This is a genomic window from Chitinispirillales bacterium ANBcel5 (genome assembly GCA_029688955.1).
Classification (GTDB): domain Bacteria; phylum Fibrobacterota; class Chitinivibrionia; order Chitinivibrionales; family Chitinispirillaceae; genus Cellulosispirillum; species Cellulosispirillum alkaliphilum.
On record JARUKZ010000013.1, the window covers coordinates 57,672 to 108,680 of the forward strand.

General features: G+C 41.9%; 43 protein-coding genes and 2 tRNA genes. 12 read left to right on the forward strand and 33 right to left on the reverse strand.

Translation table 11 applies throughout. The annotated features are described in order from the left end of the window. Positions 1 to 22: 22 nt before the first annotated feature. The 6 genes from QA601_09020 to QA601_09045 form a co-directional block, all read right to left on the reverse strand. Entirely contained in the window at positions 23 to 1,801 is a 1,779-nt protein-coding gene (locus QA601_09020) for a sigma 54-interacting transcriptional regulator (GenBank protein ID MDG5815219.1), read from the reverse strand. A 64-nt stretch (positions 1,802 to 1,865) separates the two neighbouring features. Next, positions 1,866 to 3,521 carry a phosphoenolpyruvate--protein phosphotransferase gene (ptsP, locus tag QA601_09025; GenBank protein ID MDG5815220.1) on the reverse strand — a complete coding sequence of 552 codons (1,656 nt, stop codon included), beginning with the start codon at positions 3,519 to 3,521 and terminating at the stop codon, positions 1,866 to 1,868. A 2-nt stretch (positions 3,522 to 3,523) separates the two neighbouring features. Next, positions 3,524 to 4,324, reverse strand: a complete 801-nt coding sequence (locus QA601_09030; GenBank protein MDG5815221.1) for a TIGR02757 family protein — start codon at positions 4,322 to 4,324, stop codon at positions 3,524 to 3,526. A gap of 463 nt (positions 4,325 to 4,787) precedes the next feature. Beyond that, positions 4,788 to 5,987 carry an aminopeptidase gene (locus tag QA601_09035; GenBank protein MDG5815222.1) on the reverse strand — a complete coding sequence of 400 codons (1,200 nt, stop codon included), beginning with the start codon at positions 5,985 to 5,987 and terminating at the stop codon, positions 4,788 to 4,790. Between the two features lie 116 nt (positions 5,988 to 6,103). Next, positions 6,104 to 6,592 carry a DUF1622 domain-containing protein gene (locus tag QA601_09040; GenBank protein ID MDG5815223.1) on the reverse strand — a complete coding sequence of 163 codons (489 nt, stop codon included), beginning with the start codon at positions 6,590 to 6,592 and terminating at the stop codon, positions 6,104 to 6,106. A 25-nt stretch (positions 6,593 to 6,617) separates the two neighbouring features. Beyond that, entirely contained in the window at positions 6,618 to 8,489 is a 1,872-nt protein-coding gene (locus tag QA601_09045) for an alpha-amylase family glycosyl hydrolase (protein MDG5815224.1), read from the reverse strand. Positions 8,490 to 8,628: 139 nt separating this feature from the next. Here QA601_09045 and QA601_09050 point away from each other — a divergent pair, with 139 nt between their 5' ends. After that, positions 8,629 to 8,796 (forward strand): hypothetical protein, encoded by a 168-nt coding sequence (locus QA601_09050; protein MDG5815225.1) that lies wholly within the window; start codon positions 8,629 to 8,631, stop codon positions 8,794 to 8,796. A gap of 52 nt (positions 8,797 to 8,848) precedes the next feature. Here QA601_09050 and QA601_09055 read toward each other — a convergent pair whose 3' ends face one another. Next, a complete protein-coding gene (locus QA601_09055) occupies positions 8,849 to 9,925 on the reverse strand; it encodes a pyridoxal-phosphate dependent enzyme (protein ID MDG5815226.1) in 1,077 nt (358 codons plus the stop codon). Positions 9,926 to 10,093: 168 nt separating this feature from the next. Between QA601_09055 and QA601_09060 the strand changes: the two genes are divergently transcribed. Beyond that, positions 10,094 to 10,912 (forward strand): leucine-rich repeat domain-containing protein, encoded by an 819-nt coding sequence (locus tag QA601_09060; GenBank protein ID MDG5815227.1) that lies wholly within the window; start codon positions 10,094 to 10,096, stop codon positions 10,910 to 10,912. Positions 10,913 to 11,002: 90 nt separating this feature from the next. Here the strand turns inward: QA601_09060 and QA601_09065 are convergent, their stop codons facing one another. Continuing rightward, positions 11,003 to 11,506: a hypothetical protein gene (locus QA601_09065; GenBank protein ID MDG5815228.1), complete on the reverse strand. Its 504-nt coding sequence runs from the start codon at positions 11,504 to 11,506 to the stop codon at positions 11,003 to 11,005. Between the two features lie 1,227 nt (positions 11,507 to 12,733). Beyond that, a tRNA-Asn gene (locus QA601_09070) sits at positions 12,734 to 12,809 on the reverse strand. Positions 12,810 to 12,978: 169 nt separating this feature from the next. Between QA601_09070 and QA601_09075 the strand changes: the two genes are divergently transcribed. Continuing rightward, positions 12,979 to 13,899, forward strand: coding sequence for a M23 family metallopeptidase (locus QA601_09075; GenBank protein MDG5815229.1), 921 nt, complete (start codon positions 12,979 to 12,981; stop codon positions 13,897 to 13,899). A 289-nt stretch (positions 13,900 to 14,188) separates the two neighbouring features. After that, a complete protein-coding gene (locus QA601_09080; protein ID MDG5815230.1) occupies positions 14,189 to 14,335 on the forward strand; it encodes a hypothetical protein in 147 nt (48 codons plus the stop codon). 116 nt (positions 14,336 to 14,451) lie between these two features. On the opposite strand, the gene QA601_09085 is transcribed toward QA601_09080, so the two are convergent. Next, positions 14,452 to 14,528 (reverse strand) — tRNA-Met (locus QA601_09085). A gap of 100 nt (positions 14,529 to 14,628) precedes the next feature. Further along, entirely contained in the window at positions 14,629 to 15,549 is a 921-nt protein-coding gene (locus tag QA601_09090) for an NFACT RNA binding domain-containing protein (protein MDG5815231.1), read from the reverse strand. Between the two features lie 79 nt (positions 15,550 to 15,628). On the opposite strand from QA601_09090, the gene QA601_09095 reads away from it, so the two are divergent. Beyond that, positions 15,629 to 16,039: a hypothetical protein gene (locus tag QA601_09095; GenBank protein MDG5815232.1), complete on the forward strand. Its 411-nt coding sequence runs from the start codon at positions 15,629 to 15,631 to the stop codon at positions 16,037 to 16,039. Positions 16,040 to 16,163: 124 nt separating this feature from the next. Further along, the gene (locus QA601_09100) at positions 16,164 to 17,111 is read left to right on the forward strand and encodes a PD-(D/E)XK nuclease family protein (GenBank protein ID MDG5815233.1); all 948 of its coding nucleotides are present in this window, start codon (positions 16,164 to 16,166) and stop codon (positions 17,109 to 17,111) included. A 40-nt stretch (positions 17,112 to 17,151) separates the two neighbouring features. Here QA601_09100 and QA601_09105 read toward each other — a convergent pair whose 3' ends face one another. From QA601_09105 to QA601_09145, 9 genes are all read right to left on the reverse strand, one after another. Next, positions 17,152 to 18,750 (reverse strand): hypothetical protein, encoded by a 1,599-nt coding sequence (locus QA601_09105; protein MDG5815234.1) that lies wholly within the window; start codon positions 18,748 to 18,750, stop codon positions 17,152 to 17,154. Positions 18,751 to 18,790: 40 nt separating this feature from the next. After that, positions 18,791 to 19,147: an STAS domain-containing protein gene (locus QA601_09110; protein MDG5815235.1), complete on the reverse strand. Its 357-nt coding sequence runs from the start codon at positions 19,145 to 19,147 to the stop codon at positions 18,791 to 18,793. Positions 19,148 to 19,149: 2 nt separating this feature from the next. Further along, on the reverse strand, positions 19,150 to 19,953 hold the full coding sequence (locus tag QA601_09115; protein MDG5815236.1) for an ATP-binding protein: 804 nt from the start codon (positions 19,951 to 19,953) through the stop codon (positions 19,150 to 19,152). Between the two features lie 21 nt (positions 19,954 to 19,974). After that, positions 19,975 to 20,424 (reverse strand): ATP-binding protein, encoded by a 450-nt coding sequence (locus tag QA601_09120; GenBank protein MDG5815237.1) that lies wholly within the window; start codon positions 20,422 to 20,424, stop codon positions 19,975 to 19,977. 59 nt (positions 20,425 to 20,483) lie between these two features. Next, entirely contained in the window at positions 20,484 to 20,819 is a 336-nt protein-coding gene (locus tag QA601_09125) for a hypothetical protein (protein MDG5815238.1), read from the reverse strand. Positions 20,820 to 20,961: 142 nt separating this feature from the next. After that, positions 20,962 to 21,750, reverse strand: a complete 789-nt coding sequence (locus tag QA601_09130) for a hypothetical protein (GenBank protein ID MDG5815239.1) — start codon at positions 21,748 to 21,750, stop codon at positions 20,962 to 20,964. Further along, the gene (locus tag QA601_09135) at positions 21,731 to 22,021 is read right to left on the reverse strand and encodes an EscU/YscU/HrcU family type III secretion system export apparatus switch protein (protein ID MDG5815240.1); all 291 of its coding nucleotides are present in this window, start codon (positions 22,019 to 22,021) and stop codon (positions 21,731 to 21,733) included. The genes QA601_09130 and QA601_09135 overlap by 20 nt, the downstream gene beginning before the upstream one ends. Continuing rightward, positions 22,018 to 24,843 carry a hypothetical protein gene (locus QA601_09140; protein ID MDG5815241.1) on the reverse strand — a complete coding sequence of 942 codons (2,826 nt, stop codon included), beginning with the start codon at positions 24,841 to 24,843 and terminating at the stop codon, positions 22,018 to 22,020. Before QA601_09140 ends, QA601_09135 begins: the two co-directional genes overlap by 4 nt. A 115-nt stretch (positions 24,844 to 24,958) precedes the next feature. After that, positions 24,959 to 25,744 (reverse strand): hypothetical protein, encoded by a 786-nt coding sequence (locus QA601_09145; protein MDG5815242.1) that lies wholly within the window; start codon positions 25,742 to 25,744, stop codon positions 24,959 to 24,961. Positions 25,745 to 25,931: 187 nt separating this feature from the next. Between QA601_09145 and QA601_09150 the strand changes: the two genes are divergently transcribed. Both QA601_09150 and QA601_09155 read left to right on the forward strand, forming a co-directional pair. Beyond that, positions 25,932 to 26,663 (forward strand): FHA domain-containing protein, encoded by a 732-nt coding sequence (locus QA601_09150; protein ID MDG5815243.1) that lies wholly within the window; start codon positions 25,932 to 25,934, stop codon positions 26,661 to 26,663. Positions 26,664 to 26,668: 5 nt separating this feature from the next. Further along, on the forward strand, positions 26,669 to 27,400 hold the full coding sequence (locus QA601_09155) for a metallophosphoesterase family protein (GenBank protein MDG5815244.1): 732 nt from the start codon (positions 26,669 to 26,671) through the stop codon (positions 27,398 to 27,400). Positions 27,401 to 27,517: 117 nt separating this feature from the next. Here the strand turns inward: QA601_09155 and carB (QA601_09160) are convergent, their stop codons facing one another. The 5 genes from carB (QA601_09160) to carA form a co-directional block, all read right to left on the reverse strand. Continuing rightward, positions 27,518 to 30,763 (reverse strand): carbamoyl-phosphate synthase large subunit, encoded by a 3,246-nt coding sequence (carB, locus tag QA601_09160; protein ID MDG5815245.1) that lies wholly within the window; start codon positions 30,761 to 30,763, stop codon positions 27,518 to 27,520. Next, complete coding sequence (locus tag QA601_09165) at positions 30,750 to 32,228, reverse strand: amidophosphoribosyltransferase (protein ID MDG5815246.1); 1,479 nt, start codon at positions 32,226 to 32,228, stop codon at positions 30,750 to 30,752. The genes carB (QA601_09160) and QA601_09165 overlap by 14 nt, the downstream gene beginning before the upstream one ends. A gap of 20 nt (positions 32,229 to 32,248) precedes the next feature. After that, positions 32,249 to 33,766 carry a DUF1846 domain-containing protein gene (locus QA601_09170; protein ID MDG5815247.1) on the reverse strand — a complete coding sequence of 506 codons (1,518 nt, stop codon included), beginning with the start codon at positions 33,764 to 33,766 and terminating at the stop codon, positions 32,249 to 32,251. 45 nt (positions 33,767 to 33,811) lie between these two features. Then, complete coding sequence (gene carB / locus QA601_09175; protein MDG5815248.1) at positions 33,812 to 37,084, reverse strand: carbamoyl-phosphate synthase large subunit; 3,273 nt, start codon at positions 37,082 to 37,084, stop codon at positions 33,812 to 33,814. Between the two features lie 68 nt (positions 37,085 to 37,152). Next, positions 37,153 to 38,283: a glutamine-hydrolyzing carbamoyl-phosphate synthase small subunit gene (gene carA / locus QA601_09180; protein ID MDG5815249.1), complete on the reverse strand. Its 1,131-nt coding sequence runs from the start codon at positions 38,281 to 38,283 to the stop codon at positions 37,153 to 37,155. Between the two features lie 546 nt (positions 38,284 to 38,829). Between carA and QA601_09185 the strand changes: the two genes are divergently transcribed. Together QA601_09185 and QA601_09190 are read left to right on the forward strand one after the other, a co-directional pair. Beyond that, entirely contained in the window at positions 38,830 to 39,882 is a 1,053-nt protein-coding gene (locus QA601_09185) for a serine hydrolase (GenBank protein MDG5815250.1), read from the forward strand. A 109-nt stretch (positions 39,883 to 39,991) separates the two neighbouring features. Then, positions 39,992 to 41,377 (forward strand): UDP-glucose 6-dehydrogenase, encoded by a 1,386-nt coding sequence (locus QA601_09190; GenBank protein MDG5815251.1) that lies wholly within the window; start codon positions 39,992 to 39,994, stop codon positions 41,375 to 41,377. Positions 41,378 to 41,416: 39 nt separating this feature from the next. On the opposite strand, the gene QA601_09195 is transcribed toward QA601_09190, so the two are convergent. From QA601_09195 to QA601_09225, 7 genes are read right to left on the reverse strand one after another with little or no spacing between them, the layout of a single operon-like run. Then, positions 41,417 to 41,863, reverse strand: a complete 447-nt coding sequence (locus QA601_09195) for an HIT family protein (GenBank protein ID MDG5815252.1) — start codon at positions 41,861 to 41,863, stop codon at positions 41,417 to 41,419. A 49-nt stretch (positions 41,864 to 41,912) separates the two neighbouring features. Then, on the reverse strand, positions 41,913 to 42,884 hold the full coding sequence (bioB, locus tag QA601_09200) for a biotin synthase BioB (GenBank protein ID MDG5815253.1): 972 nt from the start codon (positions 42,882 to 42,884) through the stop codon (positions 41,913 to 41,915). A 2-nt stretch (positions 42,885 to 42,886) separates the two neighbouring features. Next, positions 42,887 to 43,567 carry an alpha/beta hydrolase gene (locus QA601_09205; GenBank protein ID MDG5815254.1) on the reverse strand — a complete coding sequence of 227 codons (681 nt, stop codon included), beginning with the start codon at positions 43,565 to 43,567 and terminating at the stop codon, positions 42,887 to 42,889. Then, positions 43,560 to 44,702 (reverse strand): 8-amino-7-oxononanoate synthase, encoded by a 1,143-nt coding sequence (locus tag QA601_09210; protein ID MDG5815255.1) that lies wholly within the window; start codon positions 44,700 to 44,702, stop codon positions 43,560 to 43,562. The genes QA601_09205 and QA601_09210 overlap by 8 nt, the downstream gene beginning before the upstream one ends. Beyond that, positions 44,683 to 46,029: an adenosylmethionine--8-amino-7-oxononanoate transaminase gene (gene bioA, locus QA601_09215; protein ID MDG5815256.1), complete on the reverse strand. Its 1,347-nt coding sequence runs from the start codon at positions 46,027 to 46,029 to the stop codon at positions 44,683 to 44,685. The genes QA601_09210 and bioA overlap by 20 nt, the downstream gene beginning before the upstream one ends. Then, a complete protein-coding gene (gene bioD, locus QA601_09220; protein ID MDG5815257.1) occupies positions 46,007 to 46,699 on the reverse strand; it encodes a dethiobiotin synthase in 693 nt (230 codons plus the stop codon). The genes bioA and bioD overlap by 23 nt, the downstream gene beginning before the upstream one ends. Then, positions 46,696 to 47,490 (reverse strand): methyltransferase domain-containing protein, encoded by a 795-nt coding sequence (locus QA601_09225; protein ID MDG5815258.1) that lies wholly within the window; start codon positions 47,488 to 47,490, stop codon positions 46,696 to 46,698. Before QA601_09225 ends, bioD begins: the two co-directional genes overlap by 4 nt. Positions 47,491 to 47,726: 236 nt before the next feature. On the opposite strand from QA601_09225, the gene QA601_09230 reads away from it, so the two are divergent. Together QA601_09230 and QA601_09235 are read left to right on the forward strand one after the other, a co-directional pair. Next, positions 47,727 to 48,740, forward strand: a complete 1,014-nt coding sequence (locus tag QA601_09230) for a hypothetical protein (GenBank protein ID MDG5815259.1) — start codon at positions 47,727 to 47,729, stop codon at positions 48,738 to 48,740. 3 nt (positions 48,741 to 48,743) lie between these two features. Continuing rightward, entirely contained in the window at positions 48,744 to 50,357 is a 1,614-nt protein-coding gene (locus tag QA601_09235; protein MDG5815260.1) for a hypothetical protein, read from the forward strand. Positions 50,358 to 50,603: 246 nt separating this feature from the next. Here QA601_09235 and QA601_09240 read toward each other — a convergent pair whose 3' ends face one another. Further along, a complete protein-coding gene (locus tag QA601_09240) occupies positions 50,604 to 50,831 on the reverse strand; it encodes a hypothetical protein (protein ID MDG5815261.1) in 228 nt (75 codons plus the stop codon). Between the last annotated feature and the right edge of the window lie 178 nt (positions 50,832 to 51,009).

The window sequence follows — 51,009 nt, forward strand, 5'->3', positions numbered from 1 at the left end:
TAAATACAACAGAAAAAAAGAATCAGGAGGCTTCACTGAAAGTATTTTTACTCTGATTTAAGTAATTATAAAGAGTAGCCCGACCTACACCAAGCATCCTTGCGGCTTTTGCTTTGTTGCCACCGCTCTTTATTAATGCGTCTTTTACAGTATCATTACTAAGTTTAGGTTTTCGACCAACTTTAAGAGGTGTACTGGAGGAGATTGTTTCATTTTTGGGGGCAGAGATAAGTTCCGGAGGAAGGTGGTTAGGTAAAATTACTGAATCATGACATTTTATTAGACAGAATTGAATAGCATTTTGGAGTTGACGTACGTTTCCTGGCCAATTATAGTCCATCATTACTGAAATTGCTTCTTTAGAAAAAGAAACAGAATCCCTTGAAAGCTTTTTGCCTATATCCTTTAAAAAGTGATTTGCAAGTAAGGGTATGTCATTTCTTCTTTCTCTAAGTGGAGGCATCTGTACAGGGATTACGGCGAGCCTGTAGTACAAATCTTCCCTAAATTGGTCCAACCCTACTAACTCCATCAGGTCTTTATTACTTGCACTAACGATTCTAACGTTTACTTTCTTGGGTGATTCGCTACCAACAGGCTCAAAAGTACCTTCCTGAATAACCCGTAACAGTTTTACCTGCATTTGCTTAGGTAATTCTGCGACTTCGTCCAAAAAAAGCGTACCGCCATCAGCAAGCTCAAAGCGCCCCTTTTTGTCTCTTATAGCTCCGGTAAATGCTCCCTTAACATGGCCAAACAGCTCGCTTTCAAGTGTACCTTCGGGTATCGCGCCACAGTTAAGCGCAATGAAAGGGTGATCTCTCCGGGAACTTTCGTTGTGAATTGCTTTTGCAACCAACTCCTTTCCCGTACCGCTTTCACCAGATATTATAACCGAAAAATCACTGTGTGCTAAATCTTTAATGAGCTCATAAATTGCAACCATTTTATAGTCTTGTCCTATGATACCAGAAAATTTTTCCGATTCCCCAAGTTTCATCTCAAGTTCTTTAACTCTGGTTTCATCACTAAAGGTAGCGATAGCACCTGTTACATTGCCATCATCATCTAAAAGAGGGGTTCGTGTCACCTTTAGTTCCATACGCCGACTTTCATGATTGAAAAAGACTGTAGAGTAAGCGGCTTTGGGAAGCTTATCGAAGGTGCCTTCTTCACAGAAAGAACAGTATTCACCACAAAAGTTTGGGGTAAAAAGGTCATGGCAGTCTTTGCCCAGAACCTGGTTTTGGGGTATACCTGTGATCGTTTCGGCGCTTTTGTTAAAGAAAAAAATTCTTCGGTCAAGATCGTGAGCAATTATGCCTTCCTGTAGACTATCAATAATGTTTTTAAGATAGATACGTTGGCTTAGAAGGGTAGAGCAGTAACCATCTTTGAAAAAATTATCTACTTTGTTTTCGATGTAAGTAATATAGGATTTAAAATCAAAGCTTTGCCATGATGAATCCCCAATGTTTTCGACGGGGTCTTTAATGTCCCAGTTTATGATTGGTGGAACTCCGGTAAAAACCGGGCAACGTTTTTTAACGTCTACTCCCAAAGTAATAACAAGGTCTACAGGTAGATCATTTATACTGTCAATTGATATACTCGTATTTTCGGTTGTTTTGATACCGTGGCTTTCAAGCAAATCTGAAATCCAGGGAGGAGTTGGTGGCGCTTCAAGCCCTATACTTATTGCTCTGATATTCTCCGGAGAAGAGTTATTTATTACAGATTCAATTACTTTGCCTTTAAATACGTTGTCGCTGTCAATTATAAGTATATGAGTAGGCTCCATATATTCTCCGGAAAAATTGCGGTGTATAACAAAAGTTTAAAGCACATTCAAAATAAATAATGGTTCAATCTAAGGTAATAATTCCTGAGTGCTTTGCTAATTCGTTTCGAACCTTTGGGATAAGTCGTGGGGTCACACTCAAAATAGTGATTCCTGCAGAGATCAGTTTTGAGGGAATGTTTTCTCTGCCAGCCATCTCACCGCAAATAGATAATGGTTTATTTTGTTTTTTGGCTTCAAGAGCAATGTTTCTCAATAAATCCCATATTACAGGATGTTCGGGGTCATATTCATTGTTAACAAGTTCATTTCCTCTGTCTATAGCAAAGAGGTATTGTATCAGATCATTTGAGCCAATGCTGGCAAAATCAATTAGCTTAAGTATTTCTGATGCCTGAAGAAATGAACTGGGGGTTTCAAACATCGCTCCAAATTCAATGTTTTCAACCGAGCTGTTGCATGAAGAAAGGATCTCTTTTGTTATATCAAGAAGTTGTTTCATTTGAAAGCTATCAACAACCATAGGAAACATAATTTTAATTTTGGTATGTTGGCCTACTCTTGCCAGGGCTTTAAGCTGAGTACTAAGAATATCAGGATTCCCAAGAAGGAAACGTGAACCACGCCATCCAAGAAATGGGTTGTCTTCCTGTTTCAACTTCATGAAAGGTAGTTGTTTATCCCCACCAGCATCAAGAAGTCTGAATGTAACAGGCTTTCCTGCCATTAGGTTTACTATTTCATGATAAAAATGATATTGTTCATCTTCACTTATAATACGATTATGCTTTATAAAGAGCATTTCTGTTCGCAAAAGCCCTATGCCATCTGCTTTAACTTTCTTAGCATGCTGTACATCTCCAAGTGTACTTGCATTTGCAAAAACCTGCATTCCTTTGGGGGTATTAAGGATACAAAGTGCACCTGTTTCAACCTGTTCTACCCTTATTAAGGAGTTTTCAATGTCTTCATCAGGATTTAGATAAATTTCACTATCGTCTCCGTTTATCAAAATTTTGTCATTACACTGTACGTAGTCCAGTAACCCTGAAATACCTGATACCGCTGGAATACCCAATGAACGTGCAATAATAGCAGCATGGGAAGTGATACCACCTCTTTCGGTAACAATACCCAGCACTTTTTCCATATTCATGTTTACCAGCATCCCTGCTGTCAATTCTTCGGCGACAATAATTTTATTTTTACCATTGGTGCATTCTTTGTGCCCAATACAGATGAAGCCGCTTTTTTTGTCCCCAAGCCTGTTCAGAACTCTTCGTTTAATTTCACCAATATCTGTAGATCTTTCACGAAAATACTGCTCATCAAACCCTGCAAACTTCTCTTCATAGCTACCAAAAACCTCATGAACAGCCCACTGAACATTTTTACGCTCTTTAGTGACATTCTCTCTTATAGCATTCAAAATTTGAGGGTCATTGAGGATATGCTTTTGGGTTAAAAAGATTTCTGCTTCAGCTTTACCAATGTTTTTAGCAACGTTACGGGCTATGCGGTTAAGTTCATGGCTACAGATCTCAACCACTTCCTCGAAACGCCGCAATTCCTCTTCGACAGCTTTATCGGTAGAAAGGGAATACTTAGCTACGGACCTGTATCGTTCAGGCGAGTATATGCAGGCTAATCCAACTGAACGTCCACTGTTTATGGAAATTCCTTTAAATCGTTTGTTTACTATTGGATCCTTTAAAATCATACCTAAACCTTTCTGAATGCTAGAATGCCTGCTCTGCAGAGAGAGAAATCAAATCTAACCGGATCACTAGAATCAATGTTTCTGAAAAAATCCGTGATCTCTTCGGCCATTCTCCAATCGGCTACGTTTCGTTTAGTTATTCCATAGTGACGGGCTATTTTTGCCACATGGGTGTCAACTGGATATAAAAGCAGGGACGGAGAAATGTTTTTCCATATACCCAAATCGATCCCGTCTTGTTTTCGAATCATCCAGCGTAAATACAATAAAAGCCGTTTACATGCGCTCCCTTTTTCCGGTGAGGAGACAAGGTATTCAAAACCCCTTTTTATTTCTCCGTACTTTCTTGCTTCCCTGTGTATTTCATTGGTAAAAACAGTAAGGGCACTCCTTAAATTTTGGCCCCTTTTAATCTCCCGGGCAAAAAGACTTCCCAGGGAACCATACTGTTTTATAAGATCTCCCACAGACTGGAAAAAAAGGGCTAAGTCGTAACCACTGTTAAATCTATGCTTAAAACTAAGGAGGTGCTCTTTTTTTTCATAGAAGGTGGTGTTTATACAGAAACTCAAAGGCCTGTTATCGATCATTTGGTTTAGTCTTTGTATGCTTTTTATGATCATTTCAACCCGACCATAGGCAAGAAGAGAGCAGTAAAGGCCTGCGACCTCAAGATCTTTAGGGCTTTTGTGCTCATGAACACATACCAGAGGGTCTAAACCAAGATACTTTGGGTGATGAAACCTTCTATAGATTTGCTCAAAATGCTTTATGGCGTCTGACTTCTTTTTGAAATTACCCACAATTTCACACCCAACCACTATGAAAAACGATGTTTGTTACATTTTAACACTTCGTTTGAAAGATAAAATAGTTGTTGTGTATAGAAAGATTTGACTGTTTTTTGCTTGAAGCTGTAACCTATTATCGCGGCTAACTCTAATAGCTGCTTTTTTTAATTCAGCCTGATGATATCCGTTGTTTCTAATTTAGAGGAAAAAGGTCGATAAAACCTACGGTTCTTTGCTGTAATTGTTTTAAAATGTACCTTGGCTGTATATAGTGTATTCTACTCAGTAGGTACCACTATGTGATGGAGTGTTTTTTGGGGCTTGGTCAAAGGACTTGATGATATGTCCCCTCAGCAACTTGCTGTTATGAACGCACTTAGGAAAAAGGGCGCTGTTGGACCACTTTGGGAGTTTCTTTTGGAGTAAAAGGGCGTGCATTATCTGCACGCCCTGAAAAAAAACTATATCTTTTTGCTTATAACGTAAACTTACCTTTTCTGTATATCACCTTTTCGCTTCCATCATGCATAACAGCCGTAACTGTTCTATCCACCGTAGAAATAATATCTGTGTGCTCAGGAGAATGGTTAAATCCGATCGCTTCAAACTCCTCTTCAGATAACTTAGCAGCATCACCATCATAGGCATCATGATATGATTTGCCCACTGCAAGGTGGGTATTTCCGTAGCGGCCACCAAAGTTTTCATCATAAAGAGTATCTGCCATAAATTTGGAGATCCTGGAGAAGCGAGAATCAGTAAGAGAAAATTCCCCGATTTTATCGGCATTTTTCTGCTTTATCATCTCTTTTAAGAGCTTTTCATTTTTTGCTGCAGTGGCTTTTATAACTTTTCCGTTTTTGAATTCAAGCCTGATGTCTTTGATTATATTGCCGTAGCGATAGAGTGGAAGATCGAAATATATTTTCCCCTCAGTGCCTCTCCAGTCCGGGGAGGTAAATATCTCAAAGCTTGGGATGTTGTGCCCACTTCCACCAAGCCATTTCCGTTTTTCTCCGACCTTAAGCCATAAATCTGTATCTACGGATTGGACATGTAGTCTGTCTATGGGAAGTGAGTTTAATTTCTTTATTGTAGATTCAATGCCGGAATGAATAGAACGCCACTTTTTAAGTGGATCTCGTTCATTTAAAAAGCAGGCTTTTGTGATTTGATTCCAATACTGCTGAGTAGATAATCCCGCTTCTTTGGCATTCCCCTCGGTGCCATATAAACACAAGGTCCAGCAAAATTTACCTTCATCCTCTTTTTTGTCCAGCCATTCTCTGAATTTCCGGTTAGCTTTGCTTGAGAGAATGACCTTCTTGGGATCGGAGTTTTTAAGGTACATTGGGTCCTTATCAGCCAAAATTCTAACCCAGTGATCAACGGTATCAACCAGCCCCCGATAATACTTTTCCGGAAAAAACTGAAGCTGTTTTTTTGAGGATTTTTCTATCGAAATAAGTTTAAAATCATCGTCTATTATATTTATAAGCGCATGTCCACCCCGCTCAAGAACAGATGAGTAAACCTCTTTTGCCAAAGGAATGCCAGGGACCTGGGTTACAATATAGACTACATCATCTCTTTTTATACCTTTTCCGTTATTAAGTGCAAATTTAATGAGTACATCAGCATAACGTTTCAGTATTCTTGGTGCGGGAGTAAACATTTTTACCTCTCGAAAAATTAGTTTATCATAATAGTTTTTAATTTTACCAATCACACTTTTATGAAAATATATGATGAAGGCATAGCTTATCCAGAGAAAAAGGGCTCAGAAACACGTTACCCTGTATCATCCTTAGGTGATAAACGCTGCTCTTCCATTCTGATTTCATGTTCAAGAAAAAAGTTTAACAGGCTTCTAAGCAGTACAATTGATGCAAGACGGATGATCTCGCCGCCTCCTGGGCTAAGAATAGTTCGAAGTACGTCACTTGCAATAGTAAATTCAAGGCCAAGTATAAGGACACGTCCCAACTTAAGTCTGTTTCCCTGAACTGAAAAATTGCTGCCTTTAAACTTAACGATTTTAGTCGAAAAAGAAATTATTGATTCCAGTACAGCATAAAGTATCACCAGTGCTGCTAAAAATTCGGCCAAATTAGCTACAAATTCAATCAAGGTTCTTATCCACAAAGCAATGGAATTGTCCTCAACTGTTGTGGCTGCTGGAATATTAAGGCCTACAGATAAAAGCACAACAAGGCCAATAATAAGTACCGTGGGCACTATAGTTTGATAAATCAGTTCGCTTTTTGATATGTTATTCAAATCTTTTTTCCTGAATAAATATCAGTTATTCACTTTTAAGGTAATAAGCAGCTTGTCCGCAAATTGACCATGTACCCTTATTGTATAACGGTTGTGCTCCATTACCTCCAAAAACGGGATCTTCGCTATAGCAAACCTGGGTCCATTTTTTCCCCGACGGGGGGGCTGTAAGCGGTTCCGGGCTGGTTTGGATATGTGCATCTTTTCCCATGTTTATTATAAGCAACCTGTCACCAGTGTTATCTGCTCCAAAATACCGTATTACAAAGGCTTCAGCGCTAAGGAGTGCTCCATCAATACGCTCCCTGTTGTGGTCTTTAAATATTGGATCTTCCTTCCGTATTTGGATCATATCACAATGGAAACGATACCACTCTCCATGAAGAGATCGTTCCCGTAGATTTAATTTGCAATCCTCAAAACATTCAAGTGTCGCAGGGTCGGGAACAAGAGGCCCCTCTACTGCTGCGATGCTTGGAAATATGGAAAGATAATCTTGTCTGCCATGCGCAACAGCCCTTTCTTCTTCACCCTCATAATCTGCAAAGAAATAAAACGGTGTTGAAGCTGCAAATTCCTGCCCCTGAAACAATAGGGGAGTTTGAGGTCCCAGAAGCATTAGGGTGCTTATCGCTCTCAATCTCCCGGGACTACTCATACGCTCTATTCTGTATCCACGACAGGAATTTGCAATCTGATCGTGGTTCTGAAGAAAACTTATGAAATGGTTTTCAAACGACAGGGATGGAGTGCCCTTTACGCCGCGTTTGAAATAACTGTGCTGGCCCTGGTAGAGATATCCATATTTTGAAGTGGAAATCAGCTCCTGAGGAGTACCGGAGTAATCGCTGTAATATCCTTCTTTGCGACCAGTCAGTGCAACCATGGCAGTATGATGAAAATCATCATTGAGCATCAGATCGATACCCTTACCCTTTACGTAGGCTATGTCCTGCGGTTCGTTTTCAGCTATGATCAGAAGGTTGCGATTTTGGGAAGCGTCTTTGATTCTGCTGGTTATCTCGGAAATTATATGATATGAAGAAGAATCATAGATTTCCTGAGTCGCGTCCAGACGGATGCCATCAAGATGAAACTCATCAACCCAGTAAGCAGCATTTGAAACAAAGAATTCCCGAACAGGACCTGATCGTGTTCCATCATAACTGATGGCTTCACTCCAGGAACTTTTATATTTAGAGGTAAAGTAATCGGGAGAAAACTTTTTAAAATATTCAAATCCCGGCCCCAGGTGATTATAAACAACATCAAGGATAACGGCGATCTCATAACGATGAGCCTCATTTACAAACTCTCTGAAGTCATCAGGTGTGCCGTATAAACGGGTAGGTGCAAACGGGCATACCGCATCATATCCCCATCCAAAGCTTCCGTTGAAATCACCTACAGGCATTATTAGCACAGCGGTAATACCCATGTGTGCAAGTTCTGAAAGCTCCGGGGTGGCTGCTTTCCAGGTGCCTTCTTTGGTGAATGTCCCGATATGCATTTGGTAGAGTATATTTGTAGTATCCTGTGGCCCCTTCCAGGTATCATCGCTCCATTTAAATTTTCGGGGATCTACGATTTGAGATAACCATTTAGGTCCCCGTGGCTGGTATCGGGATGCAGGGTCGGGGATTATCCGCTCATCTTCATCAAGAATAACCCTGTAAAGCATGCCCTCGCTTGCAAAGTTGGCGTCAGCACTGAAATACCCATTTCCTTCATCATGTAGGGCTATTATGGCCTCTTCATTGTCGTTTGGATCTCTGGTGATGCCCACCGCAGCACGAGAGGTGTCCGGAGCCCAGATTCTAAAATTAACACCGGCTCCATCAAGTACTTCGGCACCTATCGGCAAACGTCTTTTATCTCTGTTGGTTATTTCACCCATCTTTATCTCTCCTTAAGAAATGAAGCGCATATAGTTGCCAAAAGCAATAAATACGCCAAATTGGTAATAATTACTGCTGAGGTCAGCATAAGCAACTCCTTTAAATCGTATTAATTAGAAAGGTTTTAAAGGGGGGGATATGCATAAAAGAACACCGGAAGAGGATGCAGATGTGGTAATTTATCTAAACTCTCAAAATGAGATTAAGGATGCGGGAATTTCAAAGGAGAGCATGGAGAAGCAGATTGCATACTATAAAAGAAAATGCAAAACAAGCAACAAGAAGCTCCCAAAGAGAAAAAAATAACAGTGTGGTGGTTTTTAATAAGCCCCGGGATCAACCGGGTGCTTACTTCTTATTATGACGTTTTTTTAAAATAACGCTGAAACTGAGGGGGGAGTTTGGTGTAATCTTCATTTAAAAAATCGGCAGGGAGATTTTTTGAGTTTTTTGTGTGCCAGAAGAGGATCGTTTCTTCGCTACAGCACTCATCTGCATACGCTTTGAGTGCAGCAAAAGCTTTACCCGAATAAACCCCATCGAGTCTGATCTTTTCCTTTTGATATAAAAGCAAATCACACAATCTCGCTTCTTCTGTTTCTATTCCATAGCCATCTCCAAACTGATGTTCATCGATGTACAGGTCATTTTCTGAGATACTAATCATCGGAAAGGCCGGAGCGTGGTGGTGAAGGAATTTGTTTGTCGAAACAATAAGCTTATACAGCCCCTCTCTATTGGCTACAAAGGAGGGGACAACGCGTACCGGAATAACCCTTATTTGCGGTTTTGTTACTCTTAAACCAAGTATCAGTCCTGCTGCAGTACCCATCGTACCGAGAGGGAGAAAGATTTTTGACGGACAAGGCATGCTGCCACTATCAATTTGGTCAGAAAGCTCACATGCGGCGCTAACAAATCCAATAGTTCCGGTTACAGATGAACCGCCCGGTGGAATTAAAAAGGGGGCTACCCCCTCCTTTTTCTTGTAATGACGCCTGAGTTGTGCAATGCGAACTGGTAAGGAATTCCAGTTTTGTTCAAAGTGAATTTCAGCTCCACTCCAAAGATCTCCCAGGAGATTGTGCCGAACAGATAGCGATGGTGGTTGTTCAAACAAAAGCAGCGAACACTGTAAACCCGCCTCTCTGGCATAAATAGCTGTAGCAAGAGCATGGTTAGACCCGGCAGCTCCTGAGGTTATCACTCTTTTAACCCCCTTGTTTCTAGCTTCAGCAAGCAAAAACTCAAGCTTTCTTACCTTATTGCCTCCATAGAACGTTCCACTGAGATCATCGCGCTTTATGTATACATTGCAACCGCTGCTTGGTGGATATAAATTTGACAGCGGTTTAATGTCCGTTGGATAGCCCCCTAAAGGTATATGGGGAATACTTTCTTCTAATTGTGGAAATTTCTTGAAAAGTGAATTCATATCCTGCTCCGTAGCGGTATTGCCAAACAACGGGGCAAAAGGGTTAATTTACAGCGCCCCTGTTTTTGTAGTATTATTTAATTATTTTATAAATACAATAAGCATACAAATATTGAAAATAATTAAGCCTACTATTTAGAGGCGGTTTTTAAAAAGGGGTTGGGTACTTTGATTACAATACTAGTTCTGAGCCTAACATTAGTTTGTGCTATGAATTTATCTGCCACGGAGAACAGCAGGTTGGGAGACTCTTTGGCACTGGTGGCTATGAGGGACGCGAATCCGGAAAGTGAGTTAGGATGGGCCTGGGATAATCCAATGCCCCTGTGTACCTGGATGGGGGTTGGGGTAAAAAATGACAGAGTTGATACACTCTCTCTAAGCGCAAAAGGAATTGAAGTTATTCCGGCAGCGATTGAAAAGCTTCAAAACCTCTCGGTATTCATAGTAAACAGAAACGATATAGATACTTTGCCTCGGGAAATTACAAGGCTTCATAATCTTAAAATTTTAGACCTGTGGTCAAACAATCTCACCACCTTACCTGAACAACTAGGTAATCTGCTAAGTCTTGAAACTCTGCACCTTCATGGAAACAACCTCACACGTATTCCCCAATCAATCGGTGATTTGAGCAATCTTGAAGATTTAAGCATTAGCTGGAATTCACTTGAGTCACTACCTGAAGAGGTTTTTGACCTTAATAATCTAAGAGAGTTTAGTGCAAGCGGAATTGGTCTAAAGGAACTCTCGCCTAAGATTGGTGGGTTGGTGAGTTTGGAAAAGCTGGCGTTATCTCACAATAAGCTGACTTCTATCCCCCCCGAAATCGGTAAGCTTGTTAATCTGGAGTTGCTGCATTTGGGGGAAAATGAAATTAGTGATGTTCCGGAGGAAATAGAAAATCTTACTAAGTTAAGAAGATTATGGATTTCTGATGATGATCGCACCGGTGTTCCTGCTGCAATCAGGGGAGTTGGAAGATAGCCCATAGACGCAGATTTCATACAGCTATCTTCCCGCTCAGGGTATGTTCAGGCAACTATTAAGTGAATTCAATTAAAGCACTGCTACAGATTAAAACTCTTCCTGTTCAAGCTCTTTTGCTGTGGAGCAGTATTTTTTTTGAAAACAAGACTCACAATCACCACTACAGCCACTAAGTGTGGTAATAAATGTATTATCCGGTGAAACATCTATTGATTCATTCGGAATACAGTCCTCAATAAGGTGTTTGTAAAGGACTTTGTGAGGCAACTCTTCACAAAACCCCAATTGAACATTGTGCTTATTAAGAATGCCTTCAATGTCATTGAGTTTTCGTTTCAACTCGTTCTTAGACATAGAATCAGCTGGTGGAAATTTGTAATTAGCGGGAAAAAGTGAACGCATGGGAACTTCCTGGTCTTTTGAATTATTACAGCATGACAGGACGTTCTTTAAGAACTCATTTTCCAGGGTAGGATCCATATCCTGTTCTTTCCAGAATGATCCGCCTTTGGAAAGAATGTCTGATTGCAGGCTTTGATTTTCGAGCATCAGGTCTATTTCCTCCTGATTACTTCTTTTCTTATCACTCATAGTAAAATACTCCTCCTTTGGTGAGAGGTCTTAATTTTAACCTGGTGAATGGGAATTTCGTTACAGCGGGAAGGAATGCTATCTAAACGATAGCTGTATGTAATTAAATATATTTAGTTCGCAGGATTATGCAAGATTATTTTTTATGGAGTAAGGGGGGCGGGGAACTGAATGGTTGGCCCGGGTTAAACTGAAGGAAAGATTATGCTTGGTTTCAAAGGTTAACTTTGCAATACTCAGTCACTTAGAAGTGAAAAGCAGAACTCTTTTTTTTATTTCTTGGTCGCTTAGGAATGAAAATCACAACTCTTTTTTTCACTCCTCGGTCACTTAGGAATGAAAATCACAACTCTTTTTTTCGCTCCTCGGTCACTTAGGAATGAAAATCAGAACCCTTTTTTTCACTCCTCAGTGACTTAGGAATGAAAATCACAACCCTTTTTTTCACTCCTCAGTCACTTAGAAATAAAAATCACAACTCTTTTTTTTATTTCTACTTCACAATGTTAAGTAAATTGGACTCTGTTTTTGATTGCTTAGTCACTTAGAAGTCAAAATTAGAACCCTTTTTTTTATTTCTAAGTCACTTAGGAGCCTCATTAGAACCCTTTTTTTTATTTCTAAGTCACTTAGGAGCCTCATTAGAACCCTTTTTTTCATTTCTAAGTCGCTTAGGAGCCAAAATTAGAACCCTTTTTTTCATTTCTAAGTCGCTTAGAAGCCTCATTAGAACCCTTTTTTTCATTTCTAAGTCACTTAGGAGCCTCATTAGAACCCTTTTTTTCATTTCTTAGTCACTTAGGAGCCAAAATTAGAACTCTTTTTTTGATTTCTAAGTCGCTTAGGAGCCAAAATCAGAACTCTTTTTTTGATTTCTAAGTCGCTTAGGAGCCAAAATCAGAACTCTTTTTTTGATTTCTAAGTCACATAGGAGTAAAAATTTGAATTCTTTTTAAGCGCCTGAATCGCTTTGCAAACCCTTTTTTAACCGTTGTTTTCAGTTGAAGAGGTTATGATTTGTATATGTGTAAGCCAATGCTTAATTGAAGAATAAAGAGGTGTTAGATTTCACATTTTTCCTCGTTCAGTCTAATTTTATTTGAACTCTTCGCGTATACTGTAAACAGAGCAGGCAAGGGGTCGGTACATTTGTAGGATGATGGAAAATCGATGTGCACTTTTAAGCATAAAAAAAGGGAGATCTCGGTTCTCGAAATCTCCCCAAAATGGCTGGTCAGGAGGGACTTGAACCCCCGACAAGGTGGTTAACAGCCACCTGCTCTGCCGACTGAGCTACTGACCAATAATATCTAAAGAACTAACTCTCATAGCAAGGAATCACTAATATACATAATCTGCCCTGGATCTGTCAAAAAAAAATACATACTTACTTTAAAAAAACCTATTTTGTAAGTAATAAAAATATCGTTAATCTCGTTTCCCGGTTATAGGTTTAAAAACGCAAAATGGGTATGTTTTCTGTTATTCTTTTATCTGCACCATTTCTTTTTTTTGGTAATTACACCTCAGTAGTAGATGAGATCCTTGAAAAACACGAAATCTCGATCTCTTTTCCCACAGATATTGAAGAGAAGATTCTTACTGAGTTTAGAAAGTGCTTTGTAATTGATACATTCGCCTGGAACACAGTTAGAATAAATGCGGGGAGATTTGATTACCGCTCAATGAGTGATACGGTAAAATTACCGCTAATAGATTCCGCCCGGGGTAAACAATTTGCACATCCTTTTGCCGGGGTGGTTACCTCTCCTTTTGGACCAAGAAGAAGGTCCTGGCATTTTGGGACTGATATAAACCTCAATACTGGCGACAGTGTTCATAATGTGCTTGATGGAAAAGTAAGAGTTATTCAAAATGACCGTTCCGGGTATGGTAAAGTAATTGTAGTACGACACCACAGCGGACTTGAAACGGTGTATGCTCACCTGTCACGGATTTTGGTACGACCCAATGAGCGGGTTAGTGCCGGGGATGTAATCGGCTTAGGTGGTAGCACCGGGAGGGTAACCGGGCCCCACTTACATTTTGAAACAAGGTACTATGGAGAACCTTTTGATCCGGCTAAGATGATAGATTTCGATAATTTTGAATTGAAAAATGACTCTTTGGTTCTGACAAGAGAAGATTTTGAGTATCTTACTGAGCTTAGAAGCACTGTATGGCATACAGTGCGCCGTGGTGAGACTCTTAGCGCAATCGCAAGACGCTACAGAACGTCTGTATCTGCCCTGTGCAGACTCAATGGTATCAGTTCCAGTTCTATAATACGAGTTGGACAGAGACTTAAAGTGCGAAGTGATGGCAAGCCCGTCCCGGAAGACTTCATTATCAGAAATGTCAGTGTGAGCGCTGATAAAAAGCCGGAAATCTGAAACTACCGGGGATCCTGTGGGGTGGGTCAAAAATGTTACACCTGATGGCCTTGGTCAGAGAACGCAAAAAAATGAGCTCAAAAAACGTAAAAAACCGCCCATATCTCTAATCTGCGTTGATCCTGAGGATGTATCCCCTCGCATCTTTTATTCAAGAGACCGCCTCACTACTCTAAAACGTGTTTCACTGCAACGGCTTCTCTTGCCCTACAAGAGCGGTCCATGCTTGGGCAGCCCCGACACAGGCGTATAAACAGGTCTTTTTGGGGCCGGACCATGCGTATAGGTAATGAAACTTAAATCGAAAGGAAGAGTAAGGAATTACGGGCAAACAATAAGAGCAGCTAACCAGAAGCGCTGGGATATGGTAAATGCAGTAATGAAATTAACCACAACAGAAGTTCATAGTGTAGAGCGATTAGAGGTGACCTGCTGATTAGGCAACCGTGAGTACAAAGTGAGGTCAGGGATTATCAAGAATAAAAAAATGAGGCGCTGTGGAGATATTTAAAATAAAAAAGGCCGTAAATCAACGATTTACGGCCTCTGTATTGGTAGCGGGGGCTGGATTTGAACCAACGACCTTTGGGTTATGAGCCCAACGAGCTACCGGACTGCTCCACCCCGCGGTATATCTGCTTTTGTTGTTACAACTCTCTTTCAAAGATGTCTCTAATATACATAAAGTATTCGTCGGTTGCAAGCAAGTTATTGTGATTATTAAATAAATTACTCGATATCATCAAACTCTGAAGAGGGAAATAGTTCTGCTGGTTTTTTAGGTTCTACCCGTACCGACTTACATCGTTCTGCTATTACCTCCCCGGGTGGGGCATGACGTCGCTTGCGGACAAAGCGTGCCTCTGTGACATGTACTTCAGCAAAAGAGGTGTGTTTGGCTTTGGAATACCAAACGGCTAAAGACGCGGCTTTCTCTATTATGGCTTTGGGAGGTGGTGGAGTATTTTTCGGGCGTCGAATGATGACATGGCTCCCGGCATGTCCTGCAACATGCAGCCAAATATCTGATGGTTTTGCAAAGCGGGTTGAAAGATCATCGTTATCTTTGCTGTTTTTTCCTAAAAAAATTTCCCAGCCTTCACATATAAACCTTCTAAATGGCAGGTGTTTGCCATTGGGTGCCTTTTGAGTGCTGTCTGCGTTCTTCTGCGAAATATAAGGTTTGGCATTTGATTCGATCTGCTCGAATTCTGAATCGGTGAAAGCATTAAGGATAAAATCATCGCAGAGAATACCTTTTATATTTTCCAGTACTTTTTCAATGCCCTGAATAGTACCTTCTGTTTGCTGTACTTTTTTTTCGGAAATAAGATATCCGCGCCGTCCCTTACGAGCTTTTTTGTAGAGCAGTTCAGCATTTTTTCTTGCATCAAACTTAGGATTAAGCTGCACAGTCTCCACTTTTTGGGTGTGGATATTAGTAATAGCAACACTTTTTGAACCGCGCGGAGCACTTTGAGGTGATGCTAAAAGCGAGTCGGCCACTTGACTGTACCAGGTATGCTCCTGTGCTTCCTTGAGCTCAGAATGTTGTTTTTTGAGCTTCTTTTTTTCGTGCTTAAGGGTACTTTTTAGATTATGGTAGAGTGCTCTAAGGTTTTCCTGAGCGGTTTTCTGTTCTGTACGCATAAGGCCTCTTGACTGTTTTTGCTTTCGGTGTTACTATTACAGTAGCTTATTTATTAGGAAATTACTTCAGGGAGGATACATGGTAACAACTCTTAATGTAACATGCCCACAATGTGAGCAGGTTTCTTTTATTTACCTCAGTACAAATGCGGGTGTGATAATCCTCAACTGTCCGTCCTGTTCCTCCCCGGTTATGTATTTTGATCATAAAATATATCTTCTTTCTCAAAAACAGATAGAAGCAATACGGGCAAGTGCTCATGATAAAGATATCATGAAGCTGCTTCAAAAGATAATTTCCGTTGATCAAACTTTAAAGTCCAGGACAAAAGATATTCAATCGCAGCTTAAAAAAAGATCCAGCAATGAGTCGCTAAATAAATCCCGAAGACCTGAGCGTGAAACGTGTATTGGTAAAGACGATATTGTGAACCTGAAAATTGAACTTGAGCTGTGTAATGATTCATTAAGCTTTATTAACAATATGTGATGAAAACAAATATTCATTAGTAACAGTTCTCAATTTTGAAACCTGGTCCGATAATCGGCTCCCATTTGATAAAAAAGTATAGCATCTGCTATAATGGTCTTATTTATATTACAATAAGACTATTATGAATACAGATAACCAAAGCAAAACAACGATTTTAAAATACGCAAAGTATCCTTTTACTCCTCTACTGGGATGGTCTATATCTCGCTATGAGGTATTTGATAAGTGTAAAAGATGTTATTATTACACCTATTACTCCAGACACTGCACCGAAATTCCACATTACAAACTGACTAAGCTAAGAGAGTTAACATCAGTTCCGCTTGAAGTGGGCAATGTTATTCATCATGTAATCGAAGCTTTTTTGCATCGCCTGCAATTATCAGACAGTGATATTGATGAAGAACGTTTTTTCCAGTTTGGACTTAAAAAGGCAAAAGAATATTTTTCGAGCAAGACCTTTATTGAAACCTACTATGGTAGGGTAAAAGAGATAGATTTTCAAAGAGCTGTGAAAAAAATTGAACGCTGTCTTAATAACTTTCTTCAAAGCCCCTGCTATAGTTGGATTTTCATGAAAGCCATTACAAACAGAGATAACTGGATGATTGAACCAGGTGGGATGGGGGAGACGCGTCTTAATGGGATGAAAGCCTACTGTAAAATGGATTTTCTCTTTCCTGTGGGTGATGAAGTACATATACTGGATTGGAAAACAGGGGCCAAGGACTACGCGAAACATTCGACGCAACTTATCGGGTATGCAGCTGCAGCGAGCAGTAATTTTGATATCTCTTATGAGCGCATCATTCCAAGAATAGTCTATTTGTCACCAGAGTATGACGAAATGTCGATACAGCTGAGTACTGAGAAAATAGAGGAGTTTATCGATACTGTTCGTGAGCAGACAGACCGTATGTATTCGTACTGCAAAGAAGTAGATAGAAATATCCCACTTTCAATTGATAATTTTCCTAAATCACCATCACCTTCTCTATGCAGGTATTGTAATTATCAGGAGTTGTGTTTTCCCAAGGGACTTGGGGAAGAGGAGGAAGAGGAGTTTTAAGCCCGGTGACAGGAACGTTCGCCGGGCTTTATACTAAAGTCTAGTTAATCTCTGCTAATTCTGTTTCTCCAAAATCCAGATTTCTGTTTTGTCTGATAGTTTGATCTCTTAATTCTTCAATGCTGATACTGCTTATTGGTTCATCGAGATGCAGAAGCATAAACTCAGTATCTTCAGCAAGCTCACAATCTGGTGTGTTACGCAGTATCCACCTGTAGTTTACCTCAGCCAATTCAGGATTCTTAAGATGCTCATCATAGATAAACCCCAGCATAAAGAAGGTGTTGCAATCCAGTTGAGGGCTCATGAGCTGGTATTGTCTGTAATTTCTTATTGCGGTTTGGAAGTCTGAGTTATCTTTACTGATTTTGGCAGATTCTATAAGTGCCCGTTTACCTTCTTCTGTAAATCCAAAATCAACAATGAGAACGTTGTACAGCTCCAGAGCTTCATCTGTTAGATTTATAGCTGCAAGTGAATCCGCTTTGGTTATAAGTTCAGCGGGATTTTTATACTTGTTATCTTTCCAGTCAGACTGAAAAAATTCAACGGAAACATCGTCTCTGATCTCTTGAATCTTACTGCTGAGATTCATAGTAACTAAAAACTGTTCGATGCCTGAGGTCACCCGTTTGATTTTTTGGGGCTCCGGATTGGGAGTATACCCATACTGATCATAGAGGGAGAGGATAGCAAGAGTCGTATCGATGTTGAGATCTTTTGCATCTGGTAAAAGCCTTTCATTTACGTACATTTTAGCGTACTCGGCTTTTTTGGCCCACTCTAATATACTTCTTACTCTGTTTTCTGATGTAAAACCGCTTTGTGTCGCTTTTTCAGAAATAAGCTTCCATCTCAGTAACCACTCAGCGAGATCCTTTTGGGAAAAACGGGTTACTCTGTTAGAAGGAATCCACGAGGTAATTACCGTTATATCCTCTTCGGTTATTATCTTATCGTCTCCAAGTATCTGGTCAAGATCATCGCTATAGGGTTCGCCATATTTTTCCTCGAAAAACAGTCTCATGAAAAAGTCCTGAACATTACTGCGCACTGTGTAGATCCAGCGCTCTCTAATGACAAGGCTATCTGTTTCTGGTTCATCTTCAAATTGCGCTAAAAATGCTGAGTCGGGTTTATGTTTGTCCCAGAAGAGACTGTCTGCTATAGCTCTTTTAACATTCTCAAAGGGTTCTATGGTTTCTGCATCACCATTTTCGTCTGCATCTGATTCTGTTATGAAAGAGTTTTGGTTTTCAATGTAGTAGTAATAAAGGTCTTCTTCAGAGAAGCCAAGGTTTTGTGCAAGAATCTCCATGGAATAGAGTTGGGCCGGATAGTATCGTTCTTTCCATTTCCAGTCTGCGCTGTTCATCATTTTTCTTCTGATCGTATTATCATTTCTTGAGGAATAAATGGCTGCTACCTCAACCATATACGATACCGGGCTGCGTCTGCCTGGAAAAAAGGAGTTATCATGTTCCGCGGGGTACATACTTATTGCCTGGTTGAAAGCATCAAAGCTTTCCTGGTCGATGTAGGTACGTCCAACTTTTGCAATTGGATCTTCGGGTTTCCTCTGACAATTAAAGGAAGTGAAAAGAAGTAGTGTAATAGCGAGAGCGTTGAGTAATTTCATTGGGTTACCTCAGAAAAAATATTGCTGACTAATGTTAGAGTTATTTTAAAGCTGCGACAGCCTCTTCAACTTCATCATAGATTTCAAGTAGTGAAGTGGCGCCGATGATTTCAATTATTTCATAAACATTTTCATTAACACTTGCAATTTTAAAGCTGCCGCCTTTTTCTTTAGCAGATTTGCTGCAATGCAACAGTATTCCCAGACCAGTACTGTTTACATAACGAAGTCTGTTAAAGTTCGCGACCAGATTAACGTAACCATCATTATATAGTTCGCATATGTTTTCAAGTACCATTTCTACATTGGTTGCGTCCAGATCTCCGACGAAATGGAGCAGTTTAGCATTACTTTTACCCTGAATCTCTTCACATGTAAGCTCAATTTGGGATTCCATGACTATTCCTCTCTTATTTTAGTAACCCGAACATTTGTACCATCTTCGGAACATTCAACAGACATTTTGTTGGACAGCATACGTATAAGTGCCAGTCCACGTCCTCGTTTTTGATCGGCTCCGGTATGTTTTTTCGACTCAGCCTGGTCAAGAAAACTTTTGAGAGATGCTATTTTTTCCGGATCACTTATATTTATCACATTGATATCAAATTTTTCTTTATCCATAGTCAGGATGATCTTTATTTCATTATCGCTACCCTCTTTGCCGTGTTCAACTGCATTATTGCACACCTCATCAACAATGGTCTCAATTCGAAAAGCATCACGCGTTCCATAGCCCTTTTTCCGGGCAAGGCGACTTGCCATTTGACGAACCGGGGGAACCATTTGCAGTGATGAAGGAAAGGTGAGTGTAACCGTTTCCGCTTTTTTCTGAAAATGCCACTTATAAGCGCTTGCCGCAGAGCGAATATCACTAAAAAATGAAAATATTTTGTTGGCACCCATAAGGGTAAGTTTCTGCTTGAGGTCTCTGTTAATGCCTGCAAACACCAGATCACCGCCATTTTCTGCCAGGCGCTTGCGATTACCCATAAATTCGCCCAGAGCTGCAGAGCACAGTACTGTAACTCCGGTCATGTCGGCAATGATAAAGTTTCTCTTCTCTCCCTGCATCGCTTCTTCAATACACTTTGACAGCTCACCAATACATGATGAATCAAGTTCGCCACAGAACCTGATAATCATCACCTGGGGCCCTATGGTATCTGAAATAAGCTCTGCCTGAAAAACATTCGTACTCATGATCTGATTTGTTCTCCGATTCTATTTCTGTTTTTCGGCCATTTCCCGCTTACGTACAACGTGAACCGTTGTGACATTGCTCTGGTCTACCTTTATATCCACTTTTTCTGAAAGCATACGGACGATATCAAGTCCCAGTCCCCAATCAGGGTTTTCGGTTGCATCCTTTTGTTGAATCACATTTTTGAGCCGCTCAATATGCAACTTGTTTTTACCCTGATCTTTAATAAGGAACTCAATACGGTCCTGAAATATTTGGCAGGCAAGTTCAACTTCCGATTCATTTGATTCGCAACCGAAATTCACAGCATTATTGCATATTTCATCTACTATGATCTCAGAGCGGAAGGCAAATTTATTAGTAAAACCCGAAACCTGAAGTACATCGTGGACAAATTTTCTGATCGCAGGAATATAGTCCAGATCACCAGGGAATTTAACTTTAATATTGTAAGGATATTCTGTGCTCATTACTTAGGTCCTAACCTTTAATATTCAAATTGGTAATAGCTTCTGCCCTCCGGAAAACACTACTCTTCACCATGAAGAATATACGCTTCTTCACCTGAGTTTATAATACCCTTTTTAACCAACGTTTCTACTAATCGGGACGTTGTAAGCAACAGGGTAGAAAAGCTTGGTGCTTCGGTAAAATTTTTCAACTTAGCATGTGATTGAGCATCTTTTTCGGATCCACCACGCATTGTATCAAGGATACACTCCATTACAAACATAATCTCACCGTACGTGAGATTTCCCTGTCGATAATCAGAAAATTCCTGTATTGCACCGAGAATAAGATCGTTGAGTTTGTTAAACTCATTAGGATCATCAAACACATTCCTGTAAGAAGCTAACTCACTCATAAGCCTATAATCTCCTCTCACATCAATTATGGCAGTCATAGTGCCATATAAATATTATTCAACCAATATACATCTTAATACTTATTCTAAGAAAGCCCATTCTATAAGGATTTGAATCTATTTGCATTAAAAATACTTCATTTTACTCTCCCGGGGTAATATCTGCCTCTATGAAGGGTAGTTCGGGATCCTCATCCTGCTGCTGTACCACAGCTGGTTCCTCCTGCTCTTCGGCTACTGGCTGCGATTCCATACTCGGCATCGTGAAAATGTCACTAATTGTAGGCGTACGGGTAACTTCAGTACTTTGGTCCTGCGGTGAAGGCAGAGGTGGGGTTGTACGAACCGTAAGTGCAATCATTCTGTCCAATTCATTAACCGCCTTTTTTACAAGCCTGTCCAAGAGCTCAGTCCTTTCAGTAGCTGTAATATGTGTCTTTTTCTCGACAGAGCCAAAGAAGTGAAACCCTTTCATCTCTTCAGCGGTAACTTCGATGAGCCCTGAGAAGATGTGTCGTTTATGGCCAAGGCAATATATTCCTAATTCAACCGATAGTTTACCTTCTATTGCTTTTCTGATAATTTGGCGCCTAACCGGTCTGAATTTGCAGGATGTTATGTTTGTCCATGCAACAAGGGTAGAGTCAGATAAATACTTGTGGATAGAATCAAGTTCTTTAAACGATAGTTGGTCGTGGTGGTAAAAATTAATCCTTCTCACCAGGCTTTCAACGGTGGCTACATCAACTGTTTTGAATTCAGGATTGATAGACAGGCGCTCTCTAAGCATTCGTTCAAATGTTTTTTCTATCTGTGGTGCCCCATCACCTCTGAAACCCAAAAAAGCTACTTCGGCTGTTTTGGCGTTGTTGATTGAAAACACCAGGATAAAAAAATACACTACAGCACTCTTATTCAGTCGTGACTTCATCTTTCCCCAATGAATTATTTGCTTTATAGATCCAGCACAGTATTTCTGCAACTGCAGCATAGAGCTGTGGTGGAATCTCACTGTCGATATCGATTTGCTCAAGCAATTCCACCAGACCATCATCCCGATGAACAGGGATCTTATTTTGGGCTGCGGCTTCACGGATCTTCTGTGCAGATTCACCATGCCCTTTTGCCACTACCTTAGGAGCCCTGTCATTTTCCTCATTATATTTTAAAGCTACGGAGGTGTCACGCTTATTTCGCTTCATGCCTTCAGGTCCATAGTAGTATCACTATCTTGGGTATCCTCAAAAGTACTGATTTGGCTATCCTTACCAGTGCTGTTTATCTTAAAACTTAGTTTGGCAAAATTGAACCCAAGTTCCTTTAATGTAGTGTTAATCTCTTTTTCTTTGCTATTAAACCATTTTCTTGTTTCCGGGCGTTCAAAACTAAATTGCACAGATAGAGTATTACGGTCAGGGTAGTTTAGAAGTGCAGAGATGCCACCCAGAGAAGAAGGTGATACGTTTAGCTGCACCGAAATATTGGCGCTTTCTTTGTCATTGCCTCCCTTTTTTTTTCTCTTTATGAATTTCATCTGCACCTCTGTCCACTCGTTTTCAATCTTCATGGGCAGCAGTAGAATTTGGTTTTGATTATCTCCGTCCGAAATGTGGTGCGATAAAAGCTGGAGAGAATCGAGCCGGCTTAGTAGTGTATGAGCCGTTTCTTTTAGAAAAGTGTTAAATTTTAAAGCTTGTGTCAGGTCTCTGCTCTTTGAATTTTGAGCTTCTTGGTTAGAACTGTCACCTTCTCCGGACTCACTTAGTAAAAAGGAGAGCCTACGCAGTAATTCTTTCGTCTCACCGGTAGCTGATCTGCTGCTTTGCTCTAAAAGCTGCAGCAGATGTTTGGCCGATTGCTCAACAGTTTCTAAGCGATTGCCAACTTCGTTGGAAGAGGTAACAAATCCATGGGTTGCTTCATTAGATGCCTGGAGAAATTGTTTGTTTATATTGGTAGTATTGATTTCAGAAAATAAACTTACCAAACTTTTCCTGATTCGGTTTATGGATTGTTTTGCTGCTGCATCGTGTGTTTTTGAACTGGCAGAGGATTCATTATCAAAGAACAGCTTTTCCACCGGTGATGAATCAGAGGAGATATCGTGTAAAAAAGATTTTGCAACAGAGACCATTCTATGCATTCGTGAATGAACAGAAACGCTCTTTTCGGTGATTAAGGATAAATCGAGCTGAGCTTTAATCAGCTTTTCGGTTTCATCTGTTTTACCATTGGTGATTGTTTTAAGTAGAGAAAAGATCTCTTTTTTTAATTTATTTGCAGCTGATACAATATTCAAATCAGGTTGATCAAGATGGGAATAATTGATTGATGAGGCTTCCTTTCCTTTTCCGAAGTGTTCTGAAAAGATGCTTCTGGTCAAAACCTCTGTGCTTAAATGATCTATTTTAGAGACTGTTTTAGATAAGTCTTCTACTGTTTTTACCAGGTCAAATAGGTGATGAGGTGAAGAGTTAAGCATGGATTCAGCTCTGTTTTTAAAATCGTTAAAATGCATTTTTATGTTTAATAGTGCACTGTTTTCTGAATCTGATTGGGATAACCGCTGTAATTGCGAAAGGTTTCTATCAAAGTAGTCTGTAAATTCATTTAGCTTTCCTGATACTATTTTTGTATTAGACATTCTGTCTCTTGCAGATGCACCAAACTGGTTTAAGAAATCAGAGAAAAGATTTTTTTCAAAGTAGGAGATCAGTGAGTTGGAAAGATGAAGCATTTTAAAAGCCTGATCACTTTTAGCTCCATCTACGGATACTGACTTCTGAGTTAAGTGCTCCAGCATAGCAGATGTAGTATCGTGTGTATGGTTGATATGATCAGGCAAAAGCTTTTTTATTGTGTTAAGTATTTGGATAAGGTCTGTGGATTCAGCTTTTGCTCCCTTTACATTACCTGAAGACACTTCAAGAGATTGCAGAAAAGTAAGAAGAAGCTTTTTAAGACTATCAGTGTTTTTATTTTCCGCTACATTTTTTTCATAATTAAGTCCGATACGCTCAAAAATCTCACGAATAGCACTTTGGGCTTCTGTTGATGTTATGCTGTTTTCAGAAATAAAGTAGGATTCGATATCCTGGTTGAACCTGCTACTATCACCGGAATCAGTACTGAATGGGAGAATTGTATTCAAAAGCTGTGGTATTTCCGATGTCTTAGTTGGTTGGTGTTTTGCGATTTCTTTTGCCATCTCCGGATTCTCAATAGCAAGGTGAAACAAATGCAACAAAGCATCTTTAGTTACAGTGTTTGTGGGATACTCCGCTCCAGTATGCTTTAGGTGTTTATCGAACGAGTCAATTAGTTCAAAAGAGATATGATCATTTTTGAAAAAGAATTCGTTAGGCATATTTTTTAAAAGTTTAGAACTTAAACCAGCTTTTAATTGCTCTACAAGTTTCTCGGCATTTGAATTGTCAATTATTTTTATAACTGATTTGTTTTTGTATTTGCTTACATGCATATAAAGTGGAAAGTCATTGTCACCTATAAGATGTTCAGTGTTGAGATTAGATAGAACAGATGCAAGCTGATCTGCAGAGTCGATTTTATGTAACCCTTCGGGTAAGGACACTTTTTTAATGATCAAAAACGTATTTTTATCATTCATTGTGGTTTTCAAGGATTCAATAATCTTTGTAATCCGCTGAGTTACATCAGCCGTTTTCTTATCGATACCCTGGGAGGTGTTCGCCAAGCGTTCAAGTTGTTCTATAAGAGCGTAGGTAGATCTTTGGGTATCATTGTCAATACGCGAATTGCTGAGAAGGTGTTTGGCTTTTGAAAGGATGTCTGAATTCGGTGCATTGCCATTTAGAAGGTTAGAATGTATATCCTGAAGTGTATGGAGAAGTTTAGTGGGATTGAGGTTTTCCTTATGAAACGAATCAGTACGCCAGTGTGGCCTATTATGGCTATTACTATCAGATTTTTTTCTACTTCTCTTAGGGGCAAGTTCGATTCTTGGTACAGAAGATCTTTTTAAACGGTCTGCGTTATAGTGCATTAAGACTTATCTTTTTAATCGTTGAACATAGATGTTTATAGTAGTATTTTCGTCAAAAGATGACAAGATCTTTAGGTTTAAAGGAAAAAAGGGAGTTAAACCGGGGTTAGTGAACTTAAATTGAGTTCTTACTTTGGGCTACTTTAAGGATTAATGAAATTTGGTCGGCACTTATTTGGTATCTGCGGGATATTTCCTGAGTATTGAGACCCTCATTTGCGGCCCTGAGCACCAAATCATTAAAAGGGATTGTGGTTGAGGAGTTATGGCGTGTTTGGGCAGGCCTTGATTGAGAAAGACGACTAATTTCATCTTTAACTGTTGAGGTGGGTTGAATCGATTCCTCAGGACTATCTTGTTTAGATGGGTGCTGCAGTGGTGTTTTCTTTTTCTCCGCACAAAGGGATGATGAATTATTTATAGTGCAATCTTTTGATGCGTGGGCTGGTTTAAACTTGGCTATATAGATTTTGCTTCTGTTTTTTCTTTTTCTTCGTTTTGAAGTTAAAACTGTGAACAATAGTATAAATACACATAGTGAGGCAAGCAAAGCGAGCGCAACGAGTATCCAATCAAAGAGCGTTACTGGTTTGGGCAAAAAGGCAAAATGATCTGGAGGTTGTTGATTGAAACTCTGAGGTGCATTGGCGCGTATGGATACTAAGGTATCTTTTATTAAGCTAACTCTGCTTTCAAGTTGTTCAATAGATTTCCCCTGGCGTTTTCTGTTTTGTATTTGCACCTGGAGTGAATCAAGCTTGTAACGCAACTGGTGACGAATTTCCGGCTCAGGGGTGGCTTTAGCCGATGAGAGAACAGAAATAACCATCAAAAGCAGCAAAAAATAAACTTTCAGCAGCTTTTCTGATTCAATGAAAGCAATTATATTAAGGTTTTTCATAACTTATAAAATAAGATATATTCTGGTTGTCGTTATCGGCAAATCCGGGTATTTAGAATAGAAATACAAAGGTACAACATTATATAATATAACTATGGTACACATGCTTGTGCATATATGGTGTTGCGATCGGTTGATGTCTGTTGTATATTTTTAAACAATTTACTATTGTAAAAGGCGGAAAAATATGGCCAGATATACAGTATTTGTACAAGATCAACCGCTTAATATATATGAACTTCAAGAGCCCGTTATAACCATCGGGCGATTGCCTGATAATACCATCCCTATTTCAAATATGGGGGTATCCAGACGCCATGTGAAAATTGAACAAGATGTTGATGGCAGCTATACGGCAAGAGATCTGGATTCTTTAAATGGTACCTCAGTGAATGGAAATAAAATAAAGAAGGTAACACTCAAGCATGGGGATAAAATCGAGATAGGAAATTATACGATTCTGTATGAGTGTTTCGAACAATCTGAGCCGGTTTCTGCCCGGCAGGAAGAGAACATTGCTACAAACCCGGAATCTTTTAATGATATTAAAAAAAGCAGATCCGGTGATACTGCCAGGCCTGGTTCAACAACAGAAATAAATTTCAGGCCAGTGCAGGATGCCGATAATGAGCAGGATAGTGCTGTTTTAATTGAAATCTCTAAACGTTTGGTTTATAAATTAGACCGGGATTTTATAACCGTTGGTTCTGATGACCACGATGACATTTTTGCCGATGGTTTTATGGTAAATAAAAACTTTGCTCAAATAGAGCTGCTTGTTGATGGAAGCTATATCTCAGTAAATAAGCGGATGGGAAAACTAAAAGTAAACGGAAAAACTAAAAAGTCCCATCTTTTAAAACATAAGGACCGTATAGAAATAGGAAATAACACTTTTCGATACATGGAAAATGGATAACTCTGATGAAATATGCCATCATTTCTGACATACATGCTAATCTTGAAGCTTTGGAAGCTGTTTTTGAAGATATAGATAAAAATGAAACTATTGATGATGTACTATGCCTTGGTGATATCGTTGGCTATGGTGCTAATCCAAATGAGTGTATTGAATTAATAAAGCAGCGATGCCCTGTTTCTATTCTTGGTAATCATGATGCTGCTGCCGTTGATTTACTTTCAACTCAGCATTTCAATATCCATGCAAAAATTGCAATAGAGTGGACCACTAAAGAATTAAAACCCAAAAACAAAGAGTATCTTACCACTCTACCTTCCAAAAAAATTCTTGACCCAATAACGTTGGTACATTCAACACCCTATGAACCAAATATGTGGTATTACATCACCTCACTTGAAGAGGCTGCTTTCAATTACCAATATTTCGATACCTCTGCCTGTTTTATTGGGCATACGCATATACCTGTTATTATTGTGTTAAATAAGGATGATGAAGTGTATGTTCATCAGGGATCAAATTACCAGGTTAGTGGTGCGGAAAGAGTACTAATCAATGTGGGAAGTGTCGGACAGCCAAGAGACAGAAACCCCAATTCAAGTTATGGGATCTTTGATACCGACACAATGGAATTTTCTTTCAGGCGAGTTACTTATGATATAGAAAAAACTCAGGCTAAAATGAGAAAAATTAAAATGCCGGAGTTTTTGGCCAATCGCCTTGTTGAAGGAAGATAGTTGCCTGATCTGATTTGACCTACGTTATGACTACTGGTTAATTTCCCTCTTTTAAAAAAAAGCACTCCAGCCTCTTAAAGAGGACTGGAGATACTCAGAAAAGATCAGTCGTTTCCTTTAAACAGTTTCGAGAATGTCATCTTTTTGTGCGTTATCTGCCTGTTCACGATTCTGGTACTCCTGAAGAGAACGAGCATTTACCACTTTGTTTTTACGCTCTGATATTCCGTTCACTGCCGCATGAGCTGCTGCCAGTGTGGTGATATAGGGAATTTTGTGTTTGACTGCGGCTTTACGGATATAGGAATCATCGTATTGACTGGTTTTACCTACCGGGGTATTGATAATCAACTGAATTTCACCATTGGTAATCATGTCCAGGATATTAGGTCTTCCTTCATGAAGCTTATTTACCTGCTGACTTTCAATACCCTTTGAGCTTAGGTGCAGATGAGTGCCCCGGGTAGCAACAATACCAAAACCCATTTCCAGAAACTTTTTGCCTAATACATCTATATCGGTTGACTCGGAACCGGAAACACTTATAAGTACTTTTCCCTCAATAGGAAGGGCCTGATTTGCGCCCTCCTGGGCTTTAAAGAAGGCAAGGCCGAATTGCTTGTCTATACCAAGGACTTCACCGGTAGAACGCATTTCGGGGCCAAGTACCGGGTCTACTTCCGGAAACATATGGAAAGGGAATACCGCTTCTTTTACTCCATAATGTTCAATGGGTTCCTTTTTAAGCTCCAGATCTTTGATCTTCTTACCCATCATAAGCTCAGTAGCAATTTTTGCCATATTGAGGTTACACACTTTGGAAACCAGTGGTACAGTACGGGAAGCCCTGGGGTTAGCTTCAATTACATATACTGTATCTCCAGCAATTGCATACTGCATATTCATCAGTCCTATGACTTTTAACTCTTTGGCGATACTTTTAGTGTACTCGCAAATCTTATCAATTAGTTCCGGTTTGATACTTACAGGTGGTATAACACATGCTGAATCCCCCGAGTGTATGCCAGCTTGTTCAATATGCTCCATAACAGATGGAACAAAAACATCTTCACCATCACAAAGAGCATCAGCTTCGGCTTCGATCGCATTTTCCAAGAACTTATCGATAAGTATGGGGCGTTCCGGGGTAACATCTACAGCTAAATCCATGTACTTTTTTAACATATCGTCATCATGTACAATTTCCATTCCACGACCCCCAAGCACATAAGAGGGTCTCACCATAACAGGATACCCTATAGATTCAGCAACCGAGAGTGCCTCTTCCTGAGAAACAGCCATACCCGAAGGAGGCATTGGGATGTTTAATCTTTTCATCATCTGGTCGAAGCGATCGCGGTCTTCTGCCAAATCTATTATATCCGGAGGAGTGCCAAGAATCTTAACCCCTGCTTCTGCCAATTCGTTTGCCAGGTTTAAGGGGGTCTGACCACCAAATTGTACAACGACTCCATCAGGCTTTTCTGCATTATATATGTTAAGAACATTTTCTAATGTCAGGGGCTCAAAGTAGAGTCGATCAGAGGTGTCGTAATCTGTTGAAACCGTTTCCGGATTACAGTTTACCATCACTGTTTCATAGCCTAAGTCTCTTAACGCAAAAGCAGCATGAACACAGCAGTAATCAAACTCTATGCCCTGCCCGATACGATTGGGACCGCCACCTAGAATCATGACTTTAGGTTTTTTAGATATCTCAAGTTGTTGTGAAGTGTTTGTTGATGAGTAGTAGTAGGAAGCAGGAGTTTCGACTCCACTTACATTCACACAATCCCATCCCCTGGCAATAGCAAGAGATGTACACTTCTCACGTACTGCATTTTCTGAGCTATTTGTCAGTTTAGCAAGATATCGGTCACTAAAACCCCACTCTTTGGCTTGAGTAAGCTGTTCTTTGGTTATGCTCTCCAGGGTTTTGCCTGAGAGAAAACTCTCTTCAAAGTCGACCAGCTCTTTCATCTCCTGAATAAACCACTGTTTCACCTTGGTGATAGCGTGTATTTGATCGATACTGGCACCATTTCTGAGCGCTTCATACATTATGAAGTGTCTTTCGCTTGAAGGCTCTTTTAGCATATTTAATAACTCTTCAACAGGCAGGGTATTGAAATTTTTGGCAAAACCAAGCCCGTATCTGCTATTTTCCAGTGATCGGATAGCTTTCTGGAAAGCTTCTTTGTAGGTTTTTCCAATACTCATAACTTCGCCAACAGCTTTCATCTGAGTGCCAAGTTTATCATGAGAACCTTTGAATTTTTCAAAAGCCCAGCGAGCGAATTTTACCACGATATAATCACCGGAAGGTTCGTACTGGTCAAGAGTTACACCTTTCCAATATGGGATTTCATCCAGGGTTAAACCCACAGCCAGTTTGGCTGAGATTAGTGCAATTGGAAACCCGGTTGCCTTGGAAGCAAGAGCAGAGGAGCGTGAAGTGCGCGGATTTATCTCAATCACCGTAATACGATCTGTTACAGGATCATGGGCAAACTGTACATTCGTTCCCCCTATGACCTTCACCGATTCAACAATGTCATAGGCGTGCTTTTGCAGTCGTTTCTGGAGTTGGTCGCTAACAGTAAGCATTGGTGCAGTGCAAAATGAATCACCGGTATGGGTTCCCATAGGATCGACATTTTCAATGAAACAAACAGTGATCATTTTACCTTTTGAATCTCTTACAATCTCCAGTTCAAGCTCTTCCCAGCCAAGGACAGACTCTTCGATAAGCACCTGATTAATCATGCTGGCTGCGAGTCCGCGCCCGGCAACTGTTTTGAGTTCTTCTACATTGTAGACCAGTCCGCCACCGGTTCCCCCCATGGTATATGCTGGTCTGACAACTACAGGATAGCCAAGCTCACCTGCAACACGCAATGCCTCATCAACACTGTAAACTGCTTCGCTTTTTGGCATGTCAATCCCAAGATTCTCCATCATCTCCTTAAAGATGATTCGATCCTCACCTCTTTGAATGGCTTCAACATCTACTCCTATAATTTTAACACCATACTTTTTTAGTACCCCCTCATTTTCCAGCTGAAGCGAGAGGTTGAGACCGCTTTGCCCACCAAGATTAGGCAAAAGTGCGTCAGGGCGTTCTTTAGCGATTATTCGTTCGAGAGATTCAATGTTAAGTGGCTCAATATAGGTTGCATCAGCTATTGTGGGGTCGGTCATAATGGTCGCCGGATTTGAATTAACCAGCACAATTTCATAACCAAGAGATCTAAGGGCCTTACAGGCCTGGGTGCCAGAATAGTCAAACTCACAAGCCTGGCCAATAATTATCGGTCCTGAACCAATAATAAGAACTTTTTTTATGTCTTTACGCTTGGGCATGATTTAATACCGCCTTTCCAGCCTTTGAAGTAGTTTTATTATTACACGTCTTATTTCCATTTTCACATCCGGTCCAACAGTAGGTGCAGAGATTTTCTGCAGGGATGTTTATAGCCTCAATCATGTCGTCAAGACGCTGATATTTAAGGCTTGTTAAATTCATCTTTTTTCGAATTGTTTCTATCATCAAATGGTGGCGATCGGACTTTTCATCGGTATAATCTTCAATACGGTCTACCTTGCCACCTTCGATCTCTGTGATCACTTTTCTTGTTATAAACTCCATCTCAGATTTGGAGCGTGAGAAATTAAGGTACTTACATCCAAAAAGAATAGGAGGACAGGCCAGTCGCATATGGATTTCTTTGGCATTGTAATTATAGATGCGCTGTAATGTATCCTTTAGTTGAGTTCCTCTAACAATCGAATCATCACAGAACAGGATCGATTTGTTGCTTGTGAGTCGTTTTATAGGAATCAGTTTCATCTTGGCAACCAATTCACGCACAGACTGATTCTGAGGCATAAAGCTACGGGCCCATGTTGGAGTATATTTTACAAAGGGTCTGCTATAGGGGATTCGTGCTTTTTGGGCATATCCAAGGGCGTGTGCAATACCTGAATCAGGTATTCCGGCAGCAAAATCAACATCGATATTATCTCTTTGGGCAAGTGCTGCACCACAACGGTATCTTGAGTGCTCTACGTTTATCCCTTCATAGTCTGATGCTGGATAGCCATAGTAGATCCACAAGAAAGAACACATTTGCATCTGATTGCCGGGTTTAACTTTTTGCTCAACACCATCAGGAGAGATAAAGACCACTTCACCTGGTCCAAGCTCATAATATTCTTCATAGCCAAGATTTGAAAAGGCGCAGCTTTCCATGGTTACTGCGTACCCGTTCTCACCTTTTCCGATCATAACAGGGGTACGGCCAAGCTTGTCTCTTGCTGCATAAATTCCCTTTTGAGTGAGAATAAGCATCGATGAGGAGCCTTCAATAAGATTGTGGGCGTTTACAATTCCCTCTTCAAAACTTTCCTGCTGATTAATGAGCATAGCGGTAAGCTCAGTAGGATTCAATTCATTGCCGCTCATTTCTGAAAAATGAACGAATCTCCTGTCGAAAGCTTTTTGGGCAAGGAGGGAAAGATTGTGAACATGGCCAACAGTAATAATACCATACGTACCAAGGTGTGATCCAATGATCAAGGGCTGATCTTCATAGTCACTAATAACGCCTATACCATATTTTCCACTAAGCTTGGAGAGGTCGCTGTCAAATTTACTTCTGAACTGAGCGTTGGATATATCATGGATCACTCTTGAATGTTGTTCCCCATCGCAAACAACAAGCCCGGCCCTGCGGGTGCCGAGGTGGCTGTGATAATCAGTTCCGTAGAAAAGGTGCGTTATACATTCTTCCTCTGTTTCTGAAATAACTCCGAAAAAACCGCTCATTAAAAAATCTCCCTGATTGTTTAGCTTATAAACAGCAATTTAGTGGAAAAGTTAGGGTCACTGGTAAGGTTTACACCTATTTTTCTCAAACCTGCCTCATCACCCGGGGTAGGAATATGGGTCATGTGCACTTCACAGTTTCTTAACTCTTTGAGTTTTGTGAGTGCCATTTCAGCCGCCGGGTTAGAGATAGCACTTATACCAAGGGCTATCAATGTTTCGTCAAGATCAAGACTGACCTTTTTACCTTCAAGTATATATTTTTTTAATCTTGCAAGTGATTCTGTTATATTAGGTGGCAAAAGATGCATCTCTTCGGGAATGCCAGCAATGTGTTTTGTGGCGTTTAATACCAGGCTTGAAGCCGCATGCATCAGCGGGGAGTTCGACCCTGTTATTATTGTGCCGTCCATAAGCTCTATTGCCGCGCCACAATAGATCCCCTCATTCCCTTTTCCCTTATGCTTTGCCTCGACAGCAGCTTCTCGTGCCGGAAGCACAACAGAGCGCTGTTCTATCTCTGCGCCCAAGTCGCTAAGTATTAGTTCTATTCTCTGCTGTGTTTCTATTTCTACAAGACCAATCGCGTATTCACAAGCACTTCTAAAATACCTTCTGATAATCTCCTGTTTTGCAGCTTCTCTTACTACCGAATCATCGGTTATTCCAAAAGCTACCCTGTTTACACCCATATCAGTTGGAGAGCGATAGATGGATGGTTTACCTGTAATGCGCTCAATGATTCGTTTCAGGAGCGGAAATGCTTCAGTGTCTCTGTTATAATTAACCGCAACATTTCCGTATGCTTCAAGGTGGAAATGATCGATCAGGTTTACATCTTTAAGGTCGGCGGTCGCGCTTTCGTAGGCAACATTTACTTCATGCTTCAGCGAGAGATTCCATACTGGAAATGTTTCAAACTTTGCGTAACCGCTTTCTATACCACGCTTATGGTCATGATACAACTGAGAGAGGCATGTAGCAAGTTTCCCGCTTCCAGGTCCCGGGCCTGTTACCACAACAATCGGTTTTGTCGTTTCTATATAGGCATTTGACCCATACCCTTCCTGGCTCACGATGGTTTCAACATCTCCAGGGTAACCTTTTGTGAATCCATGGGTGAAGACTTTTACACCACGTCTCTCAAGTTTGCTTTTAAATGCCTTTGCAGCAGCTTGTTTCTCGTATCGGGTGATAACTATCGCTGCTACGTTTATATCCCATTCACTAAGATCATCGATAAGCTTGAGTGCGTCAGAATCGTACGTGATGCCAAAATCGGCTCTGATCTTTTTCCGTTCGATGTCTCCAGCATAAATACATAGTATAACCTCAGCATTGTCTTTTAGCTTCTGCAACAGACGCATTTTAACATTGGGGTCAAAACCAGGAAGAACTCTGGCAGCATGGTAATCGTAGAGAAGTTTACCGCCAAATTCAAGATAAAGCTTGTTTTGAAACAAGCTTACACGTTCTTTAATTGCGTTTAGTTGTTGTTCAAGATACTTTTCGTTGTCAAATCCAACAGGGTGTGGCATTGAGAAAATGATTCCTTCTCTGAAAAAAGTGATAACTGCTGCCAATCAACTCCACATTAACCGTCTGCTCTCAACAAACCTTTTACTATCAACTCGTGAACCGCTACCCGATTCATCATAGCGCTGCAGAGATTTAACGGAAAATCCGGTGCGCTCAAGTGAATCAATCCCACTTATCGCAGCCTGTGCACCCTCCAGAGTCGTTATGTAGGGAATGCCCTGGCTAATAGCAGCACTGCGGATAGGTTTGGAATCTATTTGGGATTTTCTTCCAGCGGGAACATTAATTATAAAATCGACATCCCCGCCCTTTATAAGATCCACAATATCTGGTTTCCCTTCACCGATTTTTGGAATCATCTTGGCATTTATCCCATTGGAACTTAATACACGCCACGTTCCTTCAGAAGCATAGATTTTAAACCCCATGGCTGCAACACTTTTCACCATAAATATGATGTTTCGTCGCATACTGTTTTTTACACTGATAAATACCGATCCACGTCTTGGAAGCTTATTGCCAGCAGCTTCCTGGCTTTTGGCAAACGCGAGGCCAAAATCCTTATCAAGCCCCATAACTTCACCGGTTGATTTCATTTCGGGACCTAAAATAATATCAGCACCTCTGAACTTATTAAAAGGCAGTACCGATTCTTTTACTGCATAATAGTCGATCTGCTTTTCCTGTGCTTCTTCGATTTGGGATAGCTTCTGGCCACCCATCACCTTTGCCGCTATTTTGGCCCAGGGCACACCAACTGCCTTTGATACAAAGGGTACGGTTCGTGATGCGCGGGGGTTTACTTCAAGCACATACACCAAATCCTCTTTTACTGCAAACTGAATATTGAGCAGGCCAATAACTTTAAGCTCTGTTGCAATCTCAACGGTGATACGACGAATTTCAGAAATGATTCTGGGAGAAAGAGTGTGGGGGGGCAGAACACAGGCGCTGTCCCCGGAATGGATACCGGCTTCTTCAATATGCTCCATAATTCCGCAGATCATTGTACTCTTGCTATCACTGATTGCATCCACATCCACCTCAATGGCATCACCGATGAATTTATCTATTAAAACCGGTCTGTTTTCTCCAACAGTCTGTGCCTCAACGATAAAGGATTTTAACTCTTGGTGATCATATACAATCTTCATAGCTCTTCCGCCAAGCACATAAGAGGGACGTAGCAGCACCGGATATCCTATAGATTCTGCAATGCTGAGTGCTTCTTTAGTGGATTGTGCTATGCCGTTTGGTGGCTGGGATACATCTATTTTTCTAAGTAAAGCTGCGAATTCATCTCTGTCCTCTGCACGTTGTATCGACTCAACACTTGTTCCGATAATCGGAGCACCTGCCTGCATCAGTTTTAAAGCAAGATTAAGCGGAGTTTGGCCGCCAAACTGAATGATCACCCCTGAAGGTTTCTCTTTATCGATGATGTTCATCACATCTTCAAATGTCAGGGGCTCAAAATAGAGTTTATCACTTGTATCATAATCGGTACTGACTGTTTCGGGGTTGGAATTGACCATTATCGACTCTATTCCAAGCTCTTTTAAGGCAAATGATGCCTGACAACAACAGTAGTCAAACTCGATACCCTGACCGATACGATTGGGACCACCACCCAGAATCACAATTTTTTTGTTATCGGTGGCTACACTCTCATCTTCCCATTCGTACGTAGAGTAGTAATAGGGGGTATACGCTTTAAATTCAGCTGCACAGGTATCTACAAGTTTATAGGTGGGGATAATACCAAGCTCTTTTCTCAGCGCTCGTACCTGCAACTCTTCAACCTTAAGCAGATCCGCTAACTGTGCATCGGAAAACCCAAGCTTTTTGGCTTTTCTGATGATTTCATGTTTTTTGTTGGTTGTTGCATTAAGAAGTTCAGGGGTGATTTTGGCTTCAAAATCAACAATATCTTTCATATTGTGGATAAACCAGGGATCGATCCCGGTGGCATCGGCAATTTTTTCGACTGAAATTTGTGAATCGAGAGCCTTACGGATTAAAAACAGCCGGTCGGCTCTGGGTAATGTGAGCCGCTCAAGCAGTTGCTCAGTTTCACCCTCTTTTGCAGCTTCAAACCCCTTTTTGCCCATTTCAAGTCCACGCAATCCCTTTTGCAGCGCTTCTTTAAATGTGCGTCCTATAGCCATGGTTTCACCAACTGATTTCATCTGTATACCAAGAGTAGGGTCGGCCTCAGGAAACTTTTCAAAAGTAAAACGTGGTATCTTAATCACGCAGTAATCAATCGCAGGTTCAAATGATGCCGGTGTTTCCCGTGTTATATCATTGGGAATTTCATCAAGAGTATAGCCAATGGCCAGTTTAGTGGCAAATTTCGCAATAGGAAACCCCGTTGCTTTACTTGCCAGGGCCGAGCTGCGGCTTACACGCGGGTTCATCTCAATGACCACCATGCGCCCGCTTTGAGGGTTTACAGCAAACTGCACATTGGAACCACCAGTTTCAACTCCGATTTCCCGGATAATAGCAATCGCTGCATCACGCATCTGCTGGTATTGACGATCCGTTAAGGTCTGAGCGGGTGCAACGGTAATACTGTCGCCTGTGTGGATGCCCATGGGGTCAAGGTTCTCAATTGAGCAGATTATAACTACATTATCTGCTTTGTCACGCATAATCTCGACTTCGTACTCTTTCCAGCCAATAATCGACTCTTCAATCAGTATCTCATTAACGCGGCTGCTGTGAAGGCCATACTGTGCGGCACGTTCAAAGTCGCTCTCATCGTGAACTATTCCTCCACCAGTTCCGCCCATAGTAAAACTTGGCCTGATGATTAGGGGAAAACCGATTTCATTAGCAATCTCCCATGCTTCATCAAGATTATAGGCAAAAGCGCTTTTTGGCAGATCAAGCCCCAGGGATGCAATGGCAGCTTTAAACTCACTTCTGTCCTCAGCCTTTTTAATCGCCTTTTCATTAGCCCCGATAAGTTCGACATTATATCGTCTCAGAACACCATTTTCAGACAGTTCCATCGCAGTATTGAGACCGGTTTGTCCTCCTAAAGTAGGCAAAATCGCATCAGGACGCTCTGCGGCGATAATTTTTTCCACTATTTCGGGAGTTATTGGCTCAATATAGGTTTTATCGGCTATTTGTGGATCGGTCATGATCGTGGCTGGATTAGAGTTTACCAAAATAACCTCAAACCCCTCCTCTTTGAGCGCCTTACAGGCCTGGGTTCCGGAGTAATCAAACTCACAGGCTTGCCCGATTATTATCGGCCCGCTGCCTATAATAAGAATCTTTTGTATATCTTCTCTCTTAGGCATACTACCCCTTGCTTGTCCAGGTGAACTGGACATGTGTATGGTTGTATTTTGGGTATATGATGTTCACTTTAATGTTGCACCTGTTTTTGTTTGGTTTCTGCATGTTTCTGTTCTTCCATCATAGTGATAAAATCTTCAAAGAGATATCCTGAATCGTGTGGTCCGGGTGATGCTTCCGGATGGTACTGGACGCTAAAGAGCTTTTTTTGGGGCCACGTTAATCCTTCACAGGTTTGATCATTTAGATTTGTGTGGGACAATGTGGCTCCGCTACTGCTGAGGCTTTGGGTATCAACACAGAACCCATGATTTTGAGACGTTATCTCCACAACACCGTTACCGTTATTTTTAACAGGGTGGTTAGAGCCCCGGTGTCCGAATTTGAGCTTATAGGTTGTGCCCCCAAGAGCAAGGGAGAGCAATTGATGGCCAAGACAAATACCAAACAGAGGACGTTTTCCAATCAACTCTTTGATAGTATCGATTGCATAGGTTACCGCAGATGGATCTCCGGGACCGTTGGATAGAAAAATTCCATCCGGATTGTAGGAAAGAATCTCCTCTGCGCTTGTATGGGCAGGCACCACTTTGACCTGGCAGCCCAGCTTTGAAAGTATACGAAGGATGTTATATTTAACTCCAAAATCGAGAGCAACCACTGAGTATTTCTTCTCTCCCACCTCAGTGCTATCCCAGGAGTAGGCTTTGGAGCAGGTGACCTCTTTCACCAAATCTGTACCTTTAAGTCCCTTCCAGGCTTTTGCTTTTTCAACCAGTTTTTCCTTACTGATCTCACTATCACAGGAGCATATAACAGCTTTAAGAGCTCCCTTCTCACGAATGTGTCGTGTGAGGGCACGGGTATCGATATCTTCTATTCCTATTACATTATTCTCACGCAGATACTCTGAAAGCGACTTTTGTGAGGTAAAATTAGAGGGATAGCTGCACGCTTCTTTTACTACAAAGCCGCTGACCTGAATCTTTGATGACTCGATATCATCTTCGTTTATTCCGTAATTGCCGATAAGGGGATTTGTCATGGTGACAATTTGAGAGGAGTAGGAGGGGTCGGTGAGTACTTCCTGATAGCCGCTGAGGCTGGTATTAAAGACAACTTCACCAACTGCTTCTCCGGCTGCTCCAAAAGATTCACCCTCAAAAACGGTTCCGTCTTCCAGTGCTATATAGCCTTTCAAGAATACCTCGCTTTAAAATGTAAGCAGAAACTGATCTCTTTCAAATCTCCCTTATTACGGGAGAAAGGCTTAGAAAATGTTTATACCAAAAAAAAAAGATACCCTCCCCAGTACTTTTGAGGAGGGTATCTTTTATGTTGTATGAAAACCATGTAATATCTGCTCGAAATCTGGTGATAAACTCTTACCACCTTGCTAAAAACCCCGATGCCCAGAACAAAATAATGTTTTGAAACAAGCATGGTCAATGGAGAAAATAGAGATTATTAAATCAGTGATCCCCAAGAGGGGTGAATATGGATTTTTGTCCTGCCCCTTCTTTCACCTGATCGTTCTCTTTTGGTTGCAAGTGCCGCAAACTATCCATTGATTCGACATGCTTTGCTCTGAAGGTGGTTTGTTATATTTTAACTGTTTGGTTTAACCAAAAATGGCTCAATTGAGCATCTATCCACCCTATATTTTTTTTTAAAAAAGTTAGATTCATAAAACTGCATACAAGAGAATTCTGTTTAGAAACTCTCTTATATCGGGAGGTAAGCTGGATTGTTGGAGCAGATTAGGTCTTGTTTAAACAAGGCTGTAGAAGAGAAAGTGTTTCCGGGTTGTGTGCTTGCAGTTGAGGTGTCGGGTAAGCAGCATTTGATTTGTGCGGGTAACTATACCTACCAATCAGATTCACCTGAAATGACTGCTGATTCTGTATTTGACTGCGCTTCCATCACCAAAGCAATTCCTACAAGCTCTCTTGCCCTGAAGATGGTTGATCAGGGACTCATCAGTTTAGATGAGCAGATGATTAAATTCATTCCGGAGTACAGGGGTAACTATAGAGATCAGATAACCATTGCCCACCTGCTCACTCAGACACTTAACTCGGATCTGAGGCTTTCTGCCCTAAAGAACTCCACTGCGCAGCAGATTTTAGATGCGATATTCTCTCAGCATCTGAAAACACCACCGGGTAAGAGTTTCTGTTACACAAATTCCACCAGTATTCTTTTGGGGATTGTGGTGGAGCGTGTGTGGGGTAAGGGGTTGCATGAGCTGGCAGCTGAACAGTTTTTTGAGCCTCTTGAGATGAAAAACACTACCTTTTTCCCCGAGAAGCTAAAAAAAGAACGGATCGTTCCCACTGAAATAGATCCCTGGAGGGGCAGGGTGATTCAGGGTGAGATACATGATGAGAGCGCATGGATACTTCGTTCTCTTTTCACTGCCGGCTCTGCAGGCCTTTTCTCTACTGCTCCGGATCTTCTAAAATTCTGTAAGATGCTTTTAAATGGCGGAAATTATGGAACTAAGCATTTCTTTTCCCATGAGATGGTTGGCAAAATGCATATTGATCAGTTGCCTCATATTGATGGCATAGCAACTGGCCTTGGCTGGGAGCTTGATCAAGAGTACATGGGTTCGCTCAGGAGCAGAAATACCATTGGAAAGACCGGATTTACCGGAACAGTTGTGATCTGTGACACCACAAAACAGTGTGCTTTGGTGTTGCTGTCAAATTATACCTGGCCAAAGCGAAAAGCTGACCGTAGTAAGATACACAGTATCAGAAGCCAAATCGCTGATTATGTATTCAAAATGGCATAGTAGATGCATCTGCTAGTGCATTCATTAATAGTGTTATCAATACAAAACTGTTTAAATAAAAAAAATATATAATACCTTTACCCTGAGAAGGTTTGAAAGGAGAACTGTTGTGAAGGATTTAAACTTTTCCAAGACCATAGTGTGCATTGGTGCCGGATATGTCGGTGGACCAACTATGGCCGTTATTGCTGCAAAGTGTCCCCAGTATAAGGTTATAGTGGTTGATATTAGCGCGGCGAGAATAAATGCCTGGAATTCAGAAAAACTTCCTATCTATGAACCTGGACTGTATGAAACCGTAAAAGAGGCCAGGGGGCAGAACCTCTTCTTTTCCACCGATATTGACGGTGCCATCGAAGAGGGTGACATCATATTTGTCTCGGTTAACACTCCTACCAAAACATTCGGTGAAGGGGCTGGTAAGGCTGCTGACCTTCAGTACTGGGAAAAAACAGCTCGTAACATCGTAAAGGTCGCTACCAGCGATAAAATCATTATAGAAAAGAGTACCTTGCCGGTTAGAACCGCTCAGGCCATGAGCAGAATTTTAAATGCAAATACCAAAGGTGTACACTTTGAAGTCCTGTCAAATCCGGAGTTTTTGGCTGAAGGAACCGCAATCGCTGATCTGGAAAACCCTGACAGGGTTCTTATTGGATCCCAAACTACTGAACAGGGGCTTAAAGCTCGTGAAGAGGTTGTTGAAATCTATGCCAACTGGATACCAAGAGAGAAAATTCTTACCAGCAATGTGTGGAGCTCAGAGCTTTCTAAACTGGTGGCAAACGCCTTTTTGGCTCAGAGAATTTCATCAATAAACAGTATCTCTGCGCTGTGTGAAAAAACTGAAGCGGATGTTACTGAGGTGTCCAACGCAATCGGTATGGATTCACGTATCGGTGCCAAGTTTTTAAACCCCAGTGTAGGTTTTGGAGGCTCGTGCTTCAAAAAAGATATTCTTAACCTGGTTTATATCGCTCAAAGCTATGGGCTCAAAGAGGTCGCCGATTACTGGGAAAGTGTCGTAGCGATGAATGATTACCAAAAGCGTCGGTTTGTGCGGAACATGACCAGAGTCATGTTTAATACCGTTGCAGGGAAAAGGATTGCCCTTTTTGGGTTTGCGTTTAAGGCTGATACCGGAGATACACGCGAATCGCCTTCAATTGATATTGCAAAACAACTCATTGATGAGTGTGCACAGGTGGTGATAACAGACCCTCAGGCACTTGAAAACGCACGTGTAGATCTTGCTGATCATATCGATAATGTCGAATTTATCGATGATCCTTATGAAGCAGCTAAAGGAGCTCATGCCATAGCGGTGATGACTGAATGGGATGAGTACCGGAATCTGGATTACCAACAGATCTTTTCTGTAATGGAACAGCCTGCATTCATTTTCGATGGTCGCAATATCCTCGATCACGGCAAACTGCATGAAATTGGCTTTAATGTATTTCCAATCGGCCAGCCAGCACTGAAACATTATTAAAAACAATCCTTCCCGGCGCTTTTTGAGTGCCGGGAAGCCCTACCCGAAGTTCCCGTTTAACTCCTCTAAAGTTGTATGTATCCGCTCTGCCACCTCTTTGATCTGTGCTTCATCTCTGTAGGGATGTCGAGGCCAGAAAAACCCTTTAAGACCATCCCCCTTCTTTCTGGGGACAATATGTACATGTAGGTGAGGAACACTTTGGCTCACCTTGTTGTTGATGGCGATAAATGTACCCTCAGCACCCATCGCTTTCTCTACTGCAACGGATAGCGTTTTAATACGCATCAAAAAATCGGGTGCCCAGGGATGGATAAGTTCTTCGATACCCGTTATGTGTTGCCGGGGGATTAAAAGCACATGACCCCAAAAGAGCGGCCGGTTGTCGAGAAATGCCAGTGAGTAGTCGTTTTGCATTACAGTATAGCTGTGGGTTTTCTGTGAGATTATAGAACAGAATTTGCACCTTTGGGGGCTTGCGGTCATAGCGACCTCTCTTATAATTGTCTACAAATAGCACTCTTTGAAGCTATTTCTATTTTCCCTGCAATCTTTTCTCCAGTCCAAGAGCAGCGATCATCTTATCGTCAGCATCCAGCCCGGCTCCAGGAGTGGTAAGATATCCTCCCGATACATAGCCGTTTGCTCCTGCAAAGAAGATCATGCTCTGCAACGGACCAAGATTAACCTCTCTGCCACCACATACTTTTATCGTTTTTTGGGGCATAGCAAGGCGAAACAGGGATACAATCTTAAGAAGCTCAAGGGGAGATTCCTCAGGAGAGCGCAAACGTGTCCCAGGTACTGCGTTTAGGAAATTTATCGGAACAGTATCCACATCAAGCCCTTTAAGTTCCCGGCAAAACTCTACTCTCTGCTCCCATGATTCTCCCATACCAAAGATTCCGCCACAGCAAACCGAAAGTCCGTTCTCTTTGGCTCTTTTAACCGTATCCACCCTTTCCTGATAAGTGTGAGTGGTTACTATCTGAGGGAAAAATGAACGACTGGTTTCGAGGTTGTGGTTGTAACATACCACCCCTGCATCACGCAACATGGCAAACTCCTCCTTGGTGAGAAGGCCAAGAGATGCATGTTTCTCTCCTTTGCATGAAGAAAGAGCGTGGCAAATTGTTTGAAGCTCTTTTGGATTTAGCTTTTTTCCGCTGGATACAACACAGAAGGGAAAACCTTTTGCAAATGAATCCTCACACCCTCTTTTTATCTCTTCGGGGTCAGTGAGGTCTTTAACACTAACCGAGCTGCTGTTGTGTGCCGATTGTGTACAGAATGCACAATCTTCAGAGCAGTTGCCCGATTTTATATTCATCAGTGTGCAGGGATCGACTTCTGTACTGCAATACTCGCTTCTAACAAGATCTGCAGCTGCAAAAAGAGGCATGACCCTGTCTACAGGCCAGTTGGCAATGGTTAGATAATCTGAGTCGCCAAGTTTGCCGGCAACCGATTTATGAAAAAGCTCATCTGCTGTTTTAAGATAATCCATACTTAAGAACCTTTATTGGCAATGATTTGTGAAATGTGCCGCTCTTTTGAGTTAAAGAAAGCGTGTGGTCCGTCAAACAACTCAAGATCCCCGCCGATCTTGTCTGCAAACATTGCTGCAGCTTCTGCCGGAATGATTAAATCATCTCTGCCATGCATAAGAACCGGCGTGGTACAGAGGGGTGTCAGTGGGCGCAGGTCAATATGTTTCAGGAACTGAAGGCCGCAGAGAAGTTGGTGTGTGCTGTACCCGGTATAATCTATGGCGCCGGTTGTCAGCCCGCATCGTTTATGAAAATTACCAAGCGTACTATCTTTGTCCCGTTGCACAGAAGAGATCATACTGTCGAGAAGTTTGGGCCGTACACCAGGTTTAAAGTCATCTTTGCGGCAAAAACAAGGGGTGGGGGAGAGCAGAATCAGTTCAGCAGGGTTTATATGAAAACCGGCACCCCATGCAATCATTGCACCGGTCGACCAGCCCGCAAGACGTATGGAACCTTCACCGGCGAGCTCCCGTATCTTTGCGGCCGCGATCTCACTCCAGTTTTCAACCGGTGTTTCGTTGTTAATCAGATCCGGCATTACCTTGTTTATGTCTAAAAAAAGTGAATCGTCGCCAAAAAGGGGTTTGAGTATATCGGGGCCTACTCCCCATCCACCAAGTACAACATAATTATTCATTGTGTTTTTTCCATTCTGTTATCAGGTGTAAAACTTTGCCGATCTCATCACTGGTGATTCCACAGTGAAGTGACATGCGGATTCTCTCGGTGCCCACGGGAACAGTTGGGGTACGAATCGCAGGTGCAAAGACACCATTATCCCTGAGGTATGCCGATAAAGAGAGGGCCTTCTCAGAGGAGTTGGTGACCAGGGGGATGATTTGTGTTGATGAGTTCATGGTGTCAAAACCATTGCTTTTTAACATCGAACGAAACTTTTTTGCTTCAGAGCGTAGTTCTTTTCCCAGCGCAGGATTCTTTCTGATAAACCGTATAGCACACAGATCATACGCAAGTACCGATTGCGGCAGGCCAGTGGAATAGATAAGGCTTCTGGCATTATTTACAAAAAAATCTCTGAGCTGAGCCGGACCCGCAAAGAATCCCCCGAGTCCACCTACTGCTTTGCTTAGAGTACCCATGCGGATATGAACCCCATCTTCGGTACCGCTCTCTTCAACCAGTCCGCTTGCGGTTTTACCGAAAATCCCTGTTGCGTGTGCTTCATCCACCATCACCGCCGCGCCGTACTCTTTTGCAAGCTGGCATATATCAGCCAGAGGAGCAGTGTCGCCATCCATACTGAAAACCGTATCGGTAACAATTAGCTTTTCCGCCCCGGTAGAAGCTTTGAGTCGCTCTTTTAGATCGTTCATGTCGTTATGTTTATAGCGCTGCATACGTGCACCGGAAAGAATGCAGCCATCAAGTATAGAGGCGTGGTTGAGCCGGTCGCAGAAGATGGCACTATTTCTTGAACAGAGCGCGGCTATCAAACCGGTATTGGCCGCGTATCCTGAATTAAAGAGCAGTGCGGATTCACATCCTTTCCACTCCGCGATCTCATTTTCGACAGTGTCATAGAGTGGTGAGCTCTGTGAAAGCAAACGTGAAGAAAGATTACCGGAGTAGATACCTTTTGTAAGATTATGAGCTTCCCGCTGTAACCTTTTGTCGTTGTGAAGTGCCAGATAGCTGTTGGTAGAAAGATCTATCCCCTCAACACTTCGCTTTTGAGGTATTACCCTAAAAAGTGAAGCATCACGGCGTTTTCGCGAATCGGTGATAGTCTTATCAAGAATTGCAGGAATCATCAAGCACTTCCTTTATGGATTTACGGGTGCCGGAGAGCATGGTGAAAATCTGTTCTTCTGTTATGTTGTAGGGCAACATAAAATAGAGTACATTACCAAGAGGCCGGATTATCAAACCATGATTAAGCGCCTTACGTGCAACCTTAAAGGTAAAACGTTCTTCCGGAGCATGTTTTTCCTTTGTTTTACGATCTTTTACAATCTCAAGAGCACCAACGGTACCGAGTACTCTTATGTCACCTACACACTCAAGATCCGAAAACTTCATCATCTCTTTATGAAAGTAACCGGTGATCTTTTCAAGCGACCGGGGAATATCATACTGTGCAATCAGATCAAGAGTTGCCACTGACGCAGCAGATGCTACAGGGTTGCCGGTGAACGTATGGCCATGCTGAAACGTTCTTTCTGAACGATAATCACTGCAAAATTCTTTGTAGATACTCTCTTTTACAATTGTTGCAGACAGAGGTAAAAAGCCCGCCGTAAGGCCTTTTGAAAGACACATCATATCAGGAACGTGCTCAGCATGATCGCAGGCAAACAGTTTCCCCGTTCTTCCAAGCCCCATAGCGACTTCATCTGCAATGGTGAGGACATCATAGCGGCGGCAAAGTGAAAAGATCCTTTTTAACACCTTAGATGGGTATACCCGCATCCCCACAGCACCCTGAACCATTGGTTCAAAAAGACAGGCTGCTATTTCATCCCCCTGCTCTTTCAAGATAGTTTCAAGCGAATCCATGCACTCTGCATTGCAGGTAGACGCATCCTTGCCAACCGGGCATCGGTAGCAATAGGGAGCATCGGTATAAAGATGTTTTTTAAACGTCTCCTGAAACACCGAATGGTAAACAGGTATCGCTCCCACTGACGCGGCGCCAAGAGTATCGCCGTGGTATCCACCATCAAGAGAAACAAACTTCGTACGGTTTTCTGATCTGATATAGTGGTACTGAAGAGCAATTTTCATCGCCACTTCAACAGAGGTTGAGCCGTTGTCAGAGTAAAATATCCTGTCCAAACCCGTGGGCAAAATTGCCCCTAACTTACGGCTAAGCTCAAGAGTTGTGGTAGAGATGCACCCTGCCATGTGGACATGTTCCAGATCATCAAGCTGTTTCTTTATGGCATCCTTTATGTACTTGTTATTGTGACCAAATATACTGACCCACCATGAACCGATTCCATCGATATATTTATTTCCATCCTTATCATAGAGGTAGATCCCTTCACCGTTTTTTATGACAAGAGGCGGGTAATCAATAAAGTCCTGATAGGAAGTAAAGGGCATCCATAAGTTATCATATCCTTCCATCGATCTCATTGCAGAACTCCTTAACTGATTCACTTACCTGAGCCCCAAAAGGCAGCTCAAGAACCGGACTGGGAATAAGAAACTGTTCGATCATCTTTAAATTGTCGCTGTATATAAAATCTTTACACTTCTTTTCGGGGTTGTTTACAACCGCTCCACTTACTGCCACTCCTGCACTCTTTAGCGAATCCACAGAAAGCCTGGTATGATTAAGCGTTCCAAGCTTCCCTGATGTAACAAGAAGAGCGGGGCTGGTAAAACGCTTTATCAGTTCGAGCATAAAATAGTTCTCGGTTAAAGGAACCATAACTCCGCCCGCACCTTCAATTATAGTAATATCTGCTTTGCGCGATATGGCATCCAGACACTTTTTCAGATGATCGGCACATATAGACACACCTTTCATCTGTGCTGCAAGATGGGGAGAGCAGGCGGGTTCGAAGCGATAGGGAACATGCACTTCATAGGGTAGAACCATCTCCGCATCACCCTTAAAAACAAAGTCTGCATCAGGGGCGCGCAAATCACCTGAACCGTTTTGGTAACATCCCGTTTGTACCGGTTTCATGTAGGAAACCTTCTGCCCAAGTGAAGCGAAGGTGTCGGCCAGAACACGTGCCACGTATGTTTTGCCTATATCGGTATCGGTACCGGTAATAAAGAGTATTTTTTTCTTCATCTGTTTGCCTTTATAATCTTGCCTGTTGCCGCGTTGTAGGTGACAGGTATCCCTTTTTCTGTTCCGAAAGCGGCTTCATACTCTTTGCACAGAGCGATAAGTTGCTTTCGTTTAAGCAGAGGGCCTCCTGTTGCTGCTGCACCAATTGAACTTATACTTTTAAGAGCATCAAAGGCGCTTGAATAGTACATTGTGGTAGTGTACTCATCAATTATCACCGAAGAGCTGTCAAACCCTGACTCACCAAGCAATCTGCACACGCTGTCCACTGAAGGGTATGAGGCCGAAAGGGGAAGATCATGGTTTTGACGTATGGTGTAAATTTCTTTAAACGAACCATCTAAGAAAAAGGAGAATAAAAGTGTACCGTTTTGTTTAAGGATGCGGGCACTTTCTGTAAGCAGCGTAGCGGGGGAGTGAGCCCACTGAAGCATCGAAGCCATCACCGCACCATCAAACCTACCTTGCTTAAGGGGAAGGTGTTCTCCGTCTGCCCGCAGAGCACGAATCCGGGAGGCAGGAAACTCCTCTTTTAGCAGTTTTAGTGGCTCGTTTGCAAGATCAAGGCAAAGCAGACTACAGTGTTTGGGTATAGATTCCATGCACTGTAACAGTGTTCCCGGGCCGCTTCCAATATCAGCCCATAATTGATCCTTTTGCATCACCGCGTTTAGATTGGTGCAGATTCGTTGCACTAAGTGCGTCTGGACCGTAGCGCAGGAGCTGTATGTTGCAGCCTTAAGACTGAAACTTTGTGCAATTCGCTTTTTATCTATCTGCAAAATACTCATTAACTACTTTCAAATCACCTGAACGCCACTGTTTTAAAAAAGCTAAAATACTTCATCCCTGAAAAAAACAACAATTCTTATATCCCTTAATCAGTCTCTGAGCACCATTTTTGAAAAAATCGGGGTAATTGAGTGAACAGGTCTTAAAAAAGTATTCATTCAGGGGGACATATCTGCTATATTTATAGACTAAGAACTAAATTTTTGTAAAAAGATAATCAATATGGTTGGCTAAAATGGTGAAAAACTTCATCAGGTGCTCTGTTCTGCTCTTTATCGTAGTTTTTAACCCCCTGGCTTCTGAAGACTTCCAACGGTTCAACGTTGCATTTGAGCTGCTTATTAATCAGGAATATCAGCGCTCCAGTGGGGAGCTCATGAGGCTTTTAGAGGATGACCCCAGCGATTTTGATGCACTCTATTTCTCTGTAGCTGTTGAGCAGACACGCATTCTGGACTACGATTCCTACAACCTTGAGAGCGCACGATTTGTGCAGTATGCAGACAGTGTACGGACTTCATTGGAAAATACGCTTGGTAATCTCACCGGAAGTGACTCGGTCAGGTGCGCCTTTTATATCGCCAACATCACCGGCGGAATTGGGATTATTCAGGCAAAGGCCGGACGATGGTTCGATGCCGTCAGAAATGCAATATCCTCGGTGAATACCCTGAGGGATCTTACTGATAAAGATCCAACCTTAGCTGAGGCAAAACTTGGGATCGGGGTGTTTGATTACTACCTCAGTAACAGTTTAAGATGGGTTCCTTTCACCGAAAACCGGGCAAAACGCGGTATTAAGGCAGTACGTGATGCACTGAATGCTCCTTCTCCCTTTGATTTAGCCGCAAAAAACTCCCTGTGCTGGATACTTATCGATGAAGAGGAGTTTGCGGAAGCCGATTCTCTGGCTCAGAGTGTACTCGATCTGGCTCCCGAAAACACGATATTCCTTAAGATTCGGGCACTGATTGCCCTGTGGACCGGTAGATACAGCAGAGCCGAAAAGTTAGCCTTGCAGCTTATCGATGCCTCTGATTCCAAAACCCCCGTTAACTGGTCTGATCTGGTCACCGGCTACTATATTTTAATTAACTGCCATCAACATAATGGCAGGGAAGCTGAATTGGTCAGGGATGCCGACAAGATCCTGGGTCGTACGATCCCACCGGAATTTAAAGACGTCTCTCACATCGAAAGTCATCTGAAACACATAAGAGATACATCCCGAATCTTCAGGGTTAATTAGGTTATGAAAAAAGAAGTATTGCTGTTCTCCTTTATGGTTGTTGTTTGCTGCACTGGTTTTGCCCAGTCCTATAATCCCCACATCCGTATGAATCCATCCATTGAGCGTTTTCTCTACAGGATGCAAACCCGTTATGGGTTTGATCCCGGGGACATTGGAACTCAGCCTCTTAGCGTACAGCGGGTGTTAGAGACGCTGGATTCCCTGGAGCACAATGTATCACTGACCTCAAGAGAGCGTTTTGATCTTCAAAGATTGCGAAAAAGCATTGGTGCTGAAAGAGGGATCTATGCCTATACCCATGATGACGGGGAGCTTAATCTCAATGCCGGGCTTAACCTGATCGGTGATATGGATGGCTCGCTTAACAGTGATGCTGCAGGGGGCAGAGGTATCATAAATCCCTACTTCACCGGAAATATTGGGGCGCTTTCCTTTTTCGCGGAAATTGATGTTTGGACTGAGTACCGCTCAGATACACTCTTTAACCCCAGCAGCTATCAGCCCTATGATGGCGTTCCCTACAATCTCTACGGAAGAAATACCGAAGAGAGTAACTTGCGCTCATCGGATCTTCCACGAGGAGGGATTAGTTACTCGCAGGGAAGAATCGATCTGGGGCTTTCGATCGATTACCTTAAGTGGGGGCCTGCGCTTCATTATCCTGTAACGCTTTCGGGGCAGACACCGCCGGTTACTGCTTTCAGGGCAGATCTGGATCTGGAGATTCTTCAGTATCAACATTTAGCGGGATTGCTTCAGAGCCAGAGAGATAAGAGAAAGTATATCTACGCTCACCGGCTCTCGGGCAGATGGAGAAATGTTCAGTTTGGGATAAATGAGGTGATAATTGGTGGCAGCACAACCGATCGCCAGCCTCCCGAAGATCCACACAACTCACTGCGCCATGAATATTACGGAGAGGAACGAACGCTTGAAATCGTCTATCTTATCCCTTTTGTGCCAAAGGTTTTTATTGAACATTATATTGGTGACAGGGATAATGCGGCGATCTCCCTTGATTTAAACATCACTCTTCCGGCAAACCTTCGACTCTACGGAGAGTTTCATATCGATGATATCCTCTCACCCTGGGAAATTTTCTCCGATGACTGGGGGAATAAGTGGGCGCTTACCTGGGGGCTAAACTGGGAGGGTGAGCTGTATGAGCGCGATGTTTCCGCGGGGTTTGAATACTCACGGGTAGAGCCCTGGGTGTACACCCATTTTTACGGGGGCAGTCACCGGTTTACAAACTTTGGACAGCCGCTGGGAAATCAGCTTGGGCCCAATTCAAGGGCGGTGCTTGCCTGGGCAGATATGGCTATATCACACCGAAACCGGGTAGGGATAAGGATTAACAGTGAAGAGCGTAATCCATCCGCGCGCGGTGGATCTGTGGAGCATGTGTTTCAGGATGAATATCCCAGAAGAGGAACGCCCGACAGTGAAACCAAGCAGTTTCTTGGTCCCGGAACAGTTCATCACCTCAGGCCAGGAATTTACTGGCAGTTTGATCAGTTTGGACCTTTTAGGGTTGATGCGCTGTATGAGCTTGATGTGATGGAGGACAGGGGGCGTTCTACGTTGCACCTTTATGGTGGGTTTTATTTTTGATTGCTGGAGGGGGCTTCTTTCATCATCGACTACCCCAGAGAGATAGCGGAAAAGAATCTCAAAGTACTCAGTCTTTGTTTTTATGTCCCTGAATTTTAACAGTAAAAAAAATAAGCCATTAAGTTTATCCTACAGCTCAGGAGACCTGGAAGACTTCAGTATCAGAAAGTTCACCCTAAGCAGTATCTCGCCCCTGATCTCTTCATCGGGAATGTTAATGCATTTAAAGTATCCCGGAGGTTCTTATCAACTGCTCTTTTTATTTACCCTTAGTTCCTTAATCTTCTCATTGTCCAACGCTGTTATCTTTTCAATCTGCTCATCACTCATTCCCATTGCAATCATTTTTTCTGCTGTTTGAATTTTTTCTTCAACTTTGCCTTTGATTTGACCTTCGGCTACCCCTTCGGCCTTACCCTCAAGCTTCCCTTCAGCCTTACCATCCAGAAACCATTTCTCAGCTATTGTAGGCATTGTCACTCCTCCAATCTGTGCAATTTCATTGAATTCTTGATTTAAGTGTTCGGTATCTTTCGATGCAGAGAGTCAAGGAGTGTGACTCACATAAAAAAAATACTGCCAGGCACTTTGAAAGGATACACCTTTAAGATAATCACAGATTAGAAAAACTTGGATCTGTTACATCTCATCA

Bases quoted from the DNA above. Each gene is read 5' to 3' on its own strand.
- QA601_09020 (MDG5815219.1), bottom strand. From the start codon at position 1,801: ATGGAGCCTACTCATATACTTATAATTGACAGCGACAACGTATTTAAA.
- ptsP (MDG5815220.1), bottom strand. From the start codon at position 3,521: ATGATTTTAAAGGATCCAATAGTAAACAAACGATTTAAAGGAATTTCC.
- QA601_09035 (MDG5815222.1), bottom strand. From the start codon at position 5,987: ATGTTTACTCCCGCACCAAGAATACTGAAACGTTATGCTGATGTACTC.
- QA601_09045 (MDG5815224.1), bottom strand. From the start codon at position 8,489: ATGGGTGAAATAACCAACAGAGATAAAAGACGTTTGCCGATAGGTGCC.
- QA601_09050 (MDG5815225.1), top strand. From the start codon at position 8,629: ATGCATAAAAGAACACCGGAAGAGGATGCAGATGTGGTAATTTATCTA.
- QA601_09055 (MDG5815226.1), bottom strand. From the start codon at position 9,925: ATGAATTCACTTTTCAAGAAATTTCCACAATTAGAAGAAAGTATTCCC.
- QA601_09065 (MDG5815228.1), bottom strand. From the start codon at position 11,506: ATGAGTGATAAGAAAAGAAGTAATCAGGAGGAAATAGACCTGATGCTC.
- QA601_09075 (MDG5815229.1), top strand. From the start codon at position 12,979: ATGTTTTCTGTTATTCTTTTATCTGCACCATTTCTTTTTTTTGGTAAT.
- QA601_09080 (MDG5815230.1), top strand. From the start codon at position 14,189: ATGAAACTTAAATCGAAAGGAAGAGTAAGGAATTACGGGCAAACAATA.
- QA601_09090 (MDG5815231.1), bottom strand. From the start codon at position 15,549: ATGCGTACAGAACAGAAAACCGCTCAGGAAAACCTTAGAGCACTCTAC.
- QA601_09095 (MDG5815232.1), top strand. From the start codon at position 15,629: ATGGTAACAACTCTTAATGTAACATGCCCACAATGTGAGCAGGTTTCT.
- QA601_09100 (MDG5815233.1), top strand. From the start codon at position 16,164: ATGAATACAGATAACCAAAGCAAAACAACGATTTTAAAATACGCAAAG.
- QA601_09105 (MDG5815234.1), bottom strand. From the start codon at position 18,750: ATGAAATTACTCAACGCTCTCGCTATTACACTACTTCTTTTCACTTCC.
- QA601_09110 (MDG5815235.1), bottom strand. From the start codon at position 19,147: ATGGAATCCCAAATTGAGCTTACATGTGAAGAGATTCAGGGTAAAAGT.
- QA601_09115 (MDG5815236.1), bottom strand. From the start codon at position 19,953: ATGAGTACGAATGTTTTTCAGGCAGAGCTTATTTCAGATACCATAGGG.
- QA601_09120 (MDG5815237.1), bottom strand. From the start codon at position 20,424: ATGAGCACAGAATATCCTTACAATATTAAAGTTAAATTCCCTGGTGAT.
- QA601_09125 (MDG5815238.1), bottom strand. From the start codon at position 20,819: ATGAGTGAGTTAGCTTCTTACAGGAATGTGTTTGATGATCCTAATGAG.
- QA601_09130 (MDG5815239.1), bottom strand. From the start codon at position 21,750: ATGAAGTCACGACTGAATAAGAGTGCTGTAGTGTATTTTTTTATCCTG.
- QA601_09135 (MDG5815240.1), bottom strand. From the start codon at position 22,021: ATGAAGCGAAATAAGCGTGACACCTCCGTAGCTTTAAAATATAATGAG.
- QA601_09140 (MDG5815241.1), bottom strand. From the start codon at position 24,843: ATGCACTATAACGCAGACCGTTTAAAAAGATCTTCTGTACCAAGAATC.
- QA601_09145 (MDG5815242.1), bottom strand. From the start codon at position 25,744: ATGAAAAACCTTAATATAATTGCTTTCATTGAATCAGAAAAGCTGCTG.
- QA601_09150 (MDG5815243.1), top strand. From the start codon at position 25,932: ATGGCCAGATATACAGTATTTGTACAAGATCAACCGCTTAATATATAT.
- QA601_09155 (MDG5815244.1), top strand. From the start codon at position 26,669: ATGAAATATGCCATCATTTCTGACATACATGCTAATCTTGAAGCTTTG.
- carB (MDG5815245.1), bottom strand. From the start codon at position 30,763: ATGCCCAAGCGTAAAGACATAAAAAAAGTTCTTATTATTGGTTCAGGA.
- QA601_09165 (MDG5815246.1), bottom strand. From the start codon at position 32,228: ATGAGCGGTTTTTTCGGAGTTATTTCAGAAACAGAGGAAGAATGTATA.
- QA601_09170 (MDG5815247.1), bottom strand. From the start codon at position 33,766: ATGCCACACCCTGTTGGATTTGACAACGAAAAGTATCTTGAACAACAA.
- carB (MDG5815248.1), bottom strand. From the start codon at position 37,084: ATGCCTAAGAGAGAAGATATACAAAAGATTCTTATTATAGGCAGCGGG.
- QA601_09195 (MDG5815252.1), bottom strand. From the start codon at position 41,863: ATGACCGCAAGCCCCCAAAGGTGCAAATTCTGTTCTATAATCTCACAG.
- bioB (MDG5815253.1), bottom strand. From the start codon at position 42,884: ATGGATTATCTTAAAACAGCAGATGAGCTTTTTCATAAATCGGTTGCC.
- QA601_09205 (MDG5815254.1), bottom strand. From the start codon at position 43,567: ATGAATAATTATGTTGTACTTGGTGGATGGGGAGTAGGCCCCGATATA.
- QA601_09210 (MDG5815255.1), bottom strand. From the start codon at position 44,702: ATGATTCCTGCAATTCTTGATAAGACTATCACCGATTCGCGAAAACGC.
- bioA (MDG5815256.1), bottom strand. From the start codon at position 46,029: ATGAGATCGATGGAAGGATATGATAACTTATGGATGCCCTTTACTTCC.
- bioD (MDG5815257.1), bottom strand. From the start codon at position 46,699: ATGAAGAAAAAAATACTCTTTATTACCGGTACCGATACCGATATAGGC.
- QA601_09225 (MDG5815258.1), bottom strand. From the start codon at position 47,490: ATGAGTATTTTGCAGATAGATAAAAAGCGAATTGCACAAAGTTTCAGT.
- QA601_09230 (MDG5815259.1), top strand. From the start codon at position 47,727: ATGGTGAAAAACTTCATCAGGTGCTCTGTTCTGCTCTTTATCGTAGTT.
- QA601_09235 (MDG5815260.1), top strand. From the start codon at position 48,744: ATGAAAAAAGAAGTATTGCTGTTCTCCTTTATGGTTGTTGTTTGCTGC.
- QA601_09240 (MDG5815261.1), bottom strand. From the start codon at position 50,831: ATGCCTACAATAGCTGAGAAATGGTTTCTGGATGGTAAGGCTGAAGGG.